Origin of the sequence: Flavobacterium ginsenosidimutans (genome assembly GCF_003254625.1) — a bacterium.
Taxonomy (GTDB): Bacteria; Bacteroidota; Bacteroidia; order Flavobacteriales; family Flavobacteriaceae; genus Flavobacterium; species Flavobacterium ginsenosidimutans.
Window position 1 is genome coordinate 115,344 of record NZ_QJRJ01000069.1, and the last position, 55,449, is coordinate 170,792.

General features: G+C 34.6%; 48 protein-coding genes and 1 tRNA gene (1 of these 49 cut by a window edge). 21 read left to right on the top strand and 28 right to left on the bottom strand.

Annotated features, from left to right (window positions below; translation table 11 throughout):
* The 17 genes from DM444_RS04555 to DM444_RS04635 all read right to left on the bottom strand — a co-directional run.
* A protein-coding gene (locus DM444_RS04555; RefSeq protein ID WP_111284437.1) for a Fic/DOC family protein crosses the window boundary here: on the bottom strand, positions 1 to 25 show its 5' end (the start). It extends 557 nt beyond the left edge of the window; 25 of the gene's 582 nt are visible here — the first part of the coding sequence; its start codon is at positions 23 to 25; its stop codon lies off the left edge, out of view.
* 3 nt (positions 26 to 28) lie between these two features.
* Complete coding sequence (locus DM444_RS04560; RefSeq protein ID WP_111284439.1) at positions 29 to 1,168, bottom strand: beta-ketoacyl-[acyl-carrier-protein] synthase family protein; 1,140 nt, start codon at positions 1,166 to 1,168, stop codon at positions 29 to 31.
* A gap of 102 nt (positions 1,169 to 1,270) precedes the next feature.
* Entirely contained in the window at positions 1,271 to 1,720 is a 450-nt protein-coding gene (locus DM444_RS04565; protein WP_111284441.1) for an acyl-CoA thioesterase, read from the bottom strand.
* Positions 1,695 to 2,978: an ABC transporter permease gene (locus DM444_RS04570; RefSeq protein WP_162614917.1), complete on the bottom strand. Its 1,284-nt coding sequence runs from the start codon at positions 2,976 to 2,978 to the stop codon at positions 1,695 to 1,697. The genes DM444_RS04565 and DM444_RS04570 overlap by 26 nt, the downstream gene beginning before the upstream one ends.
* Positions 2,968 to 3,666, bottom strand: coding sequence for an ABC transporter ATP-binding protein (locus tag DM444_RS04575; RefSeq protein WP_162614918.1), 699 nt, complete (start codon positions 3,664 to 3,666; stop codon positions 2,968 to 2,970). The genes DM444_RS04570 and DM444_RS04575 overlap by 11 nt, the downstream gene beginning before the upstream one ends.
* Positions 3,667 to 3,730: 64 nt before the next feature.
* Complete coding sequence (locus tag DM444_RS04580) at positions 3,731 to 4,729, bottom strand: BtrH N-terminal domain-containing protein (RefSeq protein ID WP_095930642.1); 999 nt, start codon at positions 4,727 to 4,729, stop codon at positions 3,731 to 3,733.
* Positions 4,730 to 5,134, bottom strand: coding sequence for a hypothetical protein (locus DM444_RS04585; protein WP_111284445.1), 405 nt, complete (start codon positions 5,132 to 5,134; stop codon positions 4,730 to 4,732). It lies immediately after the preceding gene.
* A gap of 28 nt (positions 5,135 to 5,162) precedes the next feature.
* A complete protein-coding gene (locus DM444_RS04590; RefSeq protein WP_111284447.1) occupies positions 5,163 to 5,633 on the bottom strand; it encodes an ABC transporter permease in 471 nt (156 codons plus the stop codon).
* 9 nt (positions 5,634 to 5,642) lie between these two features.
* Positions 5,643 to 6,071: a hypothetical protein gene (locus DM444_RS04595; protein ID WP_111284449.1), complete on the bottom strand. Its 429-nt coding sequence runs from the start codon at positions 6,069 to 6,071 to the stop codon at positions 5,643 to 5,645.
* Complete coding sequence (locus tag DM444_RS04600; protein WP_111284451.1) at positions 6,071 to 7,204, bottom strand: beta-ketoacyl-ACP synthase III; 1,134 nt, start codon at positions 7,202 to 7,204, stop codon at positions 6,071 to 6,073. Before DM444_RS04600 ends, DM444_RS04595 begins: the two co-directional genes overlap by 1 nt.
* Positions 7,205 to 7,221: 17 nt before the next feature.
* Positions 7,222 to 8,124: an NADPH-dependent FMN reductase family protein gene (locus DM444_RS04605; RefSeq protein WP_111284453.1), complete on the bottom strand. Its 903-nt coding sequence runs from the start codon at positions 8,122 to 8,124 to the stop codon at positions 7,222 to 7,224.
* A 267-nt stretch (positions 8,125 to 8,391) separates the two neighbouring features.
* A complete protein-coding gene (locus tag DM444_RS04610) occupies positions 8,392 to 9,273 on the bottom strand; it encodes an LpxL/LpxP family acyltransferase (protein WP_111284455.1) in 882 nt (293 codons plus the stop codon).
* Positions 9,274 to 9,528 (bottom strand): acyl carrier protein, encoded by a 255-nt coding sequence (locus DM444_RS04615; protein ID WP_111284457.1) that lies wholly within the window; start codon positions 9,526 to 9,528, stop codon positions 9,274 to 9,276.
* Complete coding sequence (locus DM444_RS04620) at positions 9,521 to 10,756, bottom strand: beta-ketoacyl-[acyl-carrier-protein] synthase family protein (protein WP_111284459.1); 1,236 nt, start codon at positions 10,754 to 10,756, stop codon at positions 9,521 to 9,523. Before DM444_RS04620 ends, DM444_RS04615 begins: the two co-directional genes overlap by 8 nt.
* Before the next feature lie 176 nt (positions 10,757 to 10,932).
* Positions 10,933 to 11,664 carry a 3-oxoacyl-ACP reductase FabG gene (gene fabG, locus DM444_RS04625; RefSeq protein WP_111284461.1) on the bottom strand — a complete coding sequence of 244 codons (732 nt, stop codon included), beginning with the start codon at positions 11,662 to 11,664 and terminating at the stop codon, positions 10,933 to 10,935.
* A gap of 95 nt (positions 11,665 to 11,759) precedes the next feature.
* Positions 11,760 to 12,986, bottom strand: coding sequence for a WG repeat-containing protein (locus DM444_RS04630; RefSeq protein WP_111284463.1), 1,227 nt, complete (start codon positions 12,984 to 12,986; stop codon positions 11,760 to 11,762).
* Between the two features lie 40 nt (positions 12,987 to 13,026).
* A complete protein-coding gene (locus DM444_RS04635) occupies positions 13,027 to 14,547 on the bottom strand; it encodes an HAL/PAL/TAL family ammonia-lyase (protein ID WP_111284465.1) in 1,521 nt (506 codons plus the stop codon).
* Positions 14,548 to 14,649: 102 nt separating this feature from the next.
* Here DM444_RS04635 and DM444_RS04640 point away from each other — a divergent pair, with 102 nt between their 5' ends.
* On the top strand, positions 14,650 to 15,900 hold the full coding sequence (locus DM444_RS04640; RefSeq protein ID WP_111284467.1) for an NAD(P)/FAD-dependent oxidoreductase: 1,251 nt from the start codon (positions 14,650 to 14,652) through the stop codon (positions 15,898 to 15,900).
* A gap of 19 nt (positions 15,901 to 15,919) precedes the next feature.
* Here the strand turns inward: DM444_RS04640 and DM444_RS04645 are convergent, their stop codons facing one another.
* From DM444_RS04645 to DM444_RS04660, 4 genes are all read right to left on the bottom strand, one after another.
* Positions 15,920 to 16,255, bottom strand: coding sequence for an L-rhamnose mutarotase (locus tag DM444_RS04645; RefSeq protein WP_111284469.1), 336 nt, complete (start codon positions 16,253 to 16,255; stop codon positions 15,920 to 15,922).
* 4 nt (positions 16,256 to 16,259) lie between these two features.
* The gene (locus tag DM444_RS04650) at positions 16,260 to 17,117 is read right to left on the bottom strand and encodes a fumarylacetoacetate hydrolase family protein (RefSeq protein WP_111284471.1); all 858 of its coding nucleotides are present in this window, start codon (positions 17,115 to 17,117) and stop codon (positions 16,260 to 16,262) included.
* Positions 17,118 to 17,436: 319 nt separating this feature from the next.
* Entirely contained in the window at positions 17,437 to 18,201 is a 765-nt protein-coding gene (locus tag DM444_RS04655) for an SDR family NAD(P)-dependent oxidoreductase (RefSeq protein ID WP_111284473.1), read from the bottom strand.
* Positions 18,202 to 18,238: 37 nt separating this feature from the next.
* Positions 18,239 to 19,894 carry a UxaA family hydrolase gene (locus DM444_RS04660; protein WP_111284524.1) on the bottom strand — a complete coding sequence of 552 codons (1,656 nt, stop codon included), beginning with the start codon at positions 19,892 to 19,894 and terminating at the stop codon, positions 18,239 to 18,241.
* Between the two features lie 171 nt (positions 19,895 to 20,065).
* On the opposite strand from DM444_RS04660, the gene DM444_RS04665 reads away from it, so the two are divergent.
* Entirely contained in the window at positions 20,066 to 20,935 is an 870-nt protein-coding gene (locus tag DM444_RS04665) for an AraC family transcriptional regulator (protein ID WP_111284475.1), read from the top strand.
* Between the two features lie 164 nt (positions 20,936 to 21,099).
* Here the strand turns inward: DM444_RS04665 and DM444_RS04670 are convergent, their stop codons facing one another.
* The 5 genes from DM444_RS04670 to DM444_RS04690 all read right to left on the bottom strand — a co-directional run bounded on the left by DM444_RS04670 (position 21,100) and on the right by DM444_RS04690 (position 27,479).
* Positions 21,100 to 21,879 carry an L-fucose dehydrogenase gene (locus DM444_RS04670; protein ID WP_111284477.1) on the bottom strand — a complete coding sequence of 260 codons (780 nt, stop codon included), beginning with the start codon at positions 21,877 to 21,879 and terminating at the stop codon, positions 21,100 to 21,102.
* Between the two features lie 271 nt (positions 21,880 to 22,150).
* Complete coding sequence (locus DM444_RS04675; RefSeq protein ID WP_111284479.1) at positions 22,151 to 23,836, bottom strand: sodium/sugar symporter; 1,686 nt, start codon at positions 23,834 to 23,836, stop codon at positions 22,151 to 22,153.
* Positions 23,837 to 24,088: 252 nt separating this feature from the next.
* Positions 24,089 to 25,147 carry a UDP-glucose--hexose-1-phosphate uridylyltransferase gene (locus DM444_RS04680; protein WP_111284480.1) on the bottom strand — a complete coding sequence of 353 codons (1,059 nt, stop codon included), beginning with the start codon at positions 25,145 to 25,147 and terminating at the stop codon, positions 24,089 to 24,091.
* Positions 25,148 to 25,164: 17 nt separating this feature from the next.
* A complete protein-coding gene (gene galK / locus DM444_RS04685) occupies positions 25,165 to 26,325 on the bottom strand; it encodes a galactokinase (RefSeq protein ID WP_111284482.1) in 1,161 nt (386 codons plus the stop codon).
* A gap of 101 nt (positions 26,326 to 26,426) precedes the next feature.
* Positions 26,427 to 27,479, bottom strand: coding sequence for an aldose epimerase family protein (locus DM444_RS04690; RefSeq protein ID WP_111284484.1), 1,053 nt, complete (start codon positions 27,477 to 27,479; stop codon positions 26,427 to 26,429).
* A 102-nt stretch (positions 27,480 to 27,581) separates the two neighbouring features.
* Between DM444_RS04690 and DM444_RS04695 the strand changes: the two genes are divergently transcribed.
* Positions 27,582 to 28,580, top strand: a complete 999-nt coding sequence (locus tag DM444_RS04695; RefSeq protein WP_111284526.1) for a GntR family transcriptional regulator — start codon at positions 27,582 to 27,584, stop codon at positions 28,578 to 28,580.
* 11 nt (positions 28,581 to 28,591) lie between these two features.
* Here the strand turns inward: DM444_RS04695 and DM444_RS04700 are convergent, their stop codons facing one another.
* On the bottom strand, positions 28,592 to 29,281 hold the full coding sequence (locus DM444_RS04700) for an NUDIX hydrolase (RefSeq protein WP_111284486.1): 690 nt from the start codon (positions 29,279 to 29,281) through the stop codon (positions 28,592 to 28,594).
* A 572-nt stretch (positions 29,282 to 29,853) separates the two neighbouring features.
* On the opposite strand from DM444_RS04700, the gene DM444_RS04705 reads away from it, so the two are divergent.
* The 16 genes from DM444_RS04705 (at position 29,854) to DM444_RS04780 (ending at position 53,240) form a co-directional block, all read left to right on the top strand.
* Positions 29,854 to 32,910 carry a SusC/RagA family TonB-linked outer membrane protein gene (locus DM444_RS04705; RefSeq protein WP_111284488.1) on the top strand — a complete coding sequence of 1,019 codons (3,057 nt, stop codon included), beginning with the start codon at positions 29,854 to 29,856 and terminating at the stop codon, positions 32,908 to 32,910.
* Between the two features lie 28 nt (positions 32,911 to 32,938).
* A complete protein-coding gene (locus DM444_RS04710; protein ID WP_111284490.1) occupies positions 32,939 to 34,501 on the top strand; it encodes a RagB/SusD family nutrient uptake outer membrane protein in 1,563 nt (520 codons plus the stop codon).
* 188 nt (positions 34,502 to 34,689) lie between these two features.
* Positions 34,690 to 35,694, top strand: coding sequence for an arabinan endo-1,5-alpha-L-arabinosidase (locus DM444_RS04715; protein ID WP_111284492.1), 1,005 nt, complete (start codon positions 34,690 to 34,692; stop codon positions 35,692 to 35,694).
* A gap of 54 nt (positions 35,695 to 35,748) precedes the next feature.
* Positions 35,749 to 37,287 carry an alpha-N-arabinofuranosidase gene (locus DM444_RS04720; RefSeq protein WP_111284494.1) on the top strand — a complete coding sequence of 513 codons (1,539 nt, stop codon included), beginning with the start codon at positions 35,749 to 35,751 and terminating at the stop codon, positions 37,285 to 37,287.
* Between the two features lie 11 nt (positions 37,288 to 37,298).
* Positions 37,299 to 38,921, top strand: coding sequence for an arabinan endo-1,5-alpha-L-arabinosidase (locus tag DM444_RS04725; RefSeq protein WP_111284496.1), 1,623 nt, complete (start codon positions 37,299 to 37,301; stop codon positions 38,919 to 38,921).
* Positions 38,922 to 39,107: 186 nt separating this feature from the next.
* Entirely contained in the window at positions 39,108 to 40,052 is a 945-nt protein-coding gene (locus tag DM444_RS04730; RefSeq protein ID WP_111284498.1) for a glycoside hydrolase family 43 protein, read from the top strand.
* Between the two features lie 66 nt (positions 40,053 to 40,118).
* The gene (locus DM444_RS04735; protein ID WP_239455583.1) at positions 40,119 to 41,099 is read left to right on the top strand and encodes an arabinan endo-1,5-alpha-L-arabinosidase; all 981 of its coding nucleotides are present in this window, start codon (positions 40,119 to 40,121) and stop codon (positions 41,097 to 41,099) included.
* A 12-nt stretch (positions 41,100 to 41,111) separates the two neighbouring features.
* Complete coding sequence (locus DM444_RS04740) at positions 41,112 to 43,094, top strand: glycoside hydrolase family 127 protein (RefSeq protein WP_239455584.1); 1,983 nt, start codon at positions 41,112 to 41,114, stop codon at positions 43,092 to 43,094.
* Positions 43,095 to 43,407: 313 nt separating this feature from the next.
* The gene (locus tag DM444_RS04745; protein WP_111284532.1) at positions 43,408 to 45,393 is read left to right on the top strand and encodes an alpha-L-arabinofuranosidase C-terminal domain-containing protein; all 1,986 of its coding nucleotides are present in this window, start codon (positions 43,408 to 43,410) and stop codon (positions 45,391 to 45,393) included.
* 167 nt (positions 45,394 to 45,560) lie between these two features.
* Positions 45,561 to 47,252 (top strand): ribulokinase, encoded by a 1,692-nt coding sequence (locus tag DM444_RS04750; protein WP_111284500.1) that lies wholly within the window; start codon positions 45,561 to 45,563, stop codon positions 47,250 to 47,252.
* Complete coding sequence (locus DM444_RS04755; RefSeq protein ID WP_111284502.1) at positions 47,236 to 47,937, top strand: L-ribulose-5-phosphate 4-epimerase; 702 nt, start codon at positions 47,236 to 47,238, stop codon at positions 47,935 to 47,937. The genes DM444_RS04750 and DM444_RS04755 overlap by 17 nt, the downstream gene beginning before the upstream one ends.
* 160 nt (positions 47,938 to 48,097) lie before the next feature.
* On the top strand, positions 48,098 to 49,606 hold the full coding sequence (gene araA / locus DM444_RS04760) for an L-arabinose isomerase (RefSeq protein WP_111284504.1): 1,509 nt from the start codon (positions 48,098 to 48,100) through the stop codon (positions 49,604 to 49,606).
* Between the two features lie 96 nt (positions 49,607 to 49,702).
* On the top strand, positions 49,703 to 50,887 hold the full coding sequence (locus DM444_RS04765; RefSeq protein ID WP_111284506.1) for an aldose epimerase family protein: 1,185 nt from the start codon (positions 49,703 to 49,705) through the stop codon (positions 50,885 to 50,887).
* Between the two features lie 161 nt (positions 50,888 to 51,048).
* Positions 51,049 to 51,672 carry a hypothetical protein gene (locus DM444_RS04770; protein WP_111284508.1) on the top strand — a complete coding sequence of 208 codons (624 nt, stop codon included), beginning with the start codon at positions 51,049 to 51,051 and terminating at the stop codon, positions 51,670 to 51,672.
* 142 nt (positions 51,673 to 51,814) lie between these two features.
* The gene (locus tag DM444_RS04775; RefSeq protein ID WP_111284510.1) at positions 51,815 to 52,693 is read left to right on the top strand and encodes an alpha/beta fold hydrolase; all 879 of its coding nucleotides are present in this window, start codon (positions 51,815 to 51,817) and stop codon (positions 52,691 to 52,693) included.
* 76 nt (positions 52,694 to 52,769) lie between these two features.
* Complete coding sequence (locus DM444_RS04780; RefSeq protein ID WP_111284512.1) at positions 52,770 to 53,240, top strand: OsmC family protein; 471 nt, start codon at positions 52,770 to 52,772, stop codon at positions 53,238 to 53,240.
* Between the two features lie 37 nt (positions 53,241 to 53,277).
* Here DM444_RS04780 and DM444_RS04785 read toward each other — a convergent pair.
* Positions 53,278 to 53,357: transfer RNA gene (locus tag DM444_RS04785), tRNA-Leu, on the bottom strand.
* A gap of 288 nt (positions 53,358 to 53,645) precedes the next feature.
* Here DM444_RS04785 and DM444_RS04790 point away from each other — a divergent pair.
* Positions 53,646 to 54,587, top strand: coding sequence for a ribose-phosphate pyrophosphokinase (locus DM444_RS04790; RefSeq protein WP_008465976.1), 942 nt, complete (start codon positions 53,646 to 53,648; stop codon positions 54,585 to 54,587).
* A gap of 123 nt (positions 54,588 to 54,710) precedes the next feature.
* A complete protein-coding gene (locus DM444_RS04795) occupies positions 54,711 to 55,322 on the top strand; it encodes a 50S ribosomal protein L25/general stress protein Ctc (protein WP_026727205.1) in 612 nt (203 codons plus the stop codon).
* The last annotated feature ends 127 nt before the right edge of the window (positions 55,323 to 55,449 follow it).

Here is a 55,449-nt window from a genome sequence, read left to right on the forward strand (position 1 = left end):
GTGTCCAATTAGTTTGATTTTCCATTTTTCATTTTATCTTTTCAAAAACCACAGCCGTATTACAACCTCCAAATCCAGAAGCCGTTTTCAGGAAATAATCAATTTTCTTTTCTTCATTTTTCTCAATCACATTGATAGCTTCACTTACTCCAATTTCATCAAAACCTTTGGATTCAAAAAGTTTATTTTGATTAGCAGATTCTATTGCAATTACCGTTTCCAATAATCCCGAAGCGCCAAGTGTATGACCGTAAAATCCTTTTAAACTATTTACTGGAACATTTTGTAAATCTAAACGAGTTAACGCAATCGCTTCCATTTCGTCGTTGTAAGGAGTTGCAGTTCCGTGGGCTGAAATATAATCTAATTTGTTAGCTTCAATTTGTGCTTCTTTTAAGGCATTCTGAATGCTTCTAAACAAACCTTCACCTGTTCTTGAAGGTCCAGAAATATGATTGGCATCGTTTATCGAACTGTCTCCAATAACTTTTATTTTAGCATTTTTAGCTTCCGCCGAAACTAAAACGGCTGCTGTCGCTTCGCCTAAACTTACTCCAGTTCTGTTTTTAGAATAGGGTTTGCAAGGCAGTTCGCTCATCGCTTGGAAAGCATTAAAACCAGACAAAACAAATTCTGAAACCTCGTCGCCAGCCACTACAAAAATGTTGTCGTAAAGTTCAGACTGAATCATTCTTTTGGCAACTGAAACAGCCAAAATTCCAGAAACGCACGCATTTGAAACTACAATGGGTTGTGTTTGAAACTTGAAGAAATCGGCAACGTTTTTAGCTAAAACATCTAAATGTGCGTTGTTGAAACTTTCTTCTGAATCATTTGCCAAAGCGGTTACATTTCCTTTTGTGGTAGAAAGTATAAAAGCCGTTTTTGAATTTAATTCGATGTTTGAATTTTTGATAATTGGCTCTAAAGCCAAAATCATCATTTTCTCTAAACGGGAATATTTTGTCTCAGTGCTGATTTTTGAAAAAGCACTGTTTATTTTTTCATCAGAAATAATCGAAGCATAAAACGGATTCGGTATCAAAGAAATATTATTATGAAGCTGAATTCCAGAATCGCCACGAAGAATGGCTTCAACATTTGATTCAACATCAAAACCTAAAGGCGTGATACAGTTCGTTTCGTTAATATATATTTCTTTTAACATTTTATGATTCTAATTTCGTGAAATTTTTGCTCGCAGATTTGGCAGATTGAGCAGATTCCGATTTTAATTTTTTCTAATTCGTGAATTCGTGGCTAAAAAACTTTATTTCAACAACCCAACTTTCTTTTTCCATTCTTCATAAAAAGGAGGATTGGTCAGCATTAAATTTCCTGCTGCATCTAAAAAAACCTGAGTTGTTTCGCCTGTGCAGGCCACTTCTCCTTTATCATCAATAATTTTAAAACGGTAAATCATTTTGGCTGCTGGAGTATCTACAACAGTTGTTTCTATTGTTACCACATCTCCATAACGCAAAGACAATTTATGTTCGCAAGTCGATTTTACAATTGGCGTGGTATAACCCGTTTTGGCAATATCTAGATAAGTAAGTCCGTGCTGACGTCCAAAGGCTTCTCGCCCATCTTCGAAGTACGTGATATAATTGCCGTGCCAAACAATTCCAAGCGGATCTGTTTCGTTAAAACGAATCCTAATTTCGTGCGAAACGGTTAGATCTGTAGCTTCTTTAAACTGCTCTTTTCTTTTTATCATAAAATAATGCGATGGAAGTGGTAATAATGAAAAACAAAAATAATAAACTTATTCTTGGTATGATTTCGACGAAAGAAACGTTTCTAAGCAATACATCGTAAAAAGCCTCTAATCCCCAGTTCATTGGAGATGATTTTGCGATATATTGCATGATTTTCGGCATGGCAAAAACAGGAACCCAAACACCGCCAATTGCTGCTAAAATGATTACACTTGTCGCACCAAACGGAGCCGATTGTTCTTGTGTGCTGGCTACAGTTCCTAATAAAATTCCGAATCCTATGGCTGCAAAACCTGAAAATAATGCGACAACACTTGTTAGCAAGAAATGACCTTCGATGTTTAAAGAAGGCAATCCGATGGACGGGAATAAGAATACGGCAACGGCAACCATCATGTAAAACTGAATCATACAGATGATCGAGTAGGTGATAGTCTTTCCAATAATCACCACTAAATTAGAAACAGGATTGGTTCTTAATCGAACAAAAGTTCCTTGCGATTTTTCTTTTACAATATTAATAGATAATGGAATGACAATAAAAAAGATAGCAAAAAGCGTCCACGCCGGAACGTTATGCTGAACTGAATTTGGACGAACTTCTTTGTTGTTGATTCTCGGAATTATTTCTTTGAAAGTAATAAAGTTCTTTTGTTCAAAATCGATTGTTTCTTCTCCTAACTGTTTTTGAAAAGTGCTGTAAATCGATTTGGTTTCAATCTGCGAAATCATTTTGTCTATTGAACTCATAACGGCATTTTTGAAACTCATCTGAACCGCTGGATCGAAATACAGTTTTACTTCTTTTTCTTTAATAACGCGCTGAGGTTCGGCAGCTGAAGTGCTGTCAGTCAAGCCTAAATTGCTCACAATTTTCTCTACATTCTGATTTACTTTTTCCTGCAAATCAGAACTTAGGTTTTCTGGAATTACAATTGCCAATTGAAATTTTCCTTTGTACACATTTTCTTTGGCAATTTCTTCGGTAATCGGTTTATTGTCAATTTGGGTTACAACGGTAAAATATTTGCTTTTTTCTAAATTTTCAAAAACGGTTTTAGAAACAGATCCGTGGTCTTTATCGACCAAAAGAATCTGAAGTTTAGAATCGGTTACGGCTTTAAAAGTGCTGTCCTGAATTAAGGTTACGGCAATTACCAAAACCAAAGGCATGATAAATAAAATAATCAATCCGCCTAAATCTCTTTTTAGCAAAAGGAATTCTTTTACTACCGACATCCAAATTTTATATATCATCTCTCAACGCTTTACCAGTTAATGAAATAAAAACATCTTCGAGATTTCGAGCATCTTTTGTAGATTCAATCAATGCCGACGGAGGTGCTTGTGCGTAAATCTGTCCTTGATCTAAAATGGCAATTTGAGAACAAAAATCTTCGGCTTCGGCCAAATGATGCGAAGTATAAATAATGGTTGTTCCGTTTTGGTTTAACACTTTCAGATAATCAATAATGGCAGTTTTAGAATGTACATCGACACCAACTGTTGGTTCATCCAAAAACAAAACTTTCGGATTATGAAGAATTCCAGCAATCAGATTTACACGGCGTTTCATTCCACCAGAAAAAGTCTGAACTTGTTTGTCGGCAAATTTCAATAAACCTAAAAGATCTAGAGTTTCGATTACTTTATCTTTTAAATCAGAACCTTTTAAACCGTACATACTTCCAAAATAAAGCAGATTTTCTCTTGCTGTCAAAGTTGGATACAAAGCATATTCTTGTGGAACAACGCCTATGATTTTTTTAATTTTTGAAGCATGATGCTGATAGTCTAAACTATCAATCGTAAAATGCCCCGAAGTTGGTTTTACCAATCCGCAGAGCATGGAAATCAAAGTGGTTTTTCCAGCGCCGTTTGGACCAAGCAAGCCAAAAATCTGGCCTTCATTTATATTTAGCGAAACGTTGTTCAAAGAATACATTTCTGCATTTTTGTACTTTTTCGAAAGGGATTCTATTTGAATGATAGACTGCAAAATAGTGTTTTTAGCTGATCGCTTTTTTTAGTTTTTTGAAAAAGATTTCTTCTCTATTGGCAATGTCCAAAAGTTCATCGGCAATAGTGTTGTAGGCATCTTCTTTGGCGCTTCTATTTTTATAAATGCGTGAAGCTTCAACAGCAAAATCACGCCATGAGTCTCCAATTTGAGTCATTTCTTTAGAAAGTTCTTTCAGTTCTTCGTTAGCTAAAATAACTGACGCTTCCTGTAAAAATGCCGCATAAATAAAACGGAAACCACCGCCACCAGTTCCAATTTCTTCCTGCATGCGAACCATTTGTGCCAAATAATGATTGGCTTTTCTGACTCCATGTTTTTTAGGCCATTTACGAATCTGGCGAGAAACCATTTTGATACCGCGAACACCAACAATTGGCATTGGCGCGAGCATATCTCGACACGTATTTTTGATTCCTTTAATGATGGCGCTTTTTAAATCGACTTCTTTTGGAATCTGAATCGGATAGTACATTTGTCCGCGAGGCGCAAAAGCTCCTTTCGCAAAACGTACTTTATTCATGTCTTCGTAAGTTAAAGTCGTAACGGTTTCCATAACAGGATCGCTCACTAAATACTCGGTTTCGGTTTTTCCATAAACGACTAAATTGTGTGCGTTGAAATGAAAACGATATTCATCTGGGAAATAACTTAAATTGTAAACGCCAACTTGTAATCCTGTTGGAATATTATTTTTTAAATTTTCGTCTAAAGCTTTATTGGCACTTGAAATAGAGGAAAATTTTTGTCTTTTTATTTTTAAATTTAAACGGGTCGCCACTTTATTGAAAATCTGTCCAGGCAAAGTTCTATAACTAATTGCTGGTGCATGATTCACTTTTATAAAAGGCAGATAAACAAAGAATAATCCTGAGCCAATACCAAAAACCATCGGTTCGCTAATGTTTAGTCCGCTGTTTTTTAGCAGATTTGACGCTACTCCATTCTCGCAATGAGCAGACTGATGATGTGTGAAAGTTAATTCCATTTATTTGGTAATGCTGTTTTTTAATTCTTCGACTGATACTCCAAAAGTATCAGCATATTTTTTCAGTATTTTATCTTTTAGTTTGGCAAAAACACTTGGTTTAAAATGTCTTTTTACGCGCCATTTCCAAAAACCGACATAACTGGATAATATGTTAAGATCCATTTTATTGACTTCCATAAAATACACAATCGGACTTATTTCGCCGTTTAAAACCTGTTGTTTGGCATCGGCAATGCGCTCGTTTATTTCATCAATAGAATTTGAAAGGGCTATTGTTTTAGGTTCCCAGCCGGTACTTAATGTTGTGGTATAATTGCCGTTTTCATCAGTTGCATACAAAAGCTCTTTTACATTGTTCTTAGTTAAGTTGCTTTGATCCTGAGGTACTTGATCTTTTTCCATTACCTAGTTTTATTATTTTCAAGTGAAATTATTGCGAAACGGAAATTGTTTTCTGAATGAACAAATTAATTTCGCATTCTAAGAGAATCTGGTCTTCTACTAAGCTTTTGCATTTCATTGTGCATAAAGTATAATCGTCTCCAGTAAATTTAGAAACCAAATCGGCTTTAGTTATAATGGTGTCGCCAACTTTTGGCAAAGCATGAATTTTGACACTTTTTAAAGCGCTGATAAATCCAATTACATTTACGTTTTCATTCTCGATTCCGTTGTCGTCAAAAAAGTATTTTTTTCCAACAATTGCAGAACAAGTCTGTGCCGTATTTTCGATTAATCCTGCTTCTATAAAAACATTGTTCTGAATAAAAACATTGTCTTCTTTTATCAAAAATATGGTTTCTACAAAGTTGGCATCAATATCCAAAATCAAATCCACCATAAGCATCGGTGCTCGGTGTGGTAAATAATTTTGTATGTCAACAGCAGAAGTAGTTTTCATCGATTGCTTTTATTTTGCCAAAACGGTTTTCATTTGTCCTCTGGCAATTTCTTCGTTATTTAAAGTCGTAACAATATCCACTAAAGTAATTCCTGCAAATTCCTGTAGAATCGTTACTTCAGTTTGAATAGTATCGTTAAGCTTCGGAAGTTTCTTAATATCAATTTCTTTAATAGAACCAATATAGCCCGTTGGAGCAATTTCGTTTTTCAAAAAATATTGATATCCAGTATGCAATGCCACAGATTGTGCCATATGTTCTATTAATCCTGCTTCAAGAAAAACATCATTTGATACAAAAATATTTTCGTGCTGAATTTTTAAACCCGAAACTAACGAAGTTTCGGAATAAGAATGCATAGCGTCTACCATCACAAAAGGGAACTTTTGAGGCAGTAAATTTTCGATCATTTTTTTTTCTAAAAGCATTGTTTCCATTAACAAACCGTTAAATAGGCATACGCAAAAGAGAATCTTCCGCTTTCTGGAACAGATAATAAAATTTTATCTCCTTTTTTCAAATTCCCTGAACTCATCAATTCTTCAAGAGCTAGGTAAATAGAGGCAGAGCCAACATTTCCTACTCTAGAAAGATTCATGAACCATTTGTCATCGCTCATTCCGATACCTTTTTCGTTTAATCCTTTTTTCAATCCTTCAACAAAAAAGTTTGAAGAAACGTGAGGAATGAAATAAGTAACATCTTCCGATTTAATATTGTTTTTATCCATGGCGTCTTTCATGCTTTGAGCACCTTTTGACAGGATAAATTCGTCTAATAATTTAACGTCTTGTTTTATTGAAAAAACAGATTCGTTTAGCCATTGTTCTGGCGAATAATCGCTCCAACCTTTAATTTCTCCATTTTCCAATTTATCACCTCCAGCATACATGCAGGTTTCTAATTCGTAGGCATACGAAAAAGCTTCCATCCATTCAATTTTTAGCGAAATTGGTCCTCTTGGTTTGTTTTCTAAAAGAAAAGCTCCCGCACCGTCAGATAGCATCCAACGAAGGAAATCTTTTTTGAAAGCAATAATTGGCTGTTCTTCAAGGCTTTTTAAATTATCGGCCTCGTGATTGTATTTTTGGGCATTCAGCCAAGTAGAAACTTTTTCTGATCCTGTGCAGATTGCGTTTTTTGAATTTCCAGAACGTACGGAAAGAAAACCAAATTTAAGGGAGTTCATTCCGGCACAGCAAACTCCTGTTGAAGAGTTTAATTCTACCGATTTATTTTTTAGCAGACCATGAACCATTGCAGCGTGCGAAGGCAGAAATATGTCTGGAGTCGAGGTTCCACATGAAAGTACTTCTAAATCTTGAGGCGTAAAATTTTCGTCGAATAACGGTAAAATGGCATTTTTAGTTAATTCGGCATTGCTGTGAGTGCTTTTTCCTTCTTTGTCAACAGCGTAATATCGGCTTGTAATTTTATTGTTGCGCAAAATAATGCGTCTTGCTTTAGAAGCAGTATCATTGATAAGGCCCAAGTAGGCTTCCATTTCGTCATTTGAAACGGCTTCGTTTGGCAAATATTTTGCAGCTTTTGTAATATATACTTCAAACATAATTTAAATTTCGTCTTCTAAACTCCCTGATAATATTGAGTTTCCTTTTTTATAGATTTTAACTTAAGCGGATAGGTAATAAGGTGCAATATATACACTATTGGTGAGATTAACCATATTGCAAGGAATAAATAAACATTAAATACCTTAAGCAGCTGTTTTCGGTTTTTTTGATTTTTATAAATGATATTTGACCATTTATTAAAAATTTTATTGGCCGTTTTGTCAACAGTTACCAGATACGAACTTATTTTTACAGCTCCAGCATTGACTAATTTTGGTTGTAATTGTGCTAAATTATTTTGCTGTAATGAATCAAGCATGATTTCTCCAAACTGACTCGATTCTTGTATGTCTTTTTCTGAAACTCCTGGAAGCGGAAAAATACCTAAATATTTTTTCTTAACTCCAGAAAACATCCATTCTACAATTGTTATAACGCTGATTAAATTTCCAACGCGGTCTACCAAAGCTACGTTTCCAACCAAATTGGCATTGGCTTTTCTCAATAAAACTTTGATTTTTTCCTGAGCCATGATCCACATATTTCTAGATCCGCTTATTGTGATAACAGGCGTATTGTTCAAAATTTTCTTGGCATCGTCACTTTTCAAAAATGAATTAATCGGAATAGAAGGCGATAAATACCAAACCTGATAATGAAATAATATTAAGTCAAACTTCGTGTTTAAAATTTCTTCAGGAACAGGTTTTAATGCAGTCGGAATCTGTAAAAATGACTCTGGAAAAGCATCAAAAAAAGACTCTTTATTCCAAGGAAACGGAAACGGTTTTTCTAATTGTATTTCGTGAAATGTGAGATTTATTTCGTCTGAATTTAGGAATGGTTTTGCAATATTTTTTGCAATAGATTCCAGCTGTCCAGATTGTGTATAATAAATTACGAGAACATTTTTCATTAGGTTTTTGGCTTTGGTGGTCAGCAAAAATAAGTAAATTTATTTAAACGAATTTTCTTATTTCGACCAAGGTTTTTTTATTAGCATCGAATTCACGAATTATTTAAATACTGCTGTTATTAATGATTTTCCTTAAATTATAAATAGTAATAATTTCACGAAAAACGAATTAGTAAAAATTAGTGTAATTTGAAGTAAAAATTCTGCCCAATAATTAGTGAAAATTCGTGAATTTGTGGCCTAAAAAAAAATATCGCAGTAAAAAAACTAGGATTTTATATCGTTCCAAAAATCAAAATAATTGAACCATTGTAATGGATAACGATTCAAAATGCTTTCAACGCTTTTTACATATTCTTTCAAAAGCGCTTTTTCGTCTCGATGTTTGACTTCGGCTTCTCTTGCGTACAAATGATAATGAAGATTTGGTTCTTTCATTACATAAACAAAAACCACAGGAACTTTTAATCTTGAAGCAATTAAAAATGGGCCAGCTGGGAAATTGGCTTCTTTGCCCAAAAAGTTTTCAGAAAGTGATTTTGTTCCTTCAAAATAACGATCGCCTGTAAAGCAGATTAATTCGTTATTGGCTAAAGCAGCATTGATCTCAAAAATATGAGACAAATCTTCTTTGATGATAATAAATTTTACGGTTGGTTTTTGAGAAACACTTTCGAGATAATTCTTAATAGCAGAATGCTCTAAATCTGTTGTAACCAAATTAATTTGAAAATCAAGATCGATTTCTCCGAAGAAATGTTCGGCAATTTCAAAATTACCAACATGCGCACTAATTAATACACCGCCTTTTTTCTCGGCAAGTAACTTTTTAAGCGTTTCTATTCCGTCAAATTCATAGGTAAATTTGTTTCGCATTCCTGCCGAAATAGAAACTTTGTCAATGATGGTCTGTCCAAAAGTATAGTAACTTTTGAAAACCATTTTTTTGGATTTGAAATAGGAATATTGAAGCCTTTCTTTAAAATAATAGAAAATGGCTTTGTTACTTTTTCTTAAAAATAAAAAATAATAAGAAGCAACAAAATAAAGCAAGACATAAGCAGCTTTTACACCCGCTTTTTGAATTAAAAAAACGAATATTCTATAACCTAAAACAGTTCCTTTGGATTTACCATCCCATTGACTCATTTAAGCTGATTTGGCTTTGATTTTAGTTTCGATTAAGTCATAAAAGCTTTGAAAATCAGAAATTCCAACAAAATCTGCTTCAACTAGTTTTACACCAAAGTTTGACTCTATTGAAACGACTAAATCAACATAATCCAGACTGTCCAACCCAAGTGTATCTTTTAAATTAGCATTTGGTTCAATGTCGTCATTGTCTACTTCAAATTCATCAACTAAAAAACCATTTATTCTTGCTATAATCTCTTCTTTATTCATCGTTCAATTTAAACTTTTTAACCACCAACGCAGAGTTGGTTCCTCCGAAACCGAAAGAATTGGACAAAAATATGTCAAATTTTTTGTTTAACGTAGTTTTAACTAAATTTAATTTTGAAGCGTCTTCGTCAGGATTTTCTAAATTGATGTTTGGCGCGATGAAATCGTTCTGCATCATTAAGATAGAATAAATGATTTCGCTGGCTCCAGCCATCCAGCATTCGTGGCCTGTCATTGATTTTGTAGAACTCACAGGTGGATTTTTTTCTCCAAAGACTTCAAAAATAGCTTTGGCTTCGTTGGCATCTCCAACAGGAGTTGAGGTTGCATGGGCATTTATATATTCAATATCTGAAGCGTTTAGTTTTGCATCATCCAATGCACGTTTCATTGCTGTTGCTGGTCCTTCAACGTTTGGTGTAGAGATATGTCCGCCGTTTGATGAAAATCCGTAACCGCCAACTTCAGCGATAATATTGGCACCGCGAGCAATAGCAGATTCGTAACTTTCCAAAATTAAAGTTGCTCCGCCGCCACTCGGAATTAATCCGTCACGACCAGTATCAAAAGGTCTTGAGGCTTTTGTTGGATCGCCTTCTCGGTTAGAAAAAACACCTAATCCATCAAAACTGCTCATGGCATATTTATTAATTTCCTGGGCACCGCCAGTAATTACAATATCTTGGAAACCGCTTTTAATTAAAAAATATGCTAAACCAATTGAGTGCGATCCGCTGGCACAAGCCGCACTTACAGTAAGATTGATGCCGCGAAGTTTAAAAATCGTAGAAAGATTCATCGTAACCGTAGAATTCATCGATTTAAAAATGGCGCCAGAACCAATAAGAGCAGTATCTTTTTTCTCGCGAACAATATCTGTTGCATCGATAATTGCTTTAGAAACGGAGTCGTTTCCGTACATAATACCTACTTCGTGATTGTCAAAAAAAGTATCGTCGATGTTGGCATTTTTAAGTGCTTCTATAGTAGCCATATAAGCATACTCGGTTTCTTCACCGATGCTCATACGTTGTCTTCTAGTCAATAAATTTTTAAGATCAGCTTTCGGAACCATTCCTGTCAAGGCTGATTGAAAACCAAATTCTTTACGTTCAGAATCAAACTGAATACCAGATTTTCCTTCGTATAACGAATCTTTTACTTCGTCTAAAGAAGTTCCGATACAAGAATAAATTCCCATTCCAGTAATTACAACTCTTCTATTCATCGTCTTTCAAAAGTAATTTTTTATCCTTAAAGTGTAATTTTTTAATCTTGCAGCAAAGGCACTAAGGCACTAAGTTTTTTTAAAGTCTTTTTGCTTAAACTTTGCGACTCTGTGTCTTTGTGAGCAATTTTCTATGTTTAAAAATCTTTAAAATAATCTCGCAAACATAGTATTCTTTAAGAATATATTCCGCCATTTATGTTGATAATTTCTCCTGTAATATAGCTTGCTTTTTTAGAAATCAAAAAGCTTACCAAATCTGCTACTTCTTCGGCTTCGCCAAAACGGTTTACCGGAATTAGTTTTAATAATTCTTTTTCGTCCAATTCGCTCGTCATATCGGTTCTAATGAAACCTGGAGCGACAGCATTTACAGTAATATTTCGTTTTGCAACTTCTTGAGCCAAAGCTTTGGTTGCAGCAACAATTGCACCTTTTGCAGCCGAATAATTGGTTTGTCCTGCAGTTCCTTTTACTCCAGAAACAGAAACCATATTTACGATTCGGCCGTATTTATTGCGAAGCATTTTTTGAATAAAGAACTGCGTAACATTAAAGAAACCGTTTACACTTGTATTCATAACGCCATTCCAGTCTTCTGGTGTCATCCACATAAAAAGACCGTCTTTAGTGATTCCTGCATTGTTTACAATTGCTTCAACCAATTTCTCAGGATTTGCTTCCTGCCAAGCAGTTAAAACATTTTGTACATTTTCAAAATTAGAAACATCAAAACCTAAGATTTCTCCTGTTCCGCCTAATTTTTGTACTTCTTGTAATGTTTCTTCGGCAGCTGTTTTATTCGAATGATAATTAATCAGAATATGATAATCGGATTCTACGGCTAGTTTTTTACAAATCGCACTTCCAATTCCTCTCGAACCGCCTGTTACTAATACACACTTCATTTATGTAGGGTTTATTTTTATTCGTCATAAAATGAAACCGCTTTATAGAATGCGATTTCATTTATGCAAATTTCTAATTTATTTGGAGATAAATATTATTTCTTTTTTTTCGATGCTGATTTTGCAGCTGGTTTTGTCGCTGGCTTAGTTTCTTGTTTTGGTTTTTCGGCAGAAACAGGAGCTGCAGCAGGCTGAGGTTTTTCTGTACTTTTAGAGAATAGTTCAGCATTTTCAAACCACTGGTTGGCCAAAACTGTTCCGTCTGGTTTTAGAAATCCCCATTTTCCTTCGTTTTTTACTCGGGCAACGCCACCAATAAATCCTTTATCTTGTTGTGTAAACATTGCGATAATAGCATTTGTTGTGATGCCATATTGGGTTGGAATTACCAGTTTTCCAGATTCATTGATAAATCCCCAGTTGCTTTCTTTTACTGGAGCTAGACCGTTTGTACTGAAAACTTCTGCATCGTTGTAAGTGGGTTCAATAACAAATTTTCCTTCCAGATTAATGAATCCCCATTTTTTTCCAACTAAAACTGGAGCTAAATTTTTTGAAAACGCTTTCCCTTTATCATAAATAGGAAGAATTGCCCAATTTCCTTTCAAATCGATGTATCCAATTTTTCCGTTCTTTTTGGCAAATGTTAAATCTTGAGTTTCGAAATCCCAGATTTTTTCTGCACCGTCAATTGGAATAAATTTTCCAGCGTTTACCAATCCGAAAGTTTTATTTTTTTTAGCCCAAGTTGTTCCTTTAAAATAATTTCCAACTTCGGCATAAACTGGTTCAACCAATTCTTTTCCGTTAGTATCAATAATTCCCCAGTTTTTGTTCAATTCAACTCTGGCGTAACCATTTTCAAAAGGTTTGATCTGATCGTATTTTGGTTCTAGAACAACAGTCATTTTGTTGTTGATTAATCCCACTTTATTGTTTTGTCTGAAGAAGGCAACTCCATCATTAAAATCAAACACTTTGTCAGTAGTTGGTCCTTTTTGAATTTCTCCTTTTGTATTAATATAAACCCAGTCTTTGTCTTTTTGTACAACTGCGATTCCGCTGTTAAAATCTTTAGCATCTTTAAAATCGGCTGGAATTATCCAAGTACCTTTTGCATCTATAAATCCCCATTTTCCGCCGTTTTCTACAGCCGCTAAACCTTCAGAAAAACTTCTGGCAGATTTGAATTGAGGGTCAATTTTAAAAGATCCATCTTTAGAAAGATATCCAATTTTGGAGTTTTTTTTAACTAATGCTAATTCTTGACTATTAACAAATTGAATGCAGCATAGCAATAAAAATACAAGTGACTTTTTCATGATTTTAAGATTCAATATTAATACTGTAAATTAAAGAATTTTAACTGTTTATCAAATAATCTTTTACTTTTTGTACGAAAGGATACATTACTTGATCTTCTTTAAATTCTGGAATTATGTTTCGAATATCGTCGTACCATTTTTTAGTCGTAGACGAAATTTGATCTTTTTGTTTCAAATAATCAATTGCCTGAACAATTGTAATTAATTCGATAGCTAAAACTTCAAATGAGTTTTCGATCACTTTTGATGTAATCACCGCAGCATTTGTTCCCATACTTACAATGTCTTGATTGTCATTGTTGTTTGGAATACTATGAACGTACATTGGGTTAGATAACATTTGGTTTTCGGCAGTTGTTGAAGTGGCTACGAACTGAACGCCCTGCATTCCGAAATTAAATCCTAACGTTCCTAAGTTTACGAATGGTGGAAGAATTTCGTTGATTTTTGAATTCAATAAATAATTCAATTGACGTTCTGCAAGCATCGTTAATTTGGTAATAACGATTTTCAGTTTATCCATTTCTAACGAAATATAATCTCCGTGGAAATTTCCACCGTGGTAAACGTGTTTGTTTTTTACGTCTATAATTGGGTTGTCGTTTGCTGAGTTAAATTCATCTTCCAAAATAGAAGCGACATTGTTTATGGTTTCTAAAACTGGCCCCAAAATTTGAGGAACGCATCTTAATGAATAATATTCTTGAACTTTTTCTTTGAAGATTTCTTCGGTATTTTCGCCAGAATATAAATGGTCTTCTCTTTTACGAATTAAAGTACTGTCAGAAAGGTTTTTTCTCATTCTTTCAGCAACTTCCTGTTGTCCTTTATGACGTTTTGTTTGGTTTAATTCTTCTGAAAAATGATCATCATAAGCTTGAACTAATTCGTTAATCGCACAAGAAGCTTTTAATGACCAGTCTAATAATTTATTTGCATAATGAACATTTACAACTCCAATTCCTGTCATTACAGAAGTTCCGTTGATTAACGCCAAACCTTCTCTAATTTCTACCTGAATTGGTTTTAAACCTTCGATTTCGAAAACTTCTGCAGTTGCGCGTCTTTCGCCTTTATAAAAAACTTCGCCTTCGCCAATTAAGACCAAAGCTAAGTGTGATAATTGTACTAAGTCACCGCTGGCACCAACACCACCGTGTTCAAAAATTAAAGGCGTAATATCTCTATTGATTAATTCTGCCATTAAATGAATTACGGAAGAATGAACTCCTGAGTTTCCTAAAGAAAGTGTATTTAATCGAGCTAAAATTGCTGCTTTTGCACACTCAGCATTTAAAGGTTTTCCTGTTCCAGAAGAGTGGCTTCTAATTAAATTATATTGCAATTGAATTTGATCAGACTCTTTAATTCTATATTGAGCCATTGGACCAAATCCTGTATTTACGCCGTAGATTACTTTATTTCCTGAGAATTCTTTTAAGAAATTAAAACTTTCGTTTACTCGATTTAAAACCACATCGCTTATGGCAACTTTGCTTTTTCCAAAGATTATGGCTTCAAATTCTGCTAAACTTAAATATTCATTTATTGTATTCATTAAATCGATTTTGGTTGTGCTAATTTAATTTTATTTATCAAAATAAATGTAGTTATTTTGATGATGGCAAATGTAGGTTAATTAAATGATAATAATTCTAATATGACAAAGGAGTTTGTTGATGTTTTAGTGATTGGTGCGGGACCTTCTGGATGTGTTTCGGCATCATATCTTTTTAAAAACAACGTAAAGGTAAAAGTTGTAGAGAAAACAAAGTTTCCGAGACTTGTAGTGGGCGAAAGCCTTATTCCGCGTGTGATGGATCATTTTGCTGAAGCAGAATTGTTTGAGGCTCTTGATGCAATGAATTTCGAGAAAAAATTGGGAGCTCGTTTTATTAGAGGCGAAGAAATATGTGTTTTTGATTTCAGTAAAAAATTTGGAGAAGGATGGGATTGGACTTGGCAAGTTCCAAGAGCTGATTTTGATAACACAATGGCGCAGGAAATTGTGCGAAAAGGAATTGATTTAGAATTTGAAACAGAAGTTCTAGAAGTTTCTTTTGAAGGAAAAAAATCAAAAACTATTGTAAAAGATAAAGACGGGAATTTAAAAGAAATTCATGCCAATTTTATAATTGATTCAAGCGGATACGGACGTGTTCTTCCAAGACTTTTAGATCTGGATACGCCGTCTAAATTAGATCCGCATTCTTCAATTTTTACTCATGTTAAAGATATTAATAGACCAGAGGGTGAAGAAGGAACTCAGATTTCTTTTGATATTCTGGAAACCGAAGTTTGGCTTTGGGTAATTCCTTTTTCTAACGGAAATACGAGTTTAGGAGTTGTTGGACCAACGGATTTTATCAATTCGCTTTCTGAAAACAAAGACAATGCAGAAGCTCTGAAAAATGCCATTCAGAAATCGGATTATTATATTAAAAGATTTGCTGGAACAGAATTTTTGTTTGAGCCAGTTAAATTAGAAAACTATTCAAGAGCGGTTAAAAGAATGTATGGCGATGGTTTTGCCTTAACAGGAAACAGTTCTGAATTTTTAGATCCAGTTTTCTCTTCAGGTGTAGCTTTTGCAACCGAATCTGGAATGTTGGCAGCAAAATTATATTTGAAAGAATCACAAGGAATTCCTGTTGATTGGGAAGTGGAGTTTACCCAATATATGAAACGCGGAATCGCTGTTTTCACGACTTATGTTCAAGAATGGTATACTGGAAATTTGCAGACTTTATTTTTCCATCAGCCAGAAAACCCTGAAGTAAAAGAAAAAATATGTGCTGTTTTAGCAGGTTATGTCTGGAATGAAGAAAATTCGTTTGTCAAGAAACATGATCACGTAATTGCGAATATGGCGTATTTATTAAATATGCAAAAAGAACAAAGCCCTGAATAATCAGGGCTTTTTTTATGAATTACAATTCAAATATTTTATCCATTAAGATCCATTTTTGTCCTGGTTTTGCCCAAGGAAGTGCTTGCTGGAATTTCCACATTAAAGTTTCCCATTCCTGTACTTTTTCATTTGCAGCGTCGGCTTTGTCTTTTTTCTCAAAAGAAAAATTCTCGTCGCCTTCGATGATCATGAAAAGTCTATTTCCTGTGCAGTAAATATCCAAAACTAAAATTCCAGCATCTTGAATGCTTTTTTTAATTTCTGGCCAGATGTTTTCATGCAGTTTTTTGTATTCTGCAATTAATTCTACGTCATCTTTTAGGTCTAAAGCCAGACAGAATTTTTGAGTTGCCATAATTTTATTTTTGTTGGTAAGCTACAGCTGTTTGTTTACTTGTACCTAAACCTTCAATTCCTAATTCGATTACATCACCCGCTTTAATGTAAATTGGATCTGGTTTGATTCCTAATCCAACTCCTGGAGGTGTTCCAGTACTGATAACATCGCCAGGAAGCAATGTCATAAACTGACTTAAGTAGTGCACTAAAAATGGAATTTTAAAAATCAAGTTTGAAGTATTACTGTTTTGGAAAGTTTTTCCGTTTACAGTAAGCCACATTTTTAAATTGTTTACGTCGCCCACTTCATCTGGAGTTGCCATAATTGGTCCAAGAGGAGCGAAAGTATCAGAACCTTTTCCTTTTGCCCATTGTCCGCCACGTTCGATTTGGAAAGCTCTTTCGCTGTAATCATTCAAAAGACAATATCCAGCAATATAATTTGGTGCATCTTCTTCAGAAACGTAGCTTGCTTTTTTACCTACAACAAAAGCTAGTTCAACTTCCCAGTCTGTTTTTTCGCTGTTTTTTGGGATAATCAAATTATCATTTGGCCCGCATAAAGAAGTTGTTGATTTAAAGAAAATAATTGGTTCTTCTGGAATTGCAGCACCAGTTTCTTCGCAGTGATCTACATAATTTAATCCGATGCAGATAATTTTTGAAGGACGCGCAACAGGCGAACCTAAACGAACTGAATCACTTACTTCTGGTAAAGATGGATTATTTTTTAAAGCTTCTTCTAATTTCGCTAAACCGTCATTTTCAAAAAAAGCTTCGTTGTAATCTGTAACGATAGACGAAACATCGTATCTTTTTTCATTTAGTAAAACTCCTGGTTTTTCCTTTCCTTCTTCTCCGAATCTAATAAGTTTCATATTTTAATTTTTTTTAGTAATGTGTTTGTTTTTTTGCCACAGATTAAAAGGATTAGAATGATTTTTAAATCCAGTTTTGTCAGGCTGAGCGAAGTCGAAGCCACATCCAATTGGAACGCCCTTCGACTTCGCTCAGGGGGACAAAAACAAAATATAAAAATTTGCTTAATCCTTTAATATGTAGCTTTATTTTTTTAGCCACGAATTCACGAATTAAAATGATTTTAAAAATCTGTGAAATCTGTACTAAATAAAAATAACCGCAAATTTCACGAATTATGATTTGTAAAAATTCGTGAATTCGTGGCTATTTCCTTTTTTAGTTGTTCAATTTAATAAATCCACCATCAATTGGGTAATCTGAACCTGTGATGAAAGACGACTCGTCGCTGCATAAGAATAAAGCTAAAGTTGCGATTTCTTCTGGTTTTCCCATACGGCCGATTGGCTGTGATTGAGATAATTTTTCGAAGATTTCTTCTTCTTTTCCAGGATAATTTTTAGCGATAAATCCGTCTACGAAAGGCGTGTGAACTCTCGCAGGAGAAATAGAATTACATCTGATTTTATCATGTAAATAATCTTTCGCAACCGATAAAGTCATTGCCATAACTGCTCCTTTTGCTGTAGAATAAGCAAAACGATCAGGAATTCCAACCCAGCAGGCAATCGAAGCTAAGTTCAAAATTACACCTCCGCCAGAATTTCTTAGTGCGGGAATCGAAGCGTGAAGGCAATTGTAAACTCCTTTTACGTTTACATTCATAATTCTGTCAAAATCAGATTCTGAAGTCGTGTCTACTTTTCCAACGTGAGCAATTCCAGCGTTGTTTACCAAAATATTGATGTTTCCGATTTTTTGGAAAGTTGAATTTACTTGTTCGTGGTTTGAAACGTCGCAGGCATGAGCAAAAACAATTCCTCCAGCTGATTTTATTTCTTCAACCGTTTCTTTTGCACTTTCTTCAGTCAATTCTAAAATATGAACTTCAGCTCCTTGTTTCGCAAATAAAACCGAAATCGCTCTTCCAATTCCGCTTCCTCCTCCAGTGATAATTGCTTTTTTATTTTGTAATGAAAACATTTGATATAAATTTTTATGAGTTGTTTTTAATAGTCTTTTACAAAGATACGCCGCGTTTCCACGGAATAAAATCGTCTTGGTTTAATTGAACCGCTTTCGGAATAATTTCTCCACTTGCCGCTTTGATGCAGTATTCTAAAATTTCTTCACCCATTTCTTCAATAGATTTTTCACCACTGATAATTGGTCCACAGTCAATATCGATAATATCTTTCATTCTTGTTGCCAAAACTGAATTTGTCGCCACTTTAATTACAGGACAAACCGGATTTCCAGTTGGAGTTCCCAATCCCGTTGTAAACAAAATTAAAGTTGCTCCAGAAGCTGCTTTTCCAGTTGTTGCTTCAACGTCATTTCCTGGCGTACAAACCAAACTTAAACCTGGTTTTGTAACCAATTCGGTATAATCTAAAACATCAACTACAGGAGAAGTTCCGCCTTTTTTGGCCGCTCCGGCACTTTTGATAGCATCAGTAATTAAACCATCTTTGATATTTCCTGGAGACGGATTCATGTGGAAACCTGAACCTACTTTATGTGCCAGTTCATCATAAGATTCCATTAAATCAATGAATTTTTTAGCTTTATCTTCCGTAATACATCTGTCAATTAAATTTTGTTCTGCACCACACAATTCAGGGAATTCAGCCAAAAGAATTTTTCCGCCTAAAGCTACGACTAAATCAGAAGTATAACCCACAGCAGGATTTGCAGAAACACCGCTGAAACCATCACTTCCGCCGCATTTTACGCCAATGCATAAATCGCTCAAAGGCGCATCGGTTCTTTCGTATTGGTTGATTTCGATTAAACCTTCAAAAGTTTTTTTGATGGCATTTGTAATCAAAACTTCTTCGCTTTCTGTCTGTTGCTGTTCAAAAATAAACAAGGGTTTATCGAAATCAGGGTTTTGTCTTTTGACATCGTTTACAAAATCCTGAACTTGTAAATGCTGGCATCCTAAACTCAAAAGCGTGATTCCGCCCACGTTTGGATGATTGGCATAAGAAGCCAATAAAGCGCTCAAAGTAGAAGCGTCTTGACGTGTTCCGCCACAACCGCCTTGGTGATTTAAGAATTTAATTCCATCTACATTTTCAAAAACACGTTTGTTTTTTGGAGTCGGATTTAATTCAATATTGATATCATTAATGTCATTTCCGTTCAAATAACCTTCCAGCAATTCGTGCGTAAATTGGTTGTATTTGTCCGTTACGGCATAACCCAATTGCTTGTGCAAAGCCTCTTTGATTACGTCAAGATTTCTATTTTCACAAAAAACAGTTGGGATAAAAAGCCAGTAATTTGCTGTTCCAACGCGTCCGTCTTTTCTTTTGTAACCTTTAAAAGTTCGGTTTTCAAATTTAGAAACATCAGGCGCATTCCACTCATAAGAAGCATTTCTGTAAGCGTAAGGATCTGCGGCGTGTTTTAAATTTTCAGTCGTCATTAAACTTCCTTTGACAATGTCATTTTGCACTTTTCCCACCAAAACACCATACATATTTACTTCTTCTCCTTGCTTCATGTCCTGCATGTAGAATTTATGTTTGGCCTTGATGCGGTCTTGTAAAACATAAGTTTCATTTTCAAAAAGAATGGTTTCTCCTTTTTGTAAGTCGGTTAAAGCAACCAGAACATTATCGTCCGGATGCAATTTTACGACTAGTTTTTTAGTTGTGTTCTCCTGCATTGTTTTTGTTTTTTTCTTTTTTTGTGTCGTCACTTTCTTATTTAGGAAAATCAGTTAAGCACTTTATTTTCACTAAAATTTGGGCAGTAAACGAAAAATAAAATTAGTTTTTTTAGTTTTTTGTTATTAGTCTAATATTATCCGTGTATAATCTTTAATTATCTTTGCAGTATGAAATTGGAACAAACTAAAATAACGTCTTATCTCAACACCAAAGTTTCGGTGCTGAATCGGATTGAACCTTTTTTTCAAGCGCCCTTTCATTCGCATCCAGAATTGGAATTGGTTTATGTGAAAGAGAGTTTTGGAAAACGAATTATCGGAAATTCGGTAATGCCGTTTGAACCTGGCGATATGGTTTTTCTAGGTTCTGATATTCCGCACGTTTGGCTGAATGATGAAAAATATTATCAGGGACTTGAGGACTTAAGAGCCAATTCGATAGTCGTATATTTTCATAAAGATATTTTTGGACCGACTTTTTACGAATTAAAAGAAACTCAAAAAATCAACGAACTTTTTCTTCAAGCAGGAAAAGGAATTTCGATTATCGGAAAAACCAATAAACAGATTGCCAAAAAACTGGAGAAATTAGTTTCTAAAAAAGACTTCGAAGTTATTGTCGGACTTTTTGAGATTTTATCTATTCTTTCTGAAAGTCAGGATACAATTTATATTAATGACGAAATTTATTCTTTGATGCAGAAAGATTCGAAAGTAGATCGTCTTTCTGAGGTTTTTCAATATGTAAATAAAAATTTTAAAAGGAATATTGCTTTAAGCGAAATTGCCGCTGTCGCGAATATGACGCGGACTTCTTTCTGTAGAATGTTCAGGGTAAAAACGAAGAAGAATTTTGTAGATTATCTGCATGAAATCAGAATTTCGAATGCCTGCAAATTGCTGCTGGAAACCGATAAAAGCATGTCGGAGATTGCGTATGAATGCGGTTATAAAACAGCTTCAAACTTTAATAAGCTTTTCAAAAAAGTTAAAGGAATTACGCCTTCAGATTTTAAAAATAATGCGAAGGTGAATTAATTTTTTTAGCCATAGATTATAAAGATTAAAAAGGATTCGCTTTAGTTTGTCACCCTGAGCGAAGTCGAAGGGCGTTCCAATCGGACGTGGGCTTCGACTTCGCTCAGCCTGACAAAACTGGATTTGAAAATCATTTTAATCTTTATAATCTATGGCAAAAAAAATTAAATAGAACGATCTAAATGAGTATAACCACCATCAACATAAATAATCTGTCCAGTTGTATGGCTTGATTTTTCAGACAATAAGAAAACCACCATATTCGCGATTTCTTCTGCCGTTGTCATTCTGTTTTCTAAAGGAATGTTTTTGGTGATTGCAGCCAATTTTTCTTCTTTGTTTTCAAAAGTATTTATCCACGTTTCGTAAAGCGGCGTGTAACATTCTGCTACAATTACAGCGTTTACGCGGATGCTATATTTTAGTAATTCAACCGCCCATTCTCTGGTTAAAGCATTTCTTCCTCCGTTTGAAGCAGCATACGCTGAGGTTCCGCCTTGACCGGTTTCGGCAGTTTTTGAACCAATGTTTACAATTGCTCCTTTCGATTCTTTCAAATATGGAAGTGCGTGCTGCGCCATTAAATAATAATGCACTAAATTTTTGTGTAGCGAAGCAGCGAAATCTTCATAATTTCCATTTTCTAATCCAACACCGTCATTAACTCCGGCATTGTTTACAAGTCCGTCAATTCTGCCAAATTTTGCGATTACGGCTTCAACGGCTTTTTTGCAGTCTTCAGGTTTTGTTAAATCGGCAGCAACTTGATGCGCTTCTTTTCCAATGGCTTTTAATTCTTCTACGGCTTTGATGTTATCATTTTCGTTACGTCCAACGATAAACGGAATTGCATTTTCTTCGGCTAGGATTTTAACGATTCCTAAACCGATTCCTTTTGCACCGCCAGTAACGATAATGATTTTTTGGGTTAATGATAACTGCATAATTTTATTTATTATAATTTATTGCGATTTTTTTTTGCTACGAAATTAAAGGATTAAAATGATTTTACTCTGCTTTTTGTCAGGCTGAGCGAAGTCGAAGCCCAATTCCAATTGGAACGCCCTTCGACTTCGCTCAGGGTGACAATCTAATTCATAAATCCTTCAAATTCGTGGCTTCTATTTCTATGTTAGAACATTTTTTAAAAATTTACAGCTGTTGTTCATGACAAACAACAGCTGTAAAAATAGAGAGAATAGAACTGATAATTTATTACCAGAACTTAACATAAAGAGCCACGATAATCAGTAATGTAATTACGATTAAAACTGTTGTTTGTGGCTGTACTTTGAACATTCCAGGTTCTGTCTCGAATGCTTTAGGGTTTACTTTTGGACCAGCGAAACTTATAAGAATCATTGCAATCATTGTGAATAAGAATGATAATCCCATACAGATGTGGAAAGGAATTTCGAAAGCTCCTTTTCCGTTAGCGTAAGCTGTGTATAAAAGTGTGTCGTTTCCAAATAAAGCTGGAGCGTATTCGTTGAATAAAACAGATAATAAGAATCCTAAAATTACCCCAACGATTGCCGCTGTTCCAGTAGTTCTTTTCCAGAACATACCTAAGAAGAACATAGCGAAAACTCCAGGACTGATGAATCCAGTATATTTTTGGATGTATGTAAATCCTCCAACACCACCAATTCCTAAGATGTCATTCCATGTAAATAAAACAGCTAAAAGCATTGCAACAAAAACGGCAATACGCCCAATGTTTACTTGTTGTTTTTCACCAGCTTCTTTTTGAATGTATTTTTTATGAACATCTAATGTATAAATTGTAGAAATACTGTTTACTTTTCCAGCTAAAGACGCTACGATCGCAGCTGTTAAAGCCGCAACAGAAAGACCTTTTAATCCAGTTGGAAGGAATGTTAAAACAGCAGAATAAGCTCCATCTTTTCCTCCAACTAATTGAGGTAAATGTCCGTTTGTGTATAAAACGTAAGCAGCAATACCAGGAAGCATTACGATTAATGGCATTAATAATTTTAACATACCAGCAAACAAAATTCCTGTACGCGCTGTCTGTAAATCTGCTCCAAGAGCTCTTTGCGTAATGTATTGGTTACATCCCCAGTAGTTCAAGTTGATGATCCAGATACCAGCAGCATAAGATAATAATCCTGGGAAAGTTAAATATTTATCGATTTCTAACTGAGAAGAAGTTGCAGTTGGTTTTGGAATAATCATTTTGAAATGCTCAGGAGCTTCTCTCATCAAAACTTTGAAACCTGCAATTGCATTTTCGCCAACACCAAAATATTGACCAACAGTTGTCAAAGCTATATAAGATGTTACTAAACCTCCAATGATTAATACAGCAACCTGAATTACGTCTGTGTATGCCACAACTTTCATTCCTCCAAGAGAAATAAATAAAGCAAAAACAGCTAATCCGATCATGATCACGTGAAGGTATTCTCCTCCAGCAAGACCGTTAATTGCAACAGCTCCTAAATATAAAATAGAAGTTAAGTTTACAAAAACGTACAAAAACAACCAGAAAACCGCCATAATCAAAGCAGTAGATTCGTTGTAACGTGTTTTTAAGAATTGTGGCATAGTGTAAATCTTATTTTTAAGATATACAGGGATAAACCACACAGCAACAATAATAAGAGCAACGGCAGCAAGCCATTCGTAAGCAGCAACTGCGATTCCTAAGAAGAAACCTTCACCGCTCATTCCGATAAATTGTTCTGCAGAGATGTTAGAAGCAATAAGAGAAGCTCCAATTGCCCACCAAGTTAAATTTCCTTCAGCCAAAAAGTAAGCTTTAGCATCATGTTCGTCTTGTTTACGTTTGCGGTAAACGCTGTAACCGTAGACAGAGACTACAATAAAATAAATAATAAAAACCGCATAGTCTGCGAAAGCGAGGTTTTGGTTCATTGTTAGTAGTATTTTAAATAATTATTATAAGGTTGTTTGTTTATTTAGTTTTTTAATCAGTTTTTATGTTGTCAAATCTTGTTAAAAATGCAAGATGTGTTTTATTTCTGTTATTTTTTTGCGAAAATAAAAGAGAGAGCCAAATGTAAAATAAAAATTTATAAATCAACCATCATGAAATGTATTTTTTACATTTATCAACAGGATATTATGTTAAATTTTCACTTTTAGGTTCTGCAACATAAGCAAATACTATGCTTTTACAAGACTTTTATAGTGTACATCTGAAAGCTGTCTTAAAATTTCGGCACTTTTTTCAGGAGTAATATCGCGTTGTGACTCACCTAACATTTCATATCCAACCATAAACTTTTTTACTGTTGCTGATCTCAACAATGGCGGATAAAAATGCATATGGAAATGCCATTCAGGGTGAATTAAACCATCTGTTGGTGATTGGTGAATTCCTGATGAATATGGAAATGAAGTATTAAATAAATTGTCATACTTCGTAGTTAGCTGTTTTAAGATTTTCGCGAAAGCGGTACTTTCGTCAGCAGTAAAATTGGTGATTTTATTTACGGCTCTTTTGCTCACAATCATTGTTTCATAAGGCCAGATTGCCCAAAATGGGACAAGTGCCACAAAATGGTCATTCTCGATTACGATACGTTCACCAACTTTTAGCTCAGCTTGAACATAATCTTCTAATAATGTTTTTTGATTTTTATCAAAATATGATTTTAAGCTGTTTTGTGTTTTTTCAACCTGAGTTGGTAACGAAGATTGCGCCCAGATTTGTCCGTGTGGATGCGGGTTACTGCATCCCATAACGCTTCCTTTGTTTTCAAAAATCTGAACGTGATTAATGTATTTTATATTACCTAAATCAGTGTATTCTTTCTGCCAAGTTTTGATGATGTTTTCAATATCAGCAATTTCCATTTCTGGTAAAGTCAGATCGTGTCTTGGCGAAAAGCAAACCACTCTTGAAATTCCTTGCTCTGGTTTTGCTTTAAAAAAAGTATGTTTGATATCGTCTTCAAAAATAATTTCATCCTGCTTCATTGCAGCAAAATCATTTTCAAAAACAAAACTGCTTTCATATTGCGGGTTATTCATTCCGTTTGCACGAACATTTCCTGGACATAAATAACAAGTTGGGTCGTATTTAGGAAGTTCTTCTGTTGAAATAGTTTCATTTTGCCCCTGCCAAGGACGTTTTGCACGATGAGGTGAAACTAAAACCCATTCATTAATTAGAGGATTGAAGCGTCTGTGCGGATCTTCGTTAATGTCAAAATTTTTCATTGTAGTGTGTTGTGGTTTTAAAGTAGCGTTGTTCCGTTCGAGATTTTTACATCATAGAATTTTAATTCAATTCCAAATGTATCTAAATAAAGCTTTGAAAACTTACGCTTAACCTCATTTTCATGTCCTTTTTTAACTAAATTGATAGTACAGCCTCCAAAACCGCCTCCCATTAGTCTTGAACCAATGATCGCTTCATCTTCTTTTGCCGTATCAACAAGCATATCTAATTCTTCACAGCTTACTTCATATTCTTGCGATAAACCATAATGAGTTTCAAAAAGTAATTCGCCTAAAAGTTCAATATTTCCTTTATCTAAAGCTTCACAGGCTTTGATAACGCGATTGATTTCCTTTACCACAAAATGAACTCTAGCGAAAACTTTCTCAGTCATTTTATCTTTCAGACTTAGAACTTGCTCTTCTGTAGCATCTCTAAAACTTTTTATTTCAGGGAAATGACTTTTTATGATTGATAAACCTTCTTCACATTCGATTCTTCTCGTATTATATTCTGATGTAAAAAGGGAATGTTTTACATTAGAATCAAATAAAATCAGAGAATAATCTTTGAAGTCGGCATTGTGATATTCAAAATCTAAAGTGTTGCAGTCTAATTTGATCACTTTATTTTCAAGACCATGAACGCTAGAAAATTGATCCATAATTCCGCAGTTGATACCAACCCAGTGTTCTGCTTTTTGTCCTAATAATGAAATGTCAACTTTTTCAATTTTTAAATCGAAAAGAGATTTGATTCCGAAAATCATTCCGCATTCTAAAGCTGCAGACGAAGACAATCCAGAACCAACCGGAATATTACTGCTGAAAACGCAATTGAAACCTTCAAACGAAAATCCGTTATCTTGCAATTGTTTGATTACGCCACGAATATAATTGGTCCAAACTACATCGCTCAATTTTACTTCTTGAGTCAAATCGATTTCAAATTCTTCATTTAAATCGATGGCGATTATTTTAGAAGTTTTAGTGTTGTTTTTTTCAAAAGCAAAACAAATTACTTTGTCAATTGCAGCAGGCAAAACATAACCGTCATTGTAGTCAACATGCTCTCCGATAATGTTAATTCTACCTGGAGAAAGTACCGTTTTTTGAGGAGAAGAACCAAAAGATTTCTCAAAAAAAGCAACGGTGTTTTGTATTAAAATATCATTCATTATATAGTTAGTTGTATTGTGGTTTTTAAGATTTATTATTGTGAGTGATTTTATTTGCTGGATGAAACTATTTTATTTTATCTCATCAAATGTTTATTGTATTAATCTAAACTTTCAAATTTATAAAGTGTTTTTTGCGTGTATTCTTCGCTTTTTTTCAAAACGGCATTCGGAAAATGAGCGTGATTTGGAGCATCTGGGAAATTTTGTGTTTCAAAACAAATTCCGCTTTGTGCATTATAATCTACATTTTCTTTTCCTTTTAATTTTCCGAAACAATTTCCGCCTACATATATATGTACACTTGGCTGATCGGTGTAAACATTCATTCTCAGTTTATTTTTTAAGCTGATTAATTGTCCAACAATTTCAGTTTTAGAATTCACAACAAAAGAGTTGTCAATTGGAAACGGACAGTTTTTTGGAGTTCTAAAATCAAAATCATGATTATTTAAATCCGTGAAATTTCCAGTTGGAATATTGTCTGCATTTGTTTCCAGCATTTTAGCCGATTTGATAAACATCTGCTGTTCTAAAACATTTCCGTCGTGTCCATCAAGGTTAAAATAACTATGATGCGTCAAATTGATAATCGTATCTTCTGTTGAGGTAGCTTTATATTCTAATTTTAATTCATTTTCCTCAGTCAAAGTATACGTCAAATAAACAGTCATTTCGCCAGGGAAATTTTCGTCTAAATGCTCGCTCAAAAGACCAAAAGTAATAGAAGGATTTTCGCCAGAAATTGCATTAACAACGCTCCAAGCTTTTCTTCCAAATCCCATATCTCCTCCGTGAAGCGTATTGCCATTATTGTTTCCGCCAAGCTGAAATTTTTTGTCGTTAAGACTAAAAGTTGCATTATGGATACGTCCAGCGTAACGACCAACAGTAGTTCCAAAATAAGGAGCACTTGGCAAATTATAAGATTCTAAATAAGCTTCCAGATTATCAAAGCCCAAAACAACATCTACAAGTTTTCCATTTAAAGGAATTTGGATTGAAGTTACAGTTGCACCATAATTGATGATCTGAACTTTCATTCCATTTTTATTAACTAAATCAAAAGAGAAAATTTCTTCCTTATTAGGCATTAGACCAAACAATTTGCAATTGTGAGTCTCTTTTAAATGCGATATGTGTTTTATTTCCATATAATTTTTACCAATAATGAAATCCAAAAATAGAAACATTTATTACTTTTGCATACCAGTACCTACCAGTTTTTAATTATTATAGTCAAAATGACTTTTATTATGAGCATTATTTCAATTCAAAATAATATTGGTCTGCCAAAATATAAGCAGATTATTCTTTCAATAGAAAAAGCGATTGAAGAAGGAAATTTGATCAAAGGTGATCGTCTTCCGTCGGTAAATAAAGTTTGTCTAGCCTTTTCTTTATCTCGAGATACGGTCTTATTAGCCTATGACGAACTCAAGAAAAGAGGAATTATTTATGCTATTCCGGGCAAAGGATATTATGTTAAAAGCGTTGAAATCACTATAACTCAGAAGATTTTTCTACTTTTTGACGAATTAAATATTTTCAAAGAAGACATTTATAATTCGTTTTTAAGAAACATAGGAAAAAATGTTCAGGTCGATATTTTCTTTCATCATTTTAATGTTCAGGTTTTCAAAAAACTGATAAATGACAGCAACGGAAATTATACAAAATACATTATCATGCCGACGAACTTAAACGATGTCGTAGATTCTATAAAAACCCTACCAGTAGGTGATGTAATTATTTTGGATCAAACCAATCCGGAGTTAAAAATGTTTCCCGCAATTTATCAAAATCACCAAAAAGATATTTTTGAAGGATTGATGAAAGGAAAAAAAAGATTGTCAAAATACAAGAAACTGATTTTGATTTTTGCTGGTTTTAGAGAGCCGCTAGGAATGAAAACGGGTTTTGAATCTTTTTGCGAAGAATATGGTTTTGGTTATGAAATTATTTCAGATTTCAGCAACCAATCTATCGCGATTGGTGATTTGTATATTATTCCTCATGATCGTGATTTGCTTTTGGTGATTGAAAATGCCTTAAATAGAAATTTAAAACTAGGAGAAGATTTTGGAATTATATCCTATAATGAAACGCCGTTGAAAAAAATTGCGGCAAATGGAATTACAACCATTTCAACCAATTTTGAATTGATGGGGAAAATTTTGGCAGATATGGTTTTGAAAGGAACAAAAGAGCAGATCGAAAATAGATCTGCTCTGATAGTTAGGAATTCTTTATGATTAGTTGTCAATTACAAATTGAGCACAAAATCATTTAGTAATTTTTCTTCGTATTTCTCTTTATTAAAGGTATATAAGTAAGAACCTTTTCGAGAAGATTGCATGTCTTTTTCGTCTAGTTTATTCAAAATACCTAAAGAATTAATTTTGCTGATGAAATTTCTTTTGTCTAATTCTTTGCTCAAAATCGCTTCATACAATTCTAAAAGCTGACGCATGGTGAATTTCTCTGGAAGCAATTCAAAACCAATTGGTTTGACAGAAGTTTTGTATCGAAGTCTCTTAATTGCATTTTGCACCATTTCGTTATGGTCAAAAATTAAGTGTGGAGCATCATTAATAGGAAACCATTCTGCGTGATAATTTTGAATTAATTCTGCATTATGGTTTTCGATATTGATCAATGCAAAATAAGAAACCGAAATGGTTCTTTCTACGGGGTCACGATCGATTTCGCTGTAAGCATACAGCTGTTCCATATAAATATCATTCAGACCGGTATAAGTGTTTAAGATTCTTGTAGCAGCACTATCTAAAACTTCATCTCGTTTAAGAAATCCTCCAATCAAAGACCATTTTCCTTTTTCTGGTTCAAAATCTCTTTGGATTAAAAGTATTTTCAGACCCTCATTGTCGAATCCAAAAATGATGCAGTCAACCGCCAGTAAAACTTTATCAGCAGAGCTATAACTATTTAACATATGTAATTAATTTGGATGGTAAATATATAAACTTCCTAAAACGTTTCATAATTTATTAATGTAGATTTCACACTTACATAAATAACTGCTCAAAAATAGAGTTAAAAAAATGACTTTTTACATAAAAATAACATTCATTTCTGTTTTTTAAGAATTTTTTAATACAAAAACAGGGTAGATCAGGATAGTTTTTTGAAAAAAGATCGAATGATTATATAAAAATTCACAAAATTAAACAATCTTTTACCTACAAAAATATAATTTTTTAGAATTCAAATCATTAAAAAACAGATTATTTATGCTTTTTTTTCTTCTCATCATTTTTTGATTAAAACAGCGCTTTTTTGTAAAAAGTGTATTTTTTACACAATTAAATCATATAAAACCCCTTCTTTTTTGCAAAAAACATTGAATTTTAAATGTTAATTCAACACTTAATTTATGATATGTGTTTTTTTTCAGACTTTTTTTTGTGATATTAATTTGTTTTCATGCTTTTTTTTTATTTAAATTTACAAATGTAAGATTAACACTTATTAATTCAACCACTAACCAATCTTAATTAAACCACTATGATTACAAAGCAACAATTAATTTTGTATTGCAATTTTGTATTGCCAAAAACAAATTGGATTTTAGCAGTAATGATGCTGCTATTTTCTGTTAATCAAATGTCTGCTCAGGGCAAAACGATTAGCGGAGTTGTTACATCGGCACAAGACAATCTGCCTTTGCCGGGTGTAAACATTATTATAAAGGGAACCAAAACAGTTGCTACAACTGGTTTTGATGGAGAGTATTCGATTAAAGCATCTCCAAATGATGTTTTAGTTTTTTCATTTATAGGATTTCAAAACAAAGAAGTTACCGTAGGAAGCCAATCTAAAATAGATGTAGCTTTAGGAGAAGACACAAACAAACTTAATGAGGTAGTTGTTATTGGTTACGGAACTCAAAAAAAATCTGACTTAACAGGTTCTGTAAGTGTCGTTAATTTAGAATCGGCTAAAAAAGTAGTTACCTACGATGCAGCAAAAATGCTTCAAGGACAAGTTCCAGGTGTTACTGTGCAGTCTTCGGGAGAACCGGGAGGTTTTGTTAATGTGAAGATTAGAGGTATAACTTCTTTTACCAATAATAATCCACTATTTATTATTGACGGAATTATGGTCGATGCTCCATACGACTTTGCTCCAGGAGAAATAGAATCTATGCAGGTTTTAAAAGACGCTTCGTCTGCCGCAATTTATGGTGTGCGTGGTGCGAATGGAGTAGTAATTATTACGACTAAAAAAGGTAAGGCCGGTAAAATGGATATTAAATTCAAGTCTATCGTAGGTTTACAAAATGTCGCTAAAAAATGGGATGTTACAGATCGTGTTGGTTATCAAAAAATCACTAGCGAGGCAGAAAGAAATAGAGATATTAGAGCGGGTGTTGCTGTAAATATTGCTCCAGGTAATGATCCTAATAGTCCATACTATATTTCAAATGTAAATACAGATTGGCAGAAAGAATCTTTCCAGACTGGTGTTGTGCAAAATCAGGCTTTGACTTTTACTGGTGGCGCAGAAAGTATTGCGTATAGTTTTAATGTTGATTATTTTAAAAATACAAGCTACATCAAAACGCCTCAGGACTATGAGAGATTGTCAACGAACTTAAATTTAAATGGAAAAAAAGGGAAATTTAAATATGGTGCAAAAATAGCTTATACACAATCTGATAAAGAAATCTTTAATGAGTATAATGCAGGTCAAACGGTTGTAAGTGACATTTTAGGAGCTATTCCAACGATGCCTGTTTATGATGCAAATAGACTTGGAGGTTATGGAGGTACAGACAACTTGACTCAAAAAGCGATTTCAATGAACCCAATTGGATACAACAATTTGATTGATAATAATGGAAAAAGAAACCGTTTTATTGGAGATGTTTGGGGAGAAATAGAAATCGTAAAAGGTCTTAAATACAAATTGGACGTAAGTTATGATAGAACGGATTGGGAAAACAGAAAGTTTATTCCGCCAAGTGATTTAGGATGGTATTATATTACTACTAATGACGAAGCATCTTTGGATGTTGAAACTGGAAATGAGTTAAGAACGTTTTTGAATAACTTATTAACTTACGAAATTACACTTGGAAAACATAAAATTGATGCGCTTGCAGGTTTGATTCAGGAAAAAAGAGATTATCATAGATATAATATGAGAGGTGTAGGTTATACTCCAGACGAAATTCCAATGCTTCAATATGCTGATTCTAGAAACGCATCAGAATATAAATTTACTATTACAGGAGTATCTTACATCAGTAGATTAAACTATTCTTATGATGACAGATATTTGCTTCAAGGAAATTTCAGACAAGATAAAACGTCTCTTTTCAGTGAAATTAATAACTCAGCAAATTTTTACTCTTTTTCAGGAGGATGGAGAATCAGCAACGAAAAGTTCATTCATTTACCAGAATGGGTAAGTAATATTAAACTTCGTGGTGGTTATGGTACAATTGGTAACAATACAATTCCTCAGTATTTCTTTGCTTCAACAGTAAATAGTTTTGCGGGGTACGATTTTAATAATGAGTTAGCTCCAGGAACAACTGTAGTAGCAGCGCTAGATCCAAATGTACACTGGGAAAAATCTACTAACTCAAATGTTGGTATCGAATTAGGTTTCTTAAATAATGATTTACAATTTACAGCAGAATACTTTATAAAGAAATCAGACGATTTATTGTTAGGAGTTCCAATTCCATATTCTACAGGAGCATTTCCTGCAAATATTACAACAAATGCAGGAGCAATGAAAAACACAGGGGTAGAGTTTACAGCTGCCTATAGTAATCATCATCATAAATTTAAATATGATATTTCTGCAAACTTTGGAACGCTGAAAAATGAAGTTACTAAAATTGGTGTAAACGGAAATCCAATTTATGGAGTATATTCTAAAACAGAAGTAGGAAGATCTGTTGGTGAATTATTTGCTTGGGAAGCGATTGGAATTTTCCAAAATGCAGCTGAAGTTGCTTCTTCTCCAACACAAACAAATGCGGCTCCAGGAGATGTGAAATTTAGAGATGTAAATGGTGACGGAGCTATAACAGATGCAGATAGAACTTTTCAAGGTGTAACAATTCCTAAATATGGTTTTGGATTAAATTTCAGTGCTTCTTATCAAAATTTTGATTTCTCAATGTTCTGGCAAGGTGCCGGTGGTAACAAAGTATTCAACGCTATGTACCGCAATTTAATGATCGGACAATATACAAACCACCATACAGACGAATTAAATTATTGGACACCGACAAATACAGATACAAATGTTCCTGCTCCAGTTATTGGAGATCCAAATGGAAATGCTAGAGAATCAAGCAGATTTATTGAAAGTGGAGATTATGTTAAGCTGCAAACAATGGAAATTGGTTACAACATTCCAATAAAAGATAAATTTATTGAAAAAGCTAAGGTTTACCTAAATGGTCAAAACCTGTTGATTATTTCGAAATACAAAGGATACGATCCTGATTTTAACAGCGACGGATTACTTTCAAGAGGATATGATGCAGGATCTTTTCCAAATCCAAGAACAATTTCTTTAGGAGTAGAAGTGAGCTTCTAACCAGGTCTAACCATTAAAACGTATTAAAATGAAATCTAAAATTTTTAGCTATATAACCGTTTTTCTTTCACTAGCCTTGGTAACAACAAGCTGTGTTGATAACGAAGATTTGACTCAATTAGACCCAAATAATGATGCAGTCGATAATTTTTGGAAAACCGATGAAGATGCACTGCAAGGTGTGAATGCTGCATACGGAAGTTTGTTAACAGATGGTACTTACATGAGAAGTACGCCATTATTGTTAGATGTAAAAGCTGATGATTCTCGTACAAACAGCCCTTGGGGTTCTATGTATAACGTTGGACATTTCAATTCAAATGTTGCAGACGCAGCTATTTATGGATGGGCTTACGAAACATATTACCAAGGTATTTATCGTGCCAATCAAGTATTGACAAATGTACCTGGAATTGAGTTTGAAGACCAAGCCTTAAAAAACAGAATTATAGGTCAGGCTTATTTTTTAAGAGGATTGTACTTTTTTCATGCAGTAAATATGTTTAAAAACGTACCGCTTCCAACAGAATTAGCAGTTTACTATCCGCAGAAAACACAAGAAGAAGGCTGGGCACAAGTTATTGCAGATTTTAAAGCTGCTGCTGAATTACTTCCAAACACTTACGATGGTATTTCAGGATTAGACGCAGGTCAGAAAGGACGCGCTACGAAAGGAGCTGCATTAGGCTACTTAGGAAAAGCTTATTTATTTACAAAAGATTTTTCTAATGCAAGAACTACTTTCAAACAAGTAATAGATTTAGGAGTTTATTCTCTTGTATCAAATTACCGCGATAACTTCACAACAGCAAACGAAAACAATTCAGAATCTTTATTTGAAGTACAATTTAGCCGTGATGCTGGAGGAGTTGATTTAGGTTGGGGAGGCGCGCCTGCTTCAGGATGGGGAAAAACATCTGCAAGAGCGATTACTTATGCACCGCGTGCTTTCGGATGGACAGATGTTCAGCCAACTTGGGCATTATTTAATGAATTTCAAGAAGAGAAAACAAAAACAGGAGATTTAGATCCGCGTTTAGATGCTACAATTTTCTATAATAAACCAGGCGGAATGCAATTGTATGGAAAAGATTTCGCAACATTCTATGCATCAAGCCCTGCTGATTTAAATGATTTATTCTGTAGAAAATATCAAAACTCTGACGGACAATTTGCAGACGAATATGACTGGCGTTCAGGAATCAATGAGCGTTTATTAAGATATGCAGATATCTTATTAATGTACGCTGAATGTTTGAATGAAACTGGCGATACTCAAGGAGCTTACACTTATATTCAAATGGTAAGAAACAGAGTAAATCTTCCAGATTTGGCAACTACAAAACCAGGAATGAGCCAAGCACAAATGAGAGAACAGATTGGTCACGAAAGATTCTTAGAATTCCCTCTTGAAGGACATCGTTTTGATGATATCCGTCGTTGGGGATGGCTTCAAGATTCAGCTAAATTAGCTTGGTTAAAATCAAGAGATGCTGAGTTTAATTCTTATACACCTGGTCGTGAATATTTCCCAATTCCGCAGTTGGAAATGGATAATAATCCAGGAACAATCCAAAACGACAGTTATTAAGTTTACAGTCTCTGTTTTCAGTCGCAGTCTCACTGTATACTGTTACTGAAAACGGAGACTAAAAATATTTTGAGTTAGTTTTAAATACCTGATATCATGTGAAGGCTTAAAATCTTCACATGATATTATGCCTTAGAATTTGGAATACAAGAGAAGTAATTTTTAACAGTAACTAAAATTATAGAACAATGAAAGCAATTACAAGTTTGGTTTTATTAGCGATATTATTATGGAGTTGTCAAAATGAAGATATTGTCCCAACAAAAGAAGCAGCAGCAGCTGTTAATGCTCAAGATTCACAGGTTACCAATTTAACTGCTAAAACAGTAAGCGGAAATGTGCCATCACACGATCCAAGTACAATTGTAAAAAGCGGTGTTAATTATTATGTTTTTACTACAGGAGATAATATTCCGATGACTTATTCAACAAATTTAACTAGCTGGACATGGGGAACATCAGTGTTTTCATCAACCCCGAGCTGGATTACAGGATATGTTCCAGGATTCGTTAAAACGTTCTGGGCGCCAGATGTTGCTTGGTTTAACAATAGATGGAATATGTATTATTCGTGCTCTACTTTTGGTTCAGCCACTTCTGCAATCGGATTGGTTACGACACCAGCTATTTCGCAAAGTGCAGGAACAACTTGGACAGATAGAGGCGTTGTCGTTTCTTCCTCTTCAGCATCAGATGTTAATGCTATCGATCCATCAATTTTGGTTGATGGAAGTAATGTCTATATGGCTTATGGCTCTTGGCATGCTGGTATTGGAGTTATCCAAATTAATCCTTCAACAGGAAAAACAACTGGAAGCAGAACTATTGTTGCAGGCGGAAACAGCGCATCATGGGAAGCTCCTTGTTTGATCAAAGAAGGAAGTTATTATTACATGTTTGTAAACCGAGGTACTTGCTGCAATGGCGTAAACAGTACCTATTATATTGTAGTAGGACGTTCTACAAGTCCGTTTGGTCCTTTTGTGGATAAAAATGGAGTTGCATTAACCAATGGCGGAGGTACAACTGTTTTGGCTACACAAGGAAATTACATTGGTCCAGGACATTTATCTAGAATTACAGGAACGCAAAAAGGATCTGTTCATTATTATGACGGAGCCGACAGCGGAAATCCAAAACTCGAAATTGTATATTTTACATGGTCATCAGGATGGCCAACACTTTCTTATTAAAAAATTAAAATTCAGAGGAAAGTTTTCGGACTTTCCTCTTCAATAAAAACCACTATGAAAAAAGCACTTTTAATTACATTTCTTATTTCGCTTTGTAGTCAGCTGAATTTTGCGCAGACTACAATTACCATTAAAAATACTGCAGATGCGCCAACAATTGATAAAAACATTTACGGTCATTTCGCAGAACATTTAGGCCGTTGCATTTACGGAGGATTTTTTGTGGGAGACACTTCGAAAATTCCAAATACAAACGGAGTAAGAAATGATATTATTAAGGCTTTAAAAGATTTAAAAATTCCAAACTTAAGATGGCCAGGAGGCTGTTTTGCTGATACCTATCACTGGAAAGACGGAATTGGACCAAAAGAGCAAAGACCAACTATTGTAAACAAATGGTGGGGCGGAGTTACTGAAGACAACAGTTTTGGAACACACGATTTCTTGAATATGTGTGAACTTTTGGGAGCAGAACCGTATTTATCTGGAAACGTAGGAAGCGGAACGGTTCAGGAATTAGCTGACTGGGTTCAGTACACGAACTTCAGCGGTAAAAGTCCGATGAGCGATTTACGCACAAAAAATGGAAGAAAAGAGCCTTGGAAAGTAAAATACTGGGGAATTGGAAATGAAGCTTGGGGATGCGGAGGAAACATGACTGCAGAATATTACGCAGGCGAATATCGTAAATATGCGACTTTCATGTCAGACTGGGAAAATACTGGAGGAATCACAAGAATTGCTTCTGGATCAAACAGTGCAGATTACAATTGGACAGAAGTTTTAATGAAAGGCATTCCGCTAAATATGTTAGGCGGAGTTGGAGTTCACCATTATGCTGTAATTGACTGGGGTAAAAAAGGAGATGATAGAAATTTTACTGAAGAAGGTTATTTCAAAACGATGCAGTCAGCGCTAAAAATGGAAGAATTGGTTACCAAACATTCTGCTATTATGGACAAGTACGATCCTGAGAAAAAAGTAGCCATGATTGTTGACGAATGGGGAGGCTGGTATGAAGTTGAAAAAGGAACAAATCCAGGATTTTTATATCAGCAAAATACAATGCGTGACGCGGTTTTAGCTGGAGCAACTCTTAACATTTTCAACAACCATTCAGATCGTGTTCGTATGGCAAACTTAGCGCAATGCGTTAACGTTTTGCAAGCCGTAATTCTAACTGATAAAGCTAAAATGATTGTAACGCCAACATACCATGTAATGAAAATGTACAGCGTGCACCAAGACGCAAAATTATTGCCAGTAAGTTTCGAATCGCCATCATACACTTTTAATGGAGAAAAACTTCCTGCAGTTTCTGCATCGGCATCAAAAGACAAAAACGGAGCTATTCACATTTCATTAGTTAATGTAGACGCAAAAAATAAGAACAAAATCGAAATTGATGTAAAAGATTTAGGTGTGAAAAACTTCACAGGAACGGTTATAACATCGGCTAAATTACAAGATTACAATTCATTCGAAAATCCAGACAAAATTGCACCAGCAGTTTTTAAAGGTTTCGAAAACAAAAAAGGGAAACTTGAAATCACTATTCCTCCTTTCTCAGTAGTTGTTTTAGAAGGAAAATAAAATAGAACCAAATGAAAAACCAAAAATTCATTTTAAAAACCATTTCTGTCATCGGATTTTTTGCAGCAGCGATTTTAATGGCAAGCTGTTCAAAAGATGATCCGGCAACTAAAGATACAGATCCGCCTGTAGTGGTTGATCCGCCTGTGGTTACGCCAACATTTAACGGACCAACTTATGCAGACAATTATACGTCAATTGCTGGTTGGGCAAATAGATCACAATGGAATCTAGCAAACGTACACGATCCATCAGTTGAGAAATCGGGCGAATATTATTATATGTATCAAACCGATGCTTCATACGGAAACGCGCATGATGGCAATGGACATTTTTTCTACAGAAGATCAAAAGATTTAATCAGCTGGGAATTTATGGGACCTTCAATGCTTCAGGCTCCAGCTTGGGTAAAAGATTCTTTAAATAATAAAAGAGCGAGAATGAGTCCAGCACTTCCTCCGATAGAAAATCCAAATTACGGATTTTGGGCGCCATGTGTTCGAAAAGTGGGGAATGTTTTCAGAATGTATTACAGCATTGTAGTAACAAATCCAATTACAGGAACAGATACAAATACTTCTTGGACAGAACGTGCTTTTATTGGTTTGGCTGAAACAACAGATTTAGCTTCTAATAATTGGGTTGACAAAGGAATGGTAGTTTGCTCAGAACCTGACGGCGTAAAAAGTTATGTTAGAAACGGAGGAAACGATTGGGATGCTTATTTTAAATTCAACGCCATCGATCCGAGTTTTATTGAAACTCCCGAAGGTGAACAGTATTTAATTTACGGTTCTTGGCATTCTGGAATTGCAGCTTTAAAACTAAATCCAACGACAGGAAAACCAGATAAATTAAAAACAATTGATGATTACGGAGTTCGAATTGCAGGTCGCGGAAATGTAAATACAAATCGCTGGCAAGCACTTGAAGGACCAGAAATCATCTACAATCCAGATACACAATATTATTATTTGTTTTTGGCTTATGACGAATTATCGGTTGCTTATAACACACGTGTAGCTCGTTCTAAAAACATTCTTGGACCTTACGTTACAAACACAGGAATCAGTATTACGAACGGAGCAGAATGCTATCCTTTGGTAACACATCCATATCAATTTAAAAATCATACAGGATGGGTTGGATTTGCGCATTGTGCTGTTTTTCAAAACCCAGAAACAAAACAATGGTTTTATGCTTCACAGGCGCGTTTGCCAGAAGGAGTTGCTGGAATCAATGTCTCAAATGCAGTCATGATGGGGCATGTTCATGGAATTCAATGGACAGAAGACGGATGGCCAGTAATAGAACCAGAACGCTATGCGGGCGTACCAACAACGACTTTTGCAGAAGGAAATCTGGTTGGAACTTGGGAACAGATTACCTTGAATTACCAATACAAAACCATGCAAAAAGCAGTTACAATTTATCTAACGGCTGACAAAAAAGTAAGCGGGGATATAACGGGAACTTGGTCTTATGATGCCGCAAAAAAAATCGCTACCATAAACGGAGTTAAATGCAATGTAGTTGACGCTTGGGATTGGGAATCGGCAACCAGAAAAGTGACCTTAACCTATACCGGAATCAATAGTGCAGGAATAGGGGTTTGGGGAAAAAAAATAAATTAGAAAAACCCCAATTATTAGAGAATTAAAAATAAAATCTGCGTAATCTGCGAGAGAAAAATAGCCACGAATTCACGAATTAAAATGATTAAAAAATCTGTGAAATCTGCTTGAATAAAAATAACCGCAAATTTCTCGAATTATAATTTGTAAAAATTTGTGAATTCGTGGCAAAAAAATAAAATAACAATGAAAAACCTATTTACAAGCCTGTCCATTTTGTTTTTATCGATTGCCGCAACTGCACAATCGGTAAAATTCAACAATCCTGCCATTACAGATAAATACACAGGAGATCCTGCCGCATTGGTGTACAAAGACAAAGTGTATTTGTATGCTGGTCATGACGAAGCGCCAAATGATTTTCATTTTTATAAGATGAATGAATGGCTAGTGTATTCTTCTTCTGATATGAAAAAATGGGAATCACATCCTGTTCCGCTTAAAGTAACTGATTTTAAATGGGCAAAAAGTGATGCTTGGGCTTCGCAGGTAATAGAAAGAAATGGAAAATTTTATTGGTATGTAACGGTTGAACATGGAACTGTTCACGGAAAATCGATTGGAGTTGCTGTTGCTGATAACCCGCTTGGGCCTTTTAAAGATGCATTAGGAAAAGCCTTAATCACCAATGATATGACCAAATTTAGCGACATAACCTGGGACGATATAGATCCGACGGTTTTTATCGATACTGATGGACAAGCTTATCTTTTTTGGGGGAATACCGCTTGTCATTATGCTAAATTAAAAGAAAATATGACGGAAATAGAAGGTGAAATTCATCACATAAAACTGCCTAACTTTACTGAAGCACCGTGGATTCACAAACACAAAGACTGGTATTATTTGTCATACGCTTATGAGTTTCCTGAAAAAATTGCCTACGCCATGAGTAAATCAATTACAGGACCTTGGGAGTTTAAAGGAATTCTGAATGAAATTGCTGGAAATAGTAACACAAATCACCAATCAATAATTGATTTTAAAGGACAATCGTATTTCATTTATCACAACGGAGCATCAAAACCAGATGGAGGAAGTTTTAGAAGATCAGTCTGTGTCGATAAATTATTTTATAACAAAGACGGGACAATGAAACGAATTGTTATGACATCTGAAGGAATTCAATAGATTTAGTATTCAGTCGCAGTCTCAGTTTTCAGTTAACCAAAAACTTAAATTTTTTATATCACTTATATGGTTTACAAAAACATAAAATATACAATTTCGGCTTTTCTAATGTTCACAGTTTCTGTGGTTATGGCACAGGAAATTGTTGTGCACGATCCTGTTGTTATCAAACAAAAAGATACATACTATTTGTATTGTACAGGCAACGGAATAAGTGTTTTTAGTTCGAAAGATTTAAAAAAATGGAACAAAGAACCACAGGTTTTCGCAGAAAAACCAGTTTGGGCAGATGGTGTTGCAGCAGATTTTAAAAATCATATTTGGGCACCAGATATTTCATTCCACAACAATATCTATTATTTGTATTATTCTGTTTCGGCTTTCGCCAAAAATACGTCGGCGATTGGCGTTGCAACTAATACGACTTTAGATCCAAAAGATAAAAATTACAAATGGGTCGATCAGGGAATTGTCATTCAATCACAACCAAACAGAGATATGTGGAACGCCATTGATCCAAATTTGGTTTTTGATGAAAACAACACGCCTTGGCTTTCTTTCGGTTCTTTTTGGGAAGGATTGAAATTGGTAAAATTAAACCCCGATTTAAAATCAATTGCGCAACCTCAAGAATGGCATACAATCGCAAAACGTAAAAGAACTTTCGAATTGCTAGATTCTGATCCAGGTGATGGTGCACTTGAAGCTCCTTTTATCTTTAAGAAAAATGGATACTATTATCAATTTCTGTCTTGGGATTTATGCTGTCGCGGAGAAAAAAGCACTTACAAAGTGGTTGTTGGAAGATCTAAAAATGTAACAGGACCTTATTTGGATAAAGAAGGAAAACCACTAGATCAAGGCGGAGGAAGTATAGTAGTTCAAGGCGATCAAAACTATTTTGGAGTAGGACATAATAGCGCTTATACTTTCGACGGAAAAGATTATATCTTTTATCACGCTTACGAAAAGAAAACTAATGGAACACCAAGGTTAGTAGTCAAAGAAATACAATGGGATGCTGATTTGTGGCCTGTTTTAAAATAGAATACAAGAATAATGATGAAATACAACTTACCAATTTTAACGATTTTTATGTCACTTCTGGTTTTGGTTTCGTGTAAAGAAACCAAAAATAATGTGGTGCAAAATAAAACGTCAGTTTTAAAAGCAGGTTACGAAATCGAACCCGTAAACATTCAAAATGTAAAATTAACTGATTCTTTTTGGCTTCCAATTATCAAAAGAGTGCAGGAAGTAACCATAGAATATGCAATTAAAAAATGTGATGAAGAAGGTCGTTTTGAGAACTTTTTAATCGCAGGAAAACAAAAAACAGGAACAGTGAGAGGTGAAATGCCTTTTGATGATACGGATGTTTACAAAATTATCGAAGGCGCATCAAATACCTTAATTTCTGCTCCAAATCCAAAACTAGAAAGAGTTTTAGATTCTTTGATTGCGATTGTGAAAATTGGTCAGGAAGAAGATGGTTATTTGACAACATGGAGAACAATAAATCCTGCAAAACCGCCTGCTACTTGGGTTCCAGTTATTGAAGGAAAACGTTGGGAATCATTGCAAATCAGTCACGAATGCTATAACGCTGGTCATTTAATTGAAGCTGCAGTTGTGCATTATGAGGCGACTGGAAAAAGAAATTTCCTTGATATCGCCATCAAAAATGCCGATTTGTTCGTGAAAACTTTTGGCGACGGTCCAGGTCAGGTAAAAGGCGTTCCAGGACATCAAATTATAGAAACGGGTTTGATTAAATTATATCAAATTACTGGAAAAGAAGATTATTTGAAACTTGCCAAATATTTTCTGGACAATCGAGGAAATCCGAACAATCATAAATTGTATGGAGAATACGCTCAAGATCACATGCCAGTTGTAGAGCAAAAAGAAGCAGTCGGGCATGCTGTTCGTGCCGTTTATATGTATGCTGGAATGACCGATATTGTTGCAATGACCAAAGACAAATCATATGAAAATGCCGTAAATAATTTATGGGATAATATGGTTAACAAAAAGATGTACATCACAGGCGGAATCGGATCGAGACATGACGGTGAAGCTTTTGGAGCAAACTACGAATTGCCAAATCTAACTGCTTACAACGAAACATGTGCGGCAATTGGAGATGTATATTGGAATCACAGATTGCATAATTTATATGGAAAATCACAATATTTTGATGTCATCGAAAGAACGATGTACAACGGATTGATTTCGGGTATTTCGCTTGACGGAAAACAATTTTTCTATCCAAATGCCTTGGAAGCAGATGGGATTTACAAATCAAACAGAGGTTCTTGCACGCGTCAGGCTTGGTTTGACTGTTCTTGCTGTCCGACTAATTTAATTCGTTTTATTCCGTCAATTCCAGGATTAATTTATTCGAAAACCAAGAATGATTTGTATGTGAATTTATATGCTTCAAACAATGCTTCTTTCACTTTAGGAAAAACAGATTTACAGATTTCACAACAGACTTCTTATCCTTGGAACGGAAAAGTTGGAATTTCAGTTAATCCTAAAAAAGAGAGCAAATTCACGATTAAACTTCGCGTTCCAGGTTGGGCAAGAAATGAAGTTTTACCAGGAGATTTATATACGTATAAGAAAGCTTCAAGTCAAAAACCAACTATTACTGTAAACGGAGAAACATTAGCGATTCAGCCTGAAAACTGCTATTTTAACGTAACTAGAAATTGGAAAAAAGGAGACAAAATCGCTCTTAATTTTCCAATGGAAGTTCAGGAAGTAGAAACCAATTCAAAAGTAGAAACGAATAAAAATAAAGTCTCTTTAGAATACGGTCCGTTAGTGTATGCGGTTGAAGAAATCGACAATAAAAACAATTTTGATAAGATCGATGTTTCGGCTTCAGACACTTTCAAAGTGAGAAAAGAAACGAACTTATTGCAAGGTGTAAATGTCATCGAAAATTCGAAATTCAAAGCCATTCCTTATTATTCATGGTCAAATCGTGGAGTTGGAAAAATGAAAGTCTGGCTGGATTATAAATTGAATTAAAAATTAAAATTCCGAAGGAACGATTCATATTGTAGATACGTCCCGAGGCTTCGGGATCAATCCATCAGATGTATAGAGAATAAAAAATATAGCCACAGATTAAAAGGATTTAAATAAATCTGCCAATCTGCGAGAGAAAAATTTAAACACATAGAAACATAGATTTTTTTAATCCATAAAAGAGAAAAAAAACAAATCTAGATTTGAACACATAGCTATGTGAATTTAAGAAAAATGAAATGCCTTTTTAGACAAGGAATGCTATGATTCTATGTGTTTAAAAAAAATAAAGACAAAAAACAAAAATAAAAACATGAATACCAATCTTATTACCAAAATTACCCTTTGCGGAGCACTGTTAACAAGCATATACACATCGGCACAAAAAAACAATTTTGAAGTAGATGCGTCCAAAACCATAACCAAAATTCAGCCAACGATGTACGGAGTGTTTTTTGAGGACATCAACTTTGCTGCAGACGGAGGATTGTACGCAGAAATGATTAAAAACAGATCATTCGAATTTCTGTTTCCAATGATGGGATGGAATGAACCAAACAGCGACCGCCATAAACTAAATCAGCAATCTGGAATTGCAAATGTCATTCAGTATTCTCAACAAGGAACCAATCACAATTACTGCCGAGTTACAGTTAACGATGCGAGCGGTTATCAGTTGGTAAATGAAGGTTTCAGAGGAATGGGAATCAAAAAAGATTTGAAATACAATCTGACTTTAAAAGCTTCAAAAATTTCAGGAAATATTTCAAAAATTAAATTCCAATTTATTGATAAAGACAATAAAGTACTGGGAGAAACTTCAGTTGTTCCAACATCAAAAGATTGGTCAAATTATTCTACGCAGTTAACGTCAACCGCGACAGAAGCAAAAGCAAAATTAAAAATCACTTTTGAAGGAAACGGAGTAATTGATCTGGATAATATTTCACTATTTCCAGAGGATACTTGGGCAGGAAGAAAAAACGGACTTCGTAAAGATTTAGTGCAATTATTATACGATTTAAAACCAGGATTTTTGCGTTTCCCAGGAGGCTGTATTGTTGAAGGAAGAACTTTAGCAGAGCGTTACCAATGGAAAAAATCGGTTGGAAAAGTGGAAGACAGAGAAACTGCTGTAAACCGTTGGAACATGGAATTTGCGCACAGACCTGCACCAGATTATTTCCAAAGTTTCGGATTAGGATTCTTTGAATATTTTCAGCTTTCAGAAGATATTGGCGCTTCTCCGCTTCCAATTTTAAGTTGCGGAATGGCGTGTCAATTCAACACAGGAGAATTAGTTCCGATGGATCAAATCGATCCTTATGTACAAGATGCTTTGGATTTAATTGAATTCGCAAATGGCGGAACAGAAACAGCTTGGGGAAAAGTGAGAGCCGATATGGGACATCCAAAACCATTCAACTTAAAATTCATTGGAGTTGGAAATGAGCAATGGGGACCAGATTATATCGAGCGTTTTAAAGTGTTTGAAAAAGCCATCAAAAGCAAATATCCAAACATTACCATTGTTTCAGGAACAGGACCTTTCCCTGACGGAGATTTCTTCGAATATGGAATGAAGGAACTTAAAAAACTAAACGCAGAAATTGTAGACGAACATTATTATAAAAATCCAGAATGGTTTCGTAAAAATGCAACGCGTTACGATAGTTACGATCGTAAAGGACCAAAGATTTTTGCTGGAGAATATGCTGCACAAAGCGTAGCTATTGCAAGTCCAGACAACAAAAACAATTGGGAATGTGCTTTTTCTGAAGCTGCTTTCATGACGGGAATGGAACGAAATGCTGAGGTAGTTCATTTAACTTCTTATGCTCCATTATTGGCTCATGAAGAAGGCTGGCAATGGACACCAGATATGATTTGGTTCAACAATCTGCAGTCATTTGGAACACCAAATTATTATGTACAAAAACTCTTTTCAAACAATAAAGGAACAGACTTAATCAGCATAACAAAAGACGGAAAAGCGGTTACAGGACAAAACGATTTATTTGCTTCTGCGGTAAAAGATGCCAATTCAAAAGAAGTAATTCTGAAAATTGTAAATACATCAGCTTCAGCTCAAAATGTTTCAATTGATTTAAAAGGAGCAAAATTAGATTCAAAAGGAACAGCGGTGACTTTGAAAGGAGATGGATTAAATGATGAAAATTCATTTGCTTCACCAACTAAAATTAGCCCAAAAGAAAGTCAGTTTAAGGTAAGTGGAAGCAAAGTTCAGTACGATTTTCCAGCTTATTCTGTAACGGTTTTAAAGATTAAGATGAAATAATCGCAACATAATAAATGTAATATTGACATTTATTTTTTGTTTTGAGCTTAAATCTTTGTTTTGATGCATTTTTTGTAAAAATTAAGGAACAGAATTTTATTAAGTGTTTTTTATACACTTATGAATTATTTATAATTATATTTGTCAATATTTTAAAATAAATACGAATGAAAAATTATGTAATAGGATTGGACTACGGAACAGATTCTGTTCGCGCGGTGCTAATTGATACAGAAAATGGGCAGGAGCTGGCATCGAATGTTTCTCATTACAAAAGATGGAAAAACAAACAATATTGTGACGCCTCTATAAACCAATTTCGTCAGCATCCTTTGGATCATATCGAAGGATTAGAAATTACGATTCAAAATGTTGTAAAAGAAAGTAAAGTAGATCCTTCTTTAGTAAAAGGAATCTGTATCGACACAACAGGATCTTCTCCAGTTCCAGTTACAAAAGATGGAACGCCATTAGCATTAACAAAAGGTTTTGAAGAAAATCCAAATGCAATGATGGTTTTATGGAAAGATCATACTTCTATTAATGAAGCAAACGAAATCAACGAACTGGCAGTAAGCTGGGGCGGAGAAGACGTTACAAAATACGTTGGAGGAATTTATTCTTCTGAGTGGTTTTGGGCAAAAATCCTTCACATTGCAAGACAAGATGAGGCGGTTAGAAATGCAGCACACACTTGGATGGAGCATTGTGATTTAATGACGTATTTATTAATTGAAGATAAAGATTTAAAAACCTTCAAAAGAAGCCGTTGTGCAGCAGGTCATAAAGCAATGTGGCACGCAGACTGGAGTGGATTACCGCCAGTTGAATTCTTAGAAAAATTACATCCATATTTAGCGACTTTACGCGGGAATTTATATGATGAAACATATACTTCAGATTTAGTTGCTGGAAAACTAAGCCAGGAATGGGCAGACCGTTTAGGACTTTCTACAGAAACAGTTGTGGCTGTTGGAACTTTTGATGCACATTCTGGAGCTGTTGGAGCTAAAATCGAAGAGAATACTTTAGTTCGCGTTATGGGAACTTCAACTTGTGATATTCTGGTTGGTTCTTATGATGAGGTTGGAACAAAAACAGTTAGAGGAATCTGCGGACAAGTTGATGGATCTGTTATTCCAGGATTTATTGGTTTAGAAGCAGGACAATCGGCTTTTGGAGATTTATTGGCTTGGTACAAAGAATTGCTAATGTGGCCGACAGAACATTTATTAAGTGAATCATCTCTTTTAAATGATTCTCAAAAAGAACAATTAAGAGAAGAATTCAGCGATAAATTAATTGTGGAATTGACGAAAGAAGCGGAGAAAATCCCTGTTTCAGAAAGTCTTCCAATTGCTTTAGATTGGATTAACGGACGTAGAACTCCAGATGCCAATCAGGAAGTTAAAAGCGCGATTTCAAATTTATCTTTAGGAACAAAAGCACCTCATATTTTTAAAGCTTTAGTAAACGCAATCTGTTTTGGAGCGAAGAAAATTGTAGACCGTTTTGAAGAAGAAGGAGTAAAAATCGACAGCGTAATCGGAATAGGTGGTGTTGCTCGTAAATCTCCTTTCATCATGCAGACTTTGGCTAATGTTTTAAACAAGCCAATTAAAGTTGCAGCTTCAGACCAAACTCCTGCTTTAGGAGCGGCAATTTACGCAGCCGTTGCAGCTGGAATTTATCCAAACGTAATCGAAGCAAGCCAAAAAATCGGAAGTGATTTTGACGGAGAATATTTCCCTCAAACAGATAAAGTTGAAGCGTATCATAAACTGCTTTTAGGATACGAAAAATTAAGCGCTTTTGCAGATTCAACTATTAAAATTTCTCAAAATGAGTTCTCTTTATAAAGATTTAAAACAAGAGTGTTACGAAGCCAATATGCAGTTAAATGCATTGAATTTGGTGGTTTATACTTTCGGAAATGTAAGCGCTGTGGACAGAAAAAATGGTGTTTTTGCCATTAAACCAAGTGGTGTTCCTTACGAAGATTTAAAACCTGAAGATATTGTTATTGTCGATTTTGATAATAATGTTATCGAAGGAACAATGCGTCCGTCTTCAGATACTAAAACACACGCATATTTATACAAACACTGGCCAAATATTGGAGGCGTTGCACATACGCATGCAACCTATTCTGTGGCTTGGGCACAATCGCAGCAAGATATTCCAATTTTCGGAACCACGCATGCCGATCATTTAACAGCTGATATTCCGTGTGCGCCCCCGATGGCAGATCATTTAATTGAAGGAAACTACGAACACAATACCGGAATTCAGATTTTGGATTGCTTCAAAGAAAAGAATCTTTCTTACGAAGAAGTAGAAATGATTTTAATTGGAAATCACGGTCCGTTTGCGTGGGGAAAAAATGCAGCAAAAGCGGTTTATAACAGTAAAGTTCTAGAAGTTGTGGCAGAAATGGCATATCTGACTTTACAAATAAATCCAAACGCACCAAGATTAAAAGATTCATTAATAAAGAAACATTACAACCGTAAACACGGAAAAGATTCGTATTACGGACAATAATAATTTTGTTTCAGGTTTCAGGTTTTATTTGTTTCAAGTTGTTGGAACGTAACTTGAAACCTGAAATAAACAAAACAAAAATAATAACATAACAATAAGATTTTCCGCATTTCAGAACCTGAAACTTGAAACAAAGGAAACTTGAAACAAAATAAAAAACATGATAGATATATCTCAAAAAGAAGTATGGTTTGTAGTAGGAAGCCAAGAATTATACGGTGAAGAAACACTTAGAAAAGTAGCAGAACATTCTCAGATTATTGCAAAAGGATTAGATGCTTCATCTTCAATCCCGGTAAAAGTGGTTTATAAAGATGTGGTAAAATCTCCATCGCAGATTTTAGATGTTTGTTTGGCTGCGAATTCGGCTAAAAACTGTATTGGAATTATCGCTTGGATGCATACTTTCTCTCCAGCAAAAATGTGGATTGGAGGATTAAATATCCTTAAAAAACCATTATGCCACTTGCATACACAATACAACGCTGAAATTCCGTGGGGAAGCATTGACATGGATTTTATGAATTTAAACCAATCGGCTCACGGAGATCGTGAATTCGGTTTCATCATGTCTAGATTACGTAAAAAACGTAAAGTAGTTGTAGGTCACTGGGAAGATCAAAGAGTTCAAAAACAATTAGGAATCTGGTCAAGAGTAGTTCTTGGATGGGATGAACTTCAAAACCTAAAAGTAGCTCGTATTGGTGATAATATGCGTGAAGTTGCCGTAACAGAAGGTGATAAAGTTGAAGCTCAAATTCGTTTTGGAATGTCTGTAAACGGATACGATTCTTCAGATGTTACCAAACATATTGAGAAAGTAACAGACAAACAATTAGCTGATTTATTAGCAGTTTATGAGTCTTCTTATAACTTAACGGATTCTTTAAAAGAAGGAGGATCACAAAGAAGTTCTTTGGTTGAAGCAGCAAAAATCGAATTAGGATTAAGAGCTTTCCTTGAAGAAGGAGGATTCGGTGCTTTTACAGATACATTTGAAAACCTTGGAGTTTGGAAACAATTGCCAGGAATTGCAACACAAAGATTAATGGCCGATGGTTATGGTTTTGGTGGAGAAGGAGACTGGAAAACAGCTGCAATGGTTAGAGCTTTAAAAGTAATGTGTGTTGGTTTAGAAGGAGGAACTTCTTTCATGGAAGATTACACTTACCATTTCACACCACAAAAATCATATGTTTTAGGATCTCACATGTTAGAGATTTGTCCATCAATCGCTGACGGAAAACCTTCTTGCGAAGTGCATCCATTAGGAATTGGAGGAAAAGAAGATCCAGCTCGTTTGGTATTCAACTCGCCTGCAGGTGACGCAATTAATGTTTCTTTGGTTGATATGGGAACGCGTTTCCGTTTAATTGTAAACGAAGTGGAAGCAGTAAAACCAATGGCAGAATTACCAAAATTACCAGTTGCACGTGTTCTTTGGGATTGTAAACCAAACCTTGAAGTTGCAGCAACGGCTTGGATTTTGGCTGGTGGAGCACACCACACGGTTTATAGCCAATCAATTACAACAGAATATATGGAGGATTTTGCAGACATCGCAGGAATCGAATTATTGGTAATTGATGAAAAAACGACTGTCAGAGAGTTTAAAGATAAAATCAATGCTAACGAAGCATACTTTCATTTGTTTCAACACGGATTGTAATCTGAGATTCTAAGTTGCTAAGGTTCTAAGTTTTTTATTACTTTTAGCTTTTAACATCTAACATTTTACTTTTTACAAATCAAAAAAATATCATTTATGAATGTATTAAAACGTTGTGTTTTTGGTCTAAGCCTTTTAAGTTTTGCTGCGGTTTCAGTTCAATGTAAAAGCGATAAAAAAGCTGATACAGAAAAAGTGGCAACTGATGAAAAAGCATTAGTTACAATTGACAAATCGGAATATGGAACTACTGCTAAAGGTGAAAAAGTAGAGAGCTATAAATTGAAAAACCAAAATGGGATGGAAGTGGACATCATCACTTTTGGAGGAAGAATTACAGATTTGAAAGTGCCTAATAAAGCAGGAGTTTCAGAAAATGTAGTAATCGGATTCAGTTCTTTAGCGCAATACGAAAAAGAAAATCCATTTTTTGGAGCTTTAATCGGAAGATACGGAAACCGAATTGCAAAAGGTAAATTTTCATTAGATGGAAAAGATTATCAATTAGCGATTAACAATGCACCAAATGCTCTACACGGAGGTCCGCAAGGATTTTTTAACGTAGTTTGGAAAGCAGATGAGGTTAAATCTGGTGAAACAGCTTCATTAAAATTGTCTTACTTAAGTAAAGATATGGAAGAAGGTTACCCAGGAAACTTAAAAGTTGCAGTAACTTATACATTGACAAATGACAATCAGTTGGAAGTTTTGTACGAAGCGACAACAGACAAAAAAACGGTTGTTAACTTGACGCAGCATTCATACTTCAATTTATCTGGAGATTTTACAAAAACAATCTTAGATCACGAATTGACTTTAAATGCAGATAAATTAGTTCCAGTTGATGCAGATTTAATTCCAACAGGAAAATTAGAAGATGTTGCTGGTACGCCTTTCGATTTCAGAACTCCAAAATTAATTGGAAAAGATATCAATGCTAAAAATGATCAGTTAGAAAAAGGAAAAGGTTACGACCACTGCTGGGTGTTGAACAACTCTGAAAAAGGAAAAACAATTATTGCAAAAGTATACCACGCAGCTAGCGGAAGAGTTATGGAAATGACAACAGACGAACCTGGAATTCAGTTCTATTCTGGAAACTTCCTTGACGGAACTTTACCAATGCCAAACGGAGGAACTTTTGCACACAGAACAGGATTGTGTCTAGAAACAGAACATTATCCAGATTCTCCAAACCAGAAAAATTTCCCAACAACGGTTTTAAACCCTGGAGAAAATTATAAAACTAAAACTACTTTTAAATTCTCGGTAAAAAAATAGTTTTAGAATCTGTTAATTAGTTTAGTAATTCTCTAAAAACCTCGGAAGTTAAATGCTTTCGAGGTTTTTTTATTTTTAGAAAGAATGATAATTTATTTCGCTACTGTTAAAAGATTAATTTAGCGAGCTTAATTCATCTTAGGAAACTGAAAAATTGTAATATGAAAAGAAAAGTTATTTATATTTTATTCTCCATTTTATTTCTACAAAGTTGTCAAAATAAAGAAAAAAGCCAACAGAAAAGCAATTCTATTGATAAGGTAGATTCAGGCAAAAAGACAGATTTATCAAATGATAGCAATGAACAAATAAAATTAGTTAAAAACTTTATGAAATGGTATATTAAAAACATGGATATGCTGGGAAAATTTGATGTCATTGGCGGAGGACCTATGGATGTAAAAGAGAATGAAGAGGCAGAAAATTATTATGTAGATTTTAAAGAAGCTGAAAAATATATTTCGGAATTGAAAAAAAGTGGTTTTTTAACTGATAACATTCTTAAAAATGAAGAAACATCATTTTTAGAAGCAGACAAATATTACAAAGAAAATCCAGAAAATGATGGTCCGCCTTATGGTTTTGATTATGATCATTTTTTTCTTACTCAAGAAGCATTTGAAGAAGATTTACTAAATATTGATAAAATTAAATATGCTATAAATCAAAAAGACGATTTTAATTCAGAGGTGACGTTTGTTCTACCTATATCTGGAAAGTATAAGTATTCTTTAAAAAAGATAAATGAGAAATGGTTTATTGATAAAATAGAATCTGTTAATTAGTTTAGTAAAACCTCGGAAATTAAATGCTTTCGAGGTTTTTTTTATTGGTAAAAATTGAAACAATTATGATTAATAAGTATTTTGTAAGGTTATTCAATTCTTTCTTACATTTGAGAAATAACTATCCTAAAAAACTTTACTTATGAAGAAACCAATTAAATTATTAATGCTGGTATTAGCCTATTCTGTATGTGTAGTAGCAAGTGCTCAGGTTCAGATGAATTTTAAATTTGATACTCCTTATGGTAAAAATACCGCTATTGGAAAGTTTGCTGAAATCAATGGAGCTAAAATTTATTATGAAGAATACGGAAAAGGAGAGCCTTTATTATTGATACATGGAAACGGAGGAAGTATTGAATCAATGGGAAATCAAATTGATTATTTTAAAAGTAAATACAGAGTTATTGCTGCCGATAGTAGAGGACAAGGCAAATCGGAGTTGAAAACTGATTCTCTTACCTATGTTCAAATCACAAAAGATATGGAAGGATTAGTTAATCACTTAAAACTGGATTCGATAAGTGTTATTGGGTGGAGTGACGGAGGAATTGTTGGGTTGCAAATGGGGATTTCAGGTAAGTCAAAAATAAAGAAAATTGTAGCGATGGGCGCCAATTTACGACCTGATTCTACAGCTATTTATTCGTGGGCAACAAAAGATGTTCAGAACTTGAAAAAAATGATTGTTTCAAAAATTAAAGAAAAAGATACTAGCGAGAATTGGAATCTAATGAAACAACTTTGTGGACTTTTGGTAGATCAGCCTAGTATTGCAACAAAAGATTTATCAAAAATTAAAGCAAAAGTGCTTGTAATAGCTGGAGATAGAGATGTAATCAGAAATGCACACACAGTTGAAATTTTCGAAAATATACCTGAAGCACAGTTGTGCATTATGCCTGGAGAGACGCATTTTGCGCCAGCTTCAAGTCCGGAATTGTTTAATGCATTAGCAAATAAATTTTTATCAGAACCTTTCAAAAGACCAGATTCAGATTGGACTAAATGGGGTAAATAAAATTGAATCGATAGAATTGTATTATTTTAGCCATGAATTTCAACTTCATTTAATTCGTGGCTAAAACAACAAAAAAATGACTTTCAAACACATATTCAAAGCAGAAGCAAATTGGACTTCCAAACAAAACCTAGCAGATTCTTCTAAAAGATTCTATAGCAAAAGCCATCAGGTTAAAATTGAAGGAAAACCGATTTTAAATGTTTCAGCAGCAAAAGCATTCAAAGGCGATCCGTCATTATATAATCCCGAAGATTTATTGCTAAGCAGTTTAGTTTCCTGCCACATGATGTCGTATTTATATGTCTGCTCTCAAAACGGAATAGAAGTTTTGGAATATTCAGACAACGCAGAAGCAACATTAGAAGTAAATCCAGATGGAAGCGGACGTTTTACAGAAGTTCGATTAAATCCAAAAGTTACAATTGTAAACTCTGATAAAGTAGAATTAGCTTTAGAACTGCATCAAAAAGCAAATCAGTTGTGTTTTATTGCTAATTCCTGCAATTTTCCTGTTTTGCATGAGGCAAGTTGCGAAGTGATATAAAAAGAAAAAACCTCTTCCGTTAAGAAGAGGTTTTTCGTACCCGGAGCCGGAGTCGAACCGGCACGGTTTCCCACAGGTGTTTGAGACCAGCGCGTCTACCAATTCCGCCATCCGGGCGTAGCAGACGAAAAAATAAATGATAAATCAGTTATTTTAACGCAATAGAATGAAGTCATAAATGATGTCATTCCTTTAACACGGTGCAAATGTAAAAAATAAAATTAAAAATTCTAATAAAAATACTTAAATATTTGCTTTCAGTGTTCAATAAATTTTATAAATTTGCAGCTCGTTAAAACGAAGCACACACAACTAACTACATCCGAGACATTTATACGCTTTCTGCTTTATTCAAAAGATAATGCAAGATTTTTTAAAAGTAACGGAATAAAACAACAAATTACAATGTCGCACCTAGAACCAGAAGCTAAAATTTTTGCTTGTTCACAAAGTGTTTATCTTGCAGAAAAAATTGCAAAAGACTACGGGATTCCGTTAGGAAAAGTAACGATGTCAACGTATAGTGATGGTGAATTTCAGCCATCTTACGAAGAATCAATAAGAGGATTACGAGTATTTATCGTATGTTCAACTTTTCCAAGTGCAGATAATCTGATGGAATTGTTGTTAATGATTGATGCAGCAAAACGTGCATCGGCAAGACATATTACAGCTGTTATGCCTTATTTTGGTTGGGCAAGACAAGATAGAAAAGACAAACCAAGAGTTCCAATTGGAGCTAAGTTAGTAGCAAACCTATTAACTGCTGCAGGAGCAACAAGAATCATGACTATGGATTTGCACGCAGACCAAATTCAAGGATTCTTTGAAAAACCAGTAGATCATTTATTTGCATCTACGATCTTCTTACCATACGTAGAAAGTTTAAATTTAGAAAATCTGACAATTGCATCTCCAGATATGGGAGGTTCAAAAAGAGCATACGCTTACTCTAAGTTTTTAGAATCAGATGTAGTAATCTGTTACAAACAAAGAAAAGCAGCCAACGTTATCGACACTATGGAACTAATTGGTGAAGTAAAAGGACGTAACGTAATCTTAGTAGACGATATGATCGATACAGGAGGAACTTTAGCGAAAGCGGCAGACCTAATGATCGAAAAAGGAGCGCTAAGTGTAAGAGCAATTTGTACACACGCTATTTTATCTGGCGGTGCGTATGAGAAAATTGAAAACTCAAAACTAACAGAATTAATCGTAACAGATTCAATTCCGTTAAAGAGAGAATCAAAAAAGATAAAAGTGGTAAGCTGTGCACCTTTATTTGCAGAGGTTATGCAGATGGTTCACCACAACAATTCCATCAGTGGAAAATTTATAATGTAAAAGCAGTAAGCTGTAGGCATTAGGCCGTAAGCTTATTTACTTTGCATAAAAAGCCTAAAGCCTATGGCCTAAAGCTTACAGCAAAATAGAATATTTATTATTAATAACTATATTTTTTTTACAATGAAATCGATTACAATTAAAGGATCAGAAAGAGAAAGCGTGGGCAAAGTGTCAACTAAAGCCTTACGTAATGCTGGAGCGGTTCCTTGCGTGTTATACGGAGGAAATCAAGCAGTACACTTCTCAGCAGACGCTGCAGCGTTCAAAAACTTGGTTTACACTCCAAATGCACACACAGTTGTGATTGAGCTTGGAAAAGGAAAATCATTCAATGCAATTTTGCAAGATATCCAAGTTCACCCAGTAACTGACAAAATTTTACACATTGACTTCTTCCAATTATTTGATGATAAAGAAATCACAATGGAAGTTCCTGTGAAAATCGTTGGTACATCTAAAGGTGTTCTTGCGGGAGGTGTTTTACGTTTAAACCAACGTAAATTAAAAGTTAAAGCTTTACCAGCAAATCTTCCTGATTTCGTTGAAGCTGATATCACTCCACTTGAAATGGGTAACAAATTATATGTTACTAAAGTTGGAAAACCAGAGTACAAAATTATGCACCCAGACAACACAGTTGTTTGTCAAGTGAGAATCTCTCGTGCTGCTATGAAAGCTGCTCAAGAGGCTGCAAAAGCTGCAAAAGCTCCTGCAAAAGGAAAGAAAAAATAATTTTTTTCACTCAATACAAAAAGCCTCAATCTTACGATTGGGGCTTTTTTTTTGCTTGTAATGTCTTGTCCTGAAATAGCGATACACAAAAAGTATCATTATGGAAAAAGATCAAGAATTGCGCTAT

Excerpts from the sequence above, each read along its gene's own strand:
- DM444_RS04560 (WP_111284439.1), bottom strand. The coding sequence starts at position 1,168 with ATGTTAAAAGAAATATATATTAACGAAACGAACTGTATCACGCCTTTA.
- DM444_RS04565 (WP_111284441.1), bottom strand. The coding sequence starts at position 1,720 with ATGATAAAAAGAAAAGAGCAGTTTAAAGAAGCTACAGATCTAACCGTT.
- DM444_RS04570 (WP_162614917.1), bottom strand. The coding sequence starts at position 2,978 with ATGATATATAAAATTTGGATGTCGGTAGTAAAAGAATTCCTTTTGCTA.
- DM444_RS04575 (WP_162614918.1), bottom strand. The coding sequence starts at position 3,666 with ATGTATTCTTTGAACAACGTTTCGCTAAATATAAATGAAGGCCAGATT.
- DM444_RS04580 (WP_095930642.1), bottom strand. The coding sequence starts at position 4,729 with ATGGAATTAACTTTCACACATCATCAGTCTGCTCATTGCGAGAATGGA.
- DM444_RS04585 (WP_111284445.1), bottom strand. The coding sequence starts at position 5,134 with ATGGAAAAAGATCAAGTACCTCAGGATCAAAGCAACTTAACTAAGAAC.
- DM444_RS04590 (WP_111284447.1), bottom strand. The coding sequence starts at position 5,633 with ATGAAAACTACTTCTGCTGTTGACATACAAAATTATTTACCACACCGA.
- DM444_RS04595 (WP_111284449.1), bottom strand. The coding sequence starts at position 6,071 with ATGGAAACAATGCTTTTAGAAAAAAAAATGATCGAAAATTTACTGCCT.
- DM444_RS04600 (WP_111284451.1), bottom strand. The coding sequence starts at position 7,204 with ATGTTTGAAGTATATATTACAAAAGCTGCAAAATATTTGCCAAACGAA.
- DM444_RS04605 (WP_111284453.1), bottom strand. The coding sequence starts at position 8,124 with ATGAAAAATGTTCTCGTAATTTATTATACACAATCTGGACAGCTGGAA.
- DM444_RS04610 (WP_111284455.1), bottom strand. The coding sequence starts at position 9,273 with ATGAGTCAATGGGATGGTAAATCCAAAGGAACTGTTTTAGGTTATAGA.
- DM444_RS04615 (WP_111284457.1), bottom strand. The coding sequence starts at position 9,528 with ATGAATAAAGAAGAGATTATAGCAAGAATAAATGGTTTTTTAGTTGAT.
- DM444_RS04620 (WP_111284459.1), bottom strand. The coding sequence starts at position 10,756 with ATGAATAGAAGAGTTGTAATTACTGGAATGGGAATTTATTCTTGTATC.
- fabG (WP_111284461.1), bottom strand. The coding sequence starts at position 11,664 with ATGAAGTGTGTATTAGTAACAGGCGGTTCGAGAGGAATTGGAAGTGCG.
- DM444_RS04630 (WP_111284463.1), bottom strand. The coding sequence starts at position 12,986 with ATGAAAAAGTCACTTGTATTTTTATTGCTATGCTGCATTCAATTTGTT.
- DM444_RS04635 (WP_111284465.1), bottom strand. The coding sequence starts at position 14,547 with ATGAATACAATAAATGAATATTTAAGTTTAGCAGAATTTGAAGCCATA.
- DM444_RS04640 (WP_111284467.1), top strand. The coding sequence starts at position 14,650 with ATGACAAAGGAGTTTGTTGATGTTTTAGTGATTGGTGCGGGACCTTCT.
- DM444_RS04645 (WP_111284469.1), bottom strand. The coding sequence starts at position 16,255 with ATGGCAACTCAAAAATTCTGTCTGGCTTTAGACCTAAAAGATGACGTA.
- DM444_RS04650 (WP_111284471.1), bottom strand. The coding sequence starts at position 17,117 with ATGAAACTTATTAGATTCGGAGAAGAAGGAAAGGAAAAACCAGGAGTT.
- DM444_RS04655 (WP_111284473.1), bottom strand. The coding sequence starts at position 18,201 with ATGTTTTCATTACAAAATAAAAAAGCAATTATCACTGGAGGAGGAAGC.
- DM444_RS04660 (WP_111284524.1), bottom strand. The coding sequence starts at position 19,894 with ATGCAGGAGAACACAACTAAAAAACTAGTCGTAAAATTGCATCCGGAC.
- DM444_RS04665 (WP_111284475.1), top strand. The coding sequence starts at position 20,066 with ATGAAATTGGAACAAACTAAAATAACGTCTTATCTCAACACCAAAGTT.
- DM444_RS04670 (WP_111284477.1), bottom strand. The coding sequence starts at position 21,879 with ATGCAGTTATCATTAACCCAAAAAATCATTATCGTTACTGGCGGTGCA.
- DM444_RS04675 (WP_111284479.1), bottom strand. The coding sequence starts at position 23,836 with ATGAACCAAAACCTCGCTTTCGCAGACTATGCGGTTTTTATTATTTAT.
- DM444_RS04680 (WP_111284480.1), bottom strand. The coding sequence starts at position 25,147 with ATGAAAAATTTTGACATTAACGAAGATCCGCACAGACGCTTCAATCCT.
- galK (WP_111284482.1), bottom strand. The coding sequence starts at position 26,325 with ATGAATGATATTTTAATACAAAACACCGTTGCTTTTTTTGAGAAATCT.
- DM444_RS04690 (WP_111284484.1), bottom strand. The coding sequence starts at position 27,479 with ATGGAAATAAAACACATATCGCATTTAAAAGAGACTCACAATTGCAAA.
- DM444_RS04695 (WP_111284526.1), top strand. The coding sequence starts at position 27,582 with ATGAGCATTATTTCAATTCAAAATAATATTGGTCTGCCAAAATATAAG.
- DM444_RS04700 (WP_111284486.1), bottom strand. The coding sequence starts at position 29,281 with ATGTTAAATAGTTATAGCTCTGCTGATAAAGTTTTACTGGCGGTTGAC.
- DM444_RS04705 (WP_111284488.1), top strand. The coding sequence starts at position 29,854 with ATGATTACAAAGCAACAATTAATTTTGTATTGCAATTTTGTATTGCCA.
- DM444_RS04710 (WP_111284490.1), top strand. The coding sequence starts at position 32,939 with ATGAAATCTAAAATTTTTAGCTATATAACCGTTTTTCTTTCACTAGCC.
- DM444_RS04715 (WP_111284492.1), top strand. The coding sequence starts at position 34,690 with ATGAAAGCAATTACAAGTTTGGTTTTATTAGCGATATTATTATGGAGT.
- DM444_RS04720 (WP_111284494.1), top strand. The coding sequence starts at position 35,749 with ATGAAAAAAGCACTTTTAATTACATTTCTTATTTCGCTTTGTAGTCAG.
- DM444_RS04725 (WP_111284496.1), top strand. The coding sequence starts at position 37,299 with ATGAAAAACCAAAAATTCATTTTAAAAACCATTTCTGTCATCGGATTT.
- DM444_RS04730 (WP_111284498.1), top strand. The coding sequence starts at position 39,108 with ATGAAAAACCTATTTACAAGCCTGTCCATTTTGTTTTTATCGATTGCC.
- DM444_RS04735 (WP_239455583.1), top strand. The coding sequence starts at position 40,119 with ATGGTTTACAAAAACATAAAATATACAATTTCGGCTTTTCTAATGTTC.
- DM444_RS04740 (WP_239455584.1), top strand. The coding sequence starts at position 41,112 with ATGATGAAATACAACTTACCAATTTTAACGATTTTTATGTCACTTCTG.
- DM444_RS04745 (WP_111284532.1), top strand. The coding sequence starts at position 43,408 with ATGAATACCAATCTTATTACCAAAATTACCCTTTGCGGAGCACTGTTA.
- DM444_RS04750 (WP_111284500.1), top strand. The coding sequence starts at position 45,561 with ATGAAAAATTATGTAATAGGATTGGACTACGGAACAGATTCTGTTCGC.
- DM444_RS04755 (WP_111284502.1), top strand. The coding sequence starts at position 47,236 with ATGAGTTCTCTTTATAAAGATTTAAAACAAGAGTGTTACGAAGCCAAT.
- araA (WP_111284504.1), top strand. The coding sequence starts at position 48,098 with ATGATAGATATATCTCAAAAAGAAGTATGGTTTGTAGTAGGAAGCCAA.
- DM444_RS04765 (WP_111284506.1), top strand. The coding sequence starts at position 49,703 with ATGAATGTATTAAAACGTTGTGTTTTTGGTCTAAGCCTTTTAAGTTTT.
- DM444_RS04770 (WP_111284508.1), top strand. The coding sequence starts at position 51,049 with ATGAAAAGAAAAGTTATTTATATTTTATTCTCCATTTTATTTCTACAA.
- DM444_RS04775 (WP_111284510.1), top strand. The coding sequence starts at position 51,815 with ATGAAGAAACCAATTAAATTATTAATGCTGGTATTAGCCTATTCTGTA.
- DM444_RS04780 (WP_111284512.1), top strand. The coding sequence starts at position 52,770 with ATGACTTTCAAACACATATTCAAAGCAGAAGCAAATTGGACTTCCAAA.
- DM444_RS04790 (WP_008465976.1), top strand. The coding sequence starts at position 53,646 with ATGTCGCACCTAGAACCAGAAGCTAAAATTTTTGCTTGTTCACAAAGT.
- DM444_RS04795 (WP_026727205.1), top strand. The coding sequence starts at position 54,711 with ATGAAATCGATTACAATTAAAGGATCAGAAAGAGAAAGCGTGGGCAAA.